This is a genomic window from Desulfovibrio gilichinskyi, from assembly GCF_900177375.1.
In the GTDB taxonomy this organism is placed as follows: Bacteria; Desulfobacterota; Desulfovibrionia; order Desulfovibrionales; family Desulfovibrionaceae; genus Maridesulfovibrio; species Maridesulfovibrio gilichinskyi.
On record NZ_FWZU01000005.1, the window covers coordinates 346,029 to 403,699 of the forward strand.

At 43.5% G+C, this 57,671-nt stretch carries 54 protein-coding genes and 1 other RNA gene (2 of these 55 cut by a window edge); 37 read left to right on the forward strand and 18 right to left on the reverse strand.

The window, feature by feature from the left end:
• The 20 genes from mrdA to B9N78_RS15535 form a co-directional block, all read left to right on the forward strand.
• A protein-coding gene (gene mrdA / locus B9N78_RS15440) for a penicillin-binding protein 2 (RefSeq protein WP_085103891.1) crosses the window boundary here: on the forward strand, positions 1 to 1,358 show its 3' portion. 454 nt of this gene lie to the left of the window's left edge; 1,358 of the gene's 1,812 nt are visible here — the last part of the coding sequence; its start codon lies beyond the left edge, outside the window; its stop codon occupies positions 1,356 to 1,358.
• Positions 1,358 to 2,473, forward strand: a complete 1,116-nt coding sequence (gene rodA / locus B9N78_RS15445; RefSeq protein WP_085103893.1) for a rod shape-determining protein RodA — start codon at positions 1,358 to 1,360, stop codon at positions 2,471 to 2,473. Before mrdA ends, rodA begins: the two co-directional genes overlap by 1 nt.
• A 50-nt stretch (positions 2,474 to 2,523) precedes the next feature.
• Positions 2,524 to 2,892, forward strand: a complete 369-nt coding sequence (locus tag B9N78_RS15450; RefSeq protein ID WP_085104126.1) for a bactofilin family protein — start codon at positions 2,524 to 2,526, stop codon at positions 2,890 to 2,892.
• Between the two features lie 142 nt (positions 2,893 to 3,034).
• Positions 3,035 to 3,451: a F0F1 ATP synthase subunit B gene (locus B9N78_RS15455; protein ID WP_085103895.1), complete on the forward strand. Its 417-nt coding sequence runs from the start codon at positions 3,035 to 3,037 to the stop codon at positions 3,449 to 3,451.
• 30 nt (positions 3,452 to 3,481) lie between these two features.
• Positions 3,482 to 4,057 (forward strand): F0F1 ATP synthase subunit B, encoded by a 576-nt coding sequence (gene atpF / locus B9N78_RS15460; protein ID WP_342743619.1) that lies wholly within the window; start codon positions 3,482 to 3,484, stop codon positions 4,055 to 4,057.
• Positions 4,054 to 4,605 (forward strand): F0F1 ATP synthase subunit delta, encoded by a 552-nt coding sequence (locus B9N78_RS15465; protein ID WP_085103899.1) that lies wholly within the window; start codon positions 4,054 to 4,056, stop codon positions 4,603 to 4,605. The genes atpF and B9N78_RS15465 overlap by 4 nt, the downstream gene beginning before the upstream one ends.
• A gap of 4 nt (positions 4,606 to 4,609) precedes the next feature.
• Positions 4,610 to 6,118 (forward strand): F0F1 ATP synthase subunit alpha, encoded by a 1,509-nt coding sequence (gene atpA / locus B9N78_RS15470; RefSeq protein ID WP_085103901.1) that lies wholly within the window; start codon positions 4,610 to 4,612, stop codon positions 6,116 to 6,118.
• 15 nt (positions 6,119 to 6,133) lie between these two features.
• Positions 6,134 to 7,012, forward strand: coding sequence for a F0F1 ATP synthase subunit gamma (locus B9N78_RS15475; protein ID WP_085103903.1), 879 nt, complete (start codon positions 6,134 to 6,136; stop codon positions 7,010 to 7,012).
• 17 nt (positions 7,013 to 7,029) lie between these two features.
• On the forward strand, positions 7,030 to 8,433 hold the full coding sequence (gene atpD, locus B9N78_RS15480; RefSeq protein WP_085103905.1) for a F0F1 ATP synthase subunit beta: 1,404 nt from the start codon (positions 7,030 to 7,032) through the stop codon (positions 8,431 to 8,433).
• A 14-nt stretch (positions 8,434 to 8,447) separates the two neighbouring features.
• Positions 8,448 to 8,852, forward strand: a complete 405-nt coding sequence (locus tag B9N78_RS15485; RefSeq protein WP_085103907.1) for a F0F1 ATP synthase subunit epsilon — start codon at positions 8,448 to 8,450, stop codon at positions 8,850 to 8,852.
• Between the two features lie 378 nt (positions 8,853 to 9,230).
• Positions 9,231 to 10,616: a bifunctional UDP-N-acetylglucosamine diphosphorylase/glucosamine-1-phosphate N-acetyltransferase GlmU gene (gene glmU, locus B9N78_RS15495; RefSeq protein WP_085103911.1), complete on the forward strand. Its 1,386-nt coding sequence runs from the start codon at positions 9,231 to 9,233 to the stop codon at positions 10,614 to 10,616.
• Positions 10,617 to 10,647: 31 nt separating this feature from the next.
• On the forward strand, positions 10,648 to 10,824 hold the full coding sequence (locus B9N78_RS18215) for a hypothetical protein (protein ID WP_212637028.1): 177 nt from the start codon (positions 10,648 to 10,650) through the stop codon (positions 10,822 to 10,824).
• Positions 10,825 to 10,921: 97 nt separating this feature from the next.
• Positions 10,922 to 11,170 (forward strand): cell division protein ZapA, encoded by a 249-nt coding sequence (locus B9N78_RS15500; protein WP_085104128.1) that lies wholly within the window; start codon positions 10,922 to 10,924, stop codon positions 11,168 to 11,170.
• A 41-nt stretch (positions 11,171 to 11,211) separates the two neighbouring features.
• Positions 11,212 to 11,392, forward strand: a non-coding RNA gene (gene ssrS, locus B9N78_RS15505) — 6S RNA.
• A gap of 191 nt (positions 11,393 to 11,583) precedes the next feature.
• Complete coding sequence (rny, locus tag B9N78_RS15510; RefSeq protein WP_085103913.1) at positions 11,584 to 13,140, forward strand: ribonuclease Y; 1,557 nt, start codon at positions 11,584 to 11,586, stop codon at positions 13,138 to 13,140.
• Positions 13,141 to 13,242: 102 nt separating this feature from the next.
• Complete coding sequence (locus B9N78_RS15515; protein WP_085103915.1) at positions 13,243 to 14,034, forward strand: TIGR00282 family metallophosphoesterase; 792 nt, start codon at positions 13,243 to 13,245, stop codon at positions 14,032 to 14,034.
• A gap of 65 nt (positions 14,035 to 14,099) precedes the next feature.
• Positions 14,100 to 15,368: a tyrosine--tRNA ligase gene (gene tyrS / locus B9N78_RS15520; protein ID WP_085103916.1), complete on the forward strand. Its 1,269-nt coding sequence runs from the start codon at positions 14,100 to 14,102 to the stop codon at positions 15,366 to 15,368.
• A gap of 154 nt (positions 15,369 to 15,522) precedes the next feature.
• Positions 15,523 to 15,966, forward strand: coding sequence for a DMT family transporter (locus B9N78_RS15525; protein ID WP_085103918.1), 444 nt, complete (start codon positions 15,523 to 15,525; stop codon positions 15,964 to 15,966).
• Between the two features lie 101 nt (positions 15,967 to 16,067).
• Positions 16,068 to 16,889: a 4-hydroxybenzoate octaprenyltransferase gene (locus tag B9N78_RS15530; protein ID WP_085104130.1), complete on the forward strand. Its 822-nt coding sequence runs from the start codon at positions 16,068 to 16,070 to the stop codon at positions 16,887 to 16,889.
• 15 nt (positions 16,890 to 16,904) lie between these two features.
• Positions 16,905 to 18,224: a mechanosensitive ion channel family protein gene (locus B9N78_RS15535; RefSeq protein ID WP_085103920.1), complete on the forward strand. Its 1,320-nt coding sequence runs from the start codon at positions 16,905 to 16,907 to the stop codon at positions 18,222 to 18,224.
• A gap of 101 nt (positions 18,225 to 18,325) precedes the next feature.
• Here B9N78_RS15535 and B9N78_RS15540 read toward each other — a convergent pair whose 3' ends face one another.
• The 3 genes from B9N78_RS15540 to B9N78_RS15550 all read right to left on the reverse strand — a co-directional run bounded on the left by B9N78_RS15540 (position 18,326) and on the right by B9N78_RS15550 (position 23,082).
• Positions 18,326 to 19,645, reverse strand: a complete 1,320-nt coding sequence (locus B9N78_RS15540; protein ID WP_085103922.1) for a histone deacetylase family protein — start codon at positions 19,643 to 19,645, stop codon at positions 18,326 to 18,328.
• A 12-nt stretch (positions 19,646 to 19,657) separates the two neighbouring features.
• The gene (locus B9N78_RS15545) at positions 19,658 to 21,322 is read right to left on the reverse strand and encodes a hydantoinase/oxoprolinase family protein (protein WP_085103924.1); all 1,665 of its coding nucleotides are present in this window, start codon (positions 21,320 to 21,322) and stop codon (positions 19,658 to 19,660) included.
• Positions 21,323 to 21,534: 212 nt separating this feature from the next.
• A complete protein-coding gene (locus B9N78_RS15550) occupies positions 21,535 to 23,082 on the reverse strand; it encodes a sigma-54-dependent Fis family transcriptional regulator (RefSeq protein WP_085103926.1) in 1,548 nt (515 codons plus the stop codon).
• Between the two features lie 322 nt (positions 23,083 to 23,404).
• Here B9N78_RS15550 and B9N78_RS15555 point away from each other — a divergent pair, with 322 nt between their 5' ends.
• Positions 23,405 to 23,638, forward strand: coding sequence for a hypothetical protein (locus B9N78_RS15555; protein WP_085103928.1), 234 nt, complete (start codon positions 23,405 to 23,407; stop codon positions 23,636 to 23,638).
• 183 nt (positions 23,639 to 23,821) lie between these two features.
• Here the strand turns inward: B9N78_RS15555 and B9N78_RS15560 are convergent, their stop codons facing one another.
• Positions 23,822 to 24,703 carry a metal ABC transporter solute-binding protein, Zn/Mn family gene (locus tag B9N78_RS15560; RefSeq protein ID WP_085103929.1) on the reverse strand — a complete coding sequence of 294 codons (882 nt, stop codon included), beginning with the start codon at positions 24,701 to 24,703 and terminating at the stop codon, positions 23,822 to 23,824.
• Between the two features lie 428 nt (positions 24,704 to 25,131).
• On the opposite strand from B9N78_RS15560, the gene B9N78_RS15565 reads away from it, so the two are divergent.
• The 6 genes from B9N78_RS15565 (at position 25,132) to purE (ending at position 32,863) form a co-directional block, all read left to right on the forward strand.
• Positions 25,132 to 26,334, forward strand: coding sequence for an ammonium transporter (locus B9N78_RS15565; protein WP_085103930.1), 1,203 nt, complete (start codon positions 25,132 to 25,134; stop codon positions 26,332 to 26,334).
• Positions 26,335 to 26,354: 20 nt separating this feature from the next.
• Positions 26,355 to 26,693, forward strand: a complete 339-nt coding sequence (locus B9N78_RS15570; RefSeq protein ID WP_085103932.1) for a P-II family nitrogen regulator — start codon at positions 26,355 to 26,357, stop codon at positions 26,691 to 26,693.
• Entirely contained in the window at positions 26,693 to 29,233 is a 2,541-nt protein-coding gene (locus B9N78_RS15575; RefSeq protein ID WP_085103934.1) for a [protein-PII] uridylyltransferase family protein, read from the forward strand. Before B9N78_RS15570 ends, B9N78_RS15575 begins: the two co-directional genes overlap by 1 nt.
• 81 nt (positions 29,234 to 29,314) lie before the next feature.
• Complete coding sequence (locus B9N78_RS15580; protein ID WP_085103936.1) at positions 29,315 to 30,991, forward strand: methyl-accepting chemotaxis protein; 1,677 nt, start codon at positions 29,315 to 29,317, stop codon at positions 30,989 to 30,991.
• A gap of 109 nt (positions 30,992 to 31,100) precedes the next feature.
• Positions 31,101 to 32,372: a phosphoribosylamine--glycine ligase gene (gene purD / locus B9N78_RS15585; RefSeq protein WP_085103938.1), complete on the forward strand. Its 1,272-nt coding sequence runs from the start codon at positions 31,101 to 31,103 to the stop codon at positions 32,370 to 32,372.
• Positions 32,369 to 32,863, forward strand: coding sequence for a 5-(carboxyamino)imidazole ribonucleotide mutase (gene purE / locus B9N78_RS15590; RefSeq protein WP_085103940.1), 495 nt, complete (start codon positions 32,369 to 32,371; stop codon positions 32,861 to 32,863). Before purD ends, purE begins: the two co-directional genes overlap by 4 nt.
• Positions 32,864 to 32,943: 80 nt before the next feature.
• Here purE and B9N78_RS15595 read toward each other — a convergent pair whose 3' ends face one another.
• From B9N78_RS15595 to B9N78_RS15610, 4 genes are all read right to left on the reverse strand, one after another.
• Positions 32,944 to 33,309, reverse strand: coding sequence for a response regulator transcription factor (locus B9N78_RS15595; RefSeq protein ID WP_085103942.1), 366 nt, complete (start codon positions 33,307 to 33,309; stop codon positions 32,944 to 32,946).
• Between the two features lie 99 nt (positions 33,310 to 33,408).
• The gene (locus B9N78_RS15600) at positions 33,409 to 33,756 is read right to left on the reverse strand and encodes an Hpt domain-containing protein (protein WP_085103944.1); all 348 of its coding nucleotides are present in this window, start codon (positions 33,754 to 33,756) and stop codon (positions 33,409 to 33,411) included.
• Positions 33,757 to 33,947: 191 nt separating this feature from the next.
• Positions 33,948 to 35,846 (reverse strand): molecular chaperone HtpG, encoded by a 1,899-nt coding sequence (gene htpG / locus B9N78_RS15605; RefSeq protein WP_085104132.1) that lies wholly within the window; start codon positions 35,844 to 35,846, stop codon positions 33,948 to 33,950.
• Positions 35,847 to 35,971: 125 nt separating this feature from the next.
• The gene (locus tag B9N78_RS15610) at positions 35,972 to 36,604 is read right to left on the reverse strand and encodes a MerR family transcriptional regulator (RefSeq protein WP_085103945.1); all 633 of its coding nucleotides are present in this window, start codon (positions 36,602 to 36,604) and stop codon (positions 35,972 to 35,974) included.
• A gap of 476 nt (positions 36,605 to 37,080) precedes the next feature.
• On the opposite strand from B9N78_RS15610, the gene B9N78_RS15615 reads away from it, so the two are divergent.
• From B9N78_RS15615 to folD, 3 genes are all read left to right on the forward strand, one after another.
• The gene (locus B9N78_RS15615) at positions 37,081 to 37,866 is read left to right on the forward strand and encodes a type III pantothenate kinase (RefSeq protein WP_085103947.1); all 786 of its coding nucleotides are present in this window, start codon (positions 37,081 to 37,083) and stop codon (positions 37,864 to 37,866) included.
• Between the two features lie 91 nt (positions 37,867 to 37,957).
• Entirely contained in the window at positions 37,958 to 39,250 is a 1,293-nt protein-coding gene (gene eno / locus B9N78_RS15620) for a phosphopyruvate hydratase (protein WP_085103949.1), read from the forward strand.
• Positions 39,251 to 39,359: 109 nt separating this feature from the next.
• Positions 39,360 to 40,217, forward strand: coding sequence for a bifunctional methylenetetrahydrofolate dehydrogenase/methenyltetrahydrofolate cyclohydrolase FolD (folD, locus tag B9N78_RS15625; protein WP_085103951.1), 858 nt, complete (start codon positions 39,360 to 39,362; stop codon positions 40,215 to 40,217).
• 124 nt (positions 40,218 to 40,341) lie between these two features.
• Here folD and B9N78_RS15630 read toward each other — a convergent pair whose 3' ends face one another.
• On the reverse strand, positions 40,342 to 40,953 hold the full coding sequence (locus tag B9N78_RS15630) for a GyrI-like domain-containing protein (RefSeq protein WP_085103953.1): 612 nt from the start codon (positions 40,951 to 40,953) through the stop codon (positions 40,342 to 40,344).
• 236 nt (positions 40,954 to 41,189) lie between these two features.
• The gene (locus B9N78_RS15635) at positions 41,190 to 42,377 is read right to left on the reverse strand and encodes an iron-containing alcohol dehydrogenase (RefSeq protein WP_085103955.1); all 1,188 of its coding nucleotides are present in this window, start codon (positions 42,375 to 42,377) and stop codon (positions 41,190 to 41,192) included.
• A 132-nt stretch (positions 42,378 to 42,509) separates the two neighbouring features.
• Between B9N78_RS15635 and B9N78_RS15640 the strand changes: the two genes are divergently transcribed.
• The 5 genes from B9N78_RS15640 (at position 42,510) to uvrA (ending at position 49,542) form a co-directional block, all read left to right on the forward strand.
• Entirely contained in the window at positions 42,510 to 43,319 is an 810-nt protein-coding gene (locus tag B9N78_RS15640; RefSeq protein ID WP_085103957.1) for an HD-GYP domain-containing protein, read from the forward strand.
• A gap of 20 nt (positions 43,320 to 43,339) precedes the next feature.
• Complete coding sequence (locus B9N78_RS15645) at positions 43,340 to 44,449, forward strand: polysaccharide deacetylase family protein (protein WP_085103959.1); 1,110 nt, start codon at positions 43,340 to 43,342, stop codon at positions 44,447 to 44,449.
• 20 nt (positions 44,450 to 44,469) lie between these two features.
• The gene (locus B9N78_RS15650; RefSeq protein ID WP_170921450.1) at positions 44,470 to 45,576 is read left to right on the forward strand and encodes a glycosyltransferase family 4 protein; all 1,107 of its coding nucleotides are present in this window, start codon (positions 44,470 to 44,472) and stop codon (positions 45,574 to 45,576) included.
• Entirely contained in the window at positions 45,573 to 46,577 is a 1,005-nt protein-coding gene (locus B9N78_RS15655; protein WP_085103963.1) for a sulfotransferase family protein, read from the forward strand. Before B9N78_RS15650 ends, B9N78_RS15655 begins: the two co-directional genes overlap by 4 nt.
• Positions 46,578 to 46,794: 217 nt before the next feature.
• The gene (uvrA, locus tag B9N78_RS15660) at positions 46,795 to 49,542 is read left to right on the forward strand and encodes an excinuclease ABC subunit UvrA (protein WP_085103965.1); all 2,748 of its coding nucleotides are present in this window, start codon (positions 46,795 to 46,797) and stop codon (positions 49,540 to 49,542) included.
• Positions 49,543 to 49,640: 98 nt separating this feature from the next.
• On the opposite strand, the gene B9N78_RS15665 is transcribed toward uvrA, so the two are convergent.
• From B9N78_RS15665 to B9N78_RS15685, 5 genes are all read right to left on the reverse strand, one after another.
• Positions 49,641 to 49,952: an Hpt domain-containing protein gene (locus B9N78_RS15665; RefSeq protein ID WP_085103967.1), complete on the reverse strand. Its 312-nt coding sequence runs from the start codon at positions 49,950 to 49,952 to the stop codon at positions 49,641 to 49,643.
• A 65-nt stretch (positions 49,953 to 50,017) separates the two neighbouring features.
• The gene (gene budA / locus B9N78_RS15670; RefSeq protein WP_085103969.1) at positions 50,018 to 50,812 is read right to left on the reverse strand and encodes an acetolactate decarboxylase; all 795 of its coding nucleotides are present in this window, start codon (positions 50,810 to 50,812) and stop codon (positions 50,018 to 50,020) included.
• Between the two features lie 4 nt (positions 50,813 to 50,816).
• Complete coding sequence (locus tag B9N78_RS15675; RefSeq protein WP_085103971.1) at positions 50,817 to 51,356, reverse strand: chemotaxis protein CheD; 540 nt, start codon at positions 51,354 to 51,356, stop codon at positions 50,817 to 50,819.
• A gap of 183 nt (positions 51,357 to 51,539) precedes the next feature.
• Positions 51,540 to 52,328, reverse strand: a complete 789-nt coding sequence (locus B9N78_RS15680) for a DsbA family protein (RefSeq protein WP_085103973.1) — start codon at positions 52,326 to 52,328, stop codon at positions 51,540 to 51,542.
• Between the two features lie 17 nt (positions 52,329 to 52,345).
• Positions 52,346 to 52,681 carry an STAS domain-containing protein gene (locus tag B9N78_RS15685; RefSeq protein WP_085103975.1) on the reverse strand — a complete coding sequence of 112 codons (336 nt, stop codon included), beginning with the start codon at positions 52,679 to 52,681 and terminating at the stop codon, positions 52,346 to 52,348.
• A 431-nt stretch (positions 52,682 to 53,112) separates the two neighbouring features.
• On the opposite strand from B9N78_RS15685, the gene B9N78_RS15690 reads away from it, so the two are divergent.
• Complete coding sequence (locus tag B9N78_RS15690; protein WP_085103977.1) at positions 53,113 to 53,739, forward strand: hypothetical protein; 627 nt, start codon at positions 53,113 to 53,115, stop codon at positions 53,737 to 53,739.
• 68 nt (positions 53,740 to 53,807) lie between these two features.
• Here the strand turns inward: B9N78_RS15690 and B9N78_RS15695 are convergent, their stop codons facing one another.
• Complete coding sequence (locus B9N78_RS15695; protein ID WP_245805573.1) at positions 53,808 to 54,962, reverse strand: MFS transporter; 1,155 nt, start codon at positions 54,960 to 54,962, stop codon at positions 53,808 to 53,810.
• 223 nt (positions 54,963 to 55,185) lie between these two features.
• Here B9N78_RS15695 and B9N78_RS15700 point away from each other — a divergent pair, with 223 nt between their 5' ends.
• On the forward strand, positions 55,186 to 55,845 hold the full coding sequence (locus tag B9N78_RS15700; protein WP_245805574.1) for a M48 family metallopeptidase: 660 nt from the start codon (positions 55,186 to 55,188) through the stop codon (positions 55,843 to 55,845).
• A 264-nt stretch (positions 55,846 to 56,109) separates the two neighbouring features.
• Here the strand turns inward: B9N78_RS15700 and B9N78_RS15705 are convergent, their stop codons facing one another.
• A complete protein-coding gene (locus B9N78_RS15705) occupies positions 56,110 to 57,297 on the reverse strand; it encodes a pyridoxal phosphate-dependent aminotransferase (RefSeq protein ID WP_085103981.1) in 1,188 nt (395 codons plus the stop codon).
• A gap of 25 nt (positions 57,298 to 57,322) precedes the next feature.
• Positions 57,323 to 57,671: the 3' end of a DEAD/DEAH box helicase gene (locus B9N78_RS15710; RefSeq protein ID WP_085103983.1), read on the reverse strand. It continues 1,202 nt past the right edge of the window; only the last 349 of its 1,551 coding nucleotides appear in the window; its start codon lies beyond the right edge, outside the window; its stop codon occupies positions 57,323 to 57,325.

Genomic DNA, 57,671 nt, shown 5'->3' on the forward strand with positions numbered 1-57,671 from the left:
GTCTTGAAGTTGTCGTACGCCCGCGAAGGCGTTATTTGCAAGGTCCTCTTTTGTCGCATGTCCTTGGATATGTTTCAGAATGCGGTGAAGGTGAACTGGAAGCAGACAGTGATCTTGCCGTAGGCGATTTTGTCGGGAAACAAGGGCTTGAAGATATCCTTGAAAAACGGTTCAGAGGAGTTAAAGGGCGCAGGCAGTGCGAGGTCGACGCTACAGGCAGGCGGCTCAAAGAACGGATTCTGAACCCTCCTGTGGCAGGTGAGGATATTGATCTTTCGATTGATCTCGGTCTTCAGGAGCTTGGTGGAAAACTCCTTGAAGGAAAGGCCGGAGCCGTTGTGGTCATGAATCCTGACAACGGCCAGATATTGGCTTTCGTGAGTGCTCCTTCGTATGACAATAATTCTTTTACTTCAGGACTCAGCAAAAAAGAATGGGCTGAGCTGAGCAATGACCCCATGCATCCGTTGCAGAATCGCGTTATTCAAAGTGTTTATCCGCCAGGTTCTGTCTTCAAACTTGTCGTTGCCGCATGCGGTCTTCACAATAATATGATCAATCCAAGTGAGACTTTTTATTGCCCGGGCTATGTTAAACTGGGTAAATATACTTTCCGCTGCTGGAAAAGAGGTGGTCATGGTGAAGTTAATCTTAAGGACGCACTGGTCGAATCATGTGATGTTTATTTTTATAAACTCGGCATGAAACTCGGTGTTGACCGGATCAGTGATTTTGCAAAAAAAGCCGGTTTTGGAAATACAACAGGTATCTCACTTCCTCATGAAAAGTCAGGACTGGTCCCGACCCGCGAATGGAAGAGAAAGCGGTTCGGTGATATCTGGCATCCCGGCGAAAATCTTAACTTGGCAATCGGACAGGGGTATACACTTACTTCACCATTACAAGTTGCCAGATTTATTGCTTCTCTTATAAACGGTGGCAAACTTCTTCGCCCACAGCTTCTAGCCGGAGAACCAGCGGAAGAGCAAGGGCAGCTGCCGATATTAAAAAGTCAGCTGGACCTTATAAAAGAGGCTATGGTTGAAACCGTTGACGGGCCGCACGGAACAGCAAGAAGACTTAGAAAGCAGGGCGTTATTGTTGGTGCCAAGACTGGAACTGCGCAGGTTGTCAAACTTACCGACGAGATTAAAAAAATGAAGGATAAAGATATCCCTTACAAATATAGAGATCATGCATGGATGGCCAGTTTTGCTGAAAGAGGCGACCAGCGTTATGTTGTAGTCTGCATGATTGAACATGGACTGCATGGCGGTTCAGGAGCAGGTCCGATTGTTGGTGCTATATACGATTACCTTTTTGATAAAAAGCCTGATGGCAAAGGAGCGGTAAAATAATGTCTCCGATTGACAGAAGGCTGCTCATTCACATGAACTGGTTATTGCTGGGACTCGCGGCCGTGTTGTTTTTTGTTGGCGTATTGAATCTTTATTCAGCCAGCGGATTCAGAATGGAAGACGGCATGAGTGTTAATTCATTTTATCAGAAACAGTTGATCTGGGGGCTGATGGGATTCGGCGGAATGTTGACCTTTATGCTCTTCGATTACAGGCATTTAAAGACTATCGCATGGCCTCTTTTTTGGGTGACTGTACTGCTTTTGCTTGCGGTACCGTTTGCAGGAAAAACAATTTACGGGGCCCGTAGATGGATTGATCTTGGTTTTTTTAATTTTCAACCGAGTGAACTTGCCAAAATTACTATTCTTGTAATCGGAGCAAGAATTTTATCAAGGGATATTGAACCGCTTGGTTTTCTTAAATTGGGATATGTCGTTGCCGTGGGGCTTCTTCCCGCGGGAATGATTATTTTGCAGCCTGACCTTGGATCAGGTCTGAATGCTCTTTTAATCCTTGGTGGAATGATTCTTTACAGAGGGCTTACATCCAAAGTTTTTAAAACAATGGCTGTCGCTATTCCATGCATTATTCCTCTTGGTTGGCTTTTTATGCATGATTACCAAAAACGAAGAGTTATCTCGTTTATGAATCCTGCAAGCGACCCGCTCGGGTCAGGTTATCATATTATCCAGTCTGAAATTGCAATCGGTTCAGGCCGGCTTTGGGGAAAAGGATTTCTCGGCGGAACTCAGAGCCAGTTACGGTTTTTACCGGAGAAACATACTGACTTTGCGATTGCTGTTTTCGGAGAGGAATGGGGCTTTGTCGGCGCAATGACCGTACTTAGTCTTTTTTGTGTATTTTTATATCAGATGGTTGTAACTGCAAGGGATGCCAAGGATTTATTCGGAAGCTATCTCGCTGCAGGCGTATTCTTTTATTTCTTCTGGCAAATCTTAATCAATATGGGTATGGTCCTCGGACTAATGCCGGTAGTAGGCATACCTCTACCATTTATCAGCTATGGCGGCAGTGCCACTGTAGTTAATTTTTGTCTAATAGGACTCGTTTTAAATGTGTCCATGAGACGCTACGTATTCAAACAGGGGTAAGCCGTATGTTCGGATTTTCTAAAATCGGCACAGGTACAAAAGGAGCACAAATGGCAAGAGATGAAATAAATGCTTTTCTCGGTAGTGGAACAGATTATCAAGGAAAGTTGAACTTCCAGGGCGCTGTGCGTATCGACGGCAACTTCAGTGGGGAAGTGGAGTCCGAGGGGACTCTGGTTGTCGGTAAAGATGCCCGGGTTGAAGGTGTCTTGAGGATAGGCCAGCTCGTATTGAGCGGCAAAGTTACAGGTGAAGTTTATGCTCGTGATAAGGCTGTGCTTCATAAGACTGCAAACCTTCAAGGTAATCTGGTCACACCTGTCCTTGTTGTTGAGGAAGGAGCAGTTTTGGAAGGGCGCGTTACTATGAGCTCAGCCGGAGTTGAGGCGGTTGAGACTGTAGCTGAAGAAATAAGTTAATTTTTTAACAAGCCAGTGTTGACGGGGCTTGAAGAGGAAAGAGTAACCAGTTCAAATCGAAAAACCCTTTGACACAACCCTAAATAAAAGTTAAACGGCGACAGACTTTGGACAAAAATTCACAACCTTTTCGGGAGCAGGCATGATTGATTTAGATATTAGCTTTTTTATCCAGTTAGCAAACTTCATCATCACCCTTCTTGTTCTCAACCTTCTTATGTTTCGTCCGATTCGTGAAATAATTAGAAAACGTTCGGAGCTTATGAGTGATCAGCTCTCGAAAGTGGAAAATTTCACAACCTCGGCTGATTCGAAGGTGAAAGACTACGAAACCGCTTTGGACAGTGCCCGTAAGCAGGGTATGGAAATCCGGAACGGCTTTAAAGAACAGGGTGCCAAAGAAGAGCAGGCAGTTCTTTCTGAAGCAGGTAAGGTCGCAACTGTGACTTTGAAAGAAGCCCGCGCAGAAGTTGCATCCGAAAAAGGTGCGGCCTTGAAAGTTCTTGATGGTGAGATCGAAGCTTTTGCTCAGAAGGTTACAGCCAAGGTTCTTGGCTAGGCCTAATCAATATCGAAGGGGGGTTTAGCCTTGAAGCGGAAACACATGATCATGGCAATTGCCACTCTTACTGCATTGCTGGTAGCAGGCACAGCCTTCGCCGCCGGCCATGGAGCAGGGGAACATGAGATTCCCTGGATGAACTTTACTTGGCGCGTCCTCAACTTGATTTTGGTTCTTGGAATTCTTTACAAATTTGCCGGCAAGAAAATTGCCGGACTTTTTAAAGGACGTCAGGCCGGAATCAGACAGGAGCTTAACGATTTGCAGGCTCGTAAGGAAGCTGCAGAGAAGAAGCTTCAGGACGTGGAAAAGAGTATTGCTAATCTGGAAAAGGAAAAGGATGCAATCCTTACCGAAGCCAGAAACCAGGGCGAATCCATGAAAGCGGCAATTATCCAGAAGGCAGAACAGAGTGCTGAGCATTTGAAAGCTCAGGCGAAAGTCTCCGCTGAGCAGGAATTCTTGATTGCCCGTGACGAAATGCGTGCTGAAATGGCTGACAAAGTCATCGAAGCCGCTGAGAAAATCGTCAAAAGCACACTCACTAAAGCTCAGCATGAGAATCTTGTGGATGAATACTTAACAAAGGTGGTGCTCAATTGACCGGGAACATAGTCTCACGCAGATATGCAAAGGCGCTGTTCTCTGTTGGCCAGAAGCAGGGAGAAGCAGACCTCGCGGCGTATGGTAAGGCACTGACCGAGTTGTCCCAGATCCTGGAAGATTCCCCGGAGGCCCTGAGGCTCTTTCAGAATCCTGTTTTCAGTGCGGAAGAAAAGAAATCCGTACTTGATAAACTACTCGAAAAGACCTCGGCAGGACCTGTGGTAAAAAACTTTTGCAACCTTTTGGCCGATAAAGGAAGGCTTCCATGTATTCCCGAAATAGCAAGTGACTATTCTGGAATGCTGGACGCTGTCCAGGGGATCGTCCGAGGTAAACTCGTGACTGCGATTAAGCTGACCGAGAAGCGTCAGACTGAAATTAAAGAACGTCTCGAAGATCAACTTAAGTGCAAACTCGAACTTGAGTTTGCAATGAATAACGATATCCTTGGTGGTGTGGTTCTTCAGGTCGGAGATAAAGTTCTTGATGCAAGCATTCGCGCACAGCTGCAAATGATGAAAGAACAGATTAAAAGGGGTGTGTAGGGCCATGCAGATTAAAGCGGAAGAAATCAGCAAAATCATTGAAGATCAGATTCAAAATTATGAATCTAAGGTCGAGATGAGCGAAACAGGTACCGTTCTCCTCGTTGGTGATGGTATCGCTCGTGTACACGGTGTTGAGAACGCAATGGCTATGGAACTCCTTGAGTTTCCTGGCGGCCTCATGGGCATGGTTCTCAACCTTGAAGAAGATAACGTCGGTGTCGCTCTTCTCGGCGATGATACCGGCATTAAAGAAGGTGACCCGGTAAAACGTACCGGCAAACTGTTCTCTGTTCCTGTTGGACCAGCTGTCATGGGCCGTGTTGTTAACCCACTCGGTCAGCCAATTGACGGATTCGGACCAATCGAATCTGATGAAACCCGTCCTGTTGAGCTTAAAGCTCCCGGTATTATTGCTCGTAAATCTGTACATGAACCTATGTACACAGGCCTCAAGGCTATCGATGCAATGACTCCAGTTGGACGCGGACAGCGTGAACTTATCATCGGTGACCGTCAGGTTGGTAAAACCGCGATCTGCATCGATGCTATCCTTGCACAGAAAGACTCCGGTATTCATTGTTTCTACGTAGCTATCGGTCAGAAGAAAGCATCTGTTGCTCTTGTTGCCGACATTCTCCGTAAACACGGCGCAATGGAATACACCACAATCATTTCAGCAACAGCTTCCGAAGCAGCTCCTTTGCAGTTCATTTCTGCATATACCGGTGCTACAATGGCTGAATACTACCGTGATAGCGGTAAGCATGCTCTGATTGCTTATGATGACCTTTCCAAGCAGGCTGTTGCATACAGACAGATGTCCCTCCTGCTTCGTCGTCCTCCAGGACGTGAAGCTTTCCCTGGTGACGTTTTCTACTTGCATTCACGTCTTCTCGAACGTTCTTGTAAAGTAAACGACAGCCTCGGTGCTGGTTCTTTGACAGCTTTACCTATCATTGAAACTCAGGCAGGCGACGTTTCCGCATATATCCCGACCAACGTTATTTCTATTACTGACGGTCAGGTTTACCTTGAGCCGAACCTTTTCAACGCCGGTGTTCGTCCTGCTATTAACGTAGGTCTGTCCGTTTCCCGTGTTGGTGGTGCAGCTCAGATCAAGGCTATGAAACAGGTTGCCGGTACACTCCGTCTTGACCTTGCTCAGTATCGTGAACTTGCAGCGTTTGCTGCTTTCGGTTCCGATCTTGATAAAGCAACTCAGCAGAAACTGAACCGCGGTGCCCGCATGGTTGAGCTTCTCAAGCAGTCTCAGTTTAAACCTATGAACGTTATGCAGCAGGTTATCTCTTTGTACGCCGGTACTCGCGGCCACATGGATGAAATTCCTGTTTCTGCTGTTCGTAAGTTCGAAGGAGAGCTTATTGAGTTCATCGCAAGTGCCAAACCTGAAATTATGGAAGGCATTAAGACTAAGCAGGTTCTTGATGATGAGATTGAAGGCAAGCTGAAGGCCGCTCTTGAAGAGTTTAAAAAAGGTTTCACAGCTTAATCCTGGGAGGTACTGATGGCTTCTCTTAAGGATGTACAGAATCAAATAGTCAGTATTAAAAAGACTAAGCAGATTACCAAAGCGATGAACATGGTCGCGTCGGCTAAGTTGCGTGGCGCTCAGTCAAGAATTGAACGCTTCCGCCCTTATGCAGACAAGTTCTATGAAATGCTTGGTGACCTGGCAGCCGGAGCGGACTCAAGCGTCCATCCGCTGCTTGAAGTCCATGAAGAGATCAAGACTGTCGGCATTATGCTCGTCACTTCTGATCGCGGACTTTGCGGTAGTTTTAATGCTAATATGATACATTCGGCCATGAAATTGGCTGCAGAAAAGAAGGCTGAGGGTAAAACTGTTAAGTTTTACTGTATAGGTAAAAAGGGTCGCGCAGCAGTTAAAAAAAGTGAATTTGAAGTCGTTGAATCATACGCTGATCAAATGAACTCATTTGACTTTAACCTCGCGATTACTATCGGCAACAAAGTAATTGATGCCTACCTTACTGAAGAACTTGACGAAGTTTACCTAGTCTATGGAAAGTTTGTAAGTGTCGCTTCTCAGGAACCTACCAGACTTAAAGTTCTGCCTATGTCTTCGGACGTTGCAGCGGAAGAAGGTGAGTCTAAGACTTCCAGCGAATACATTTACGAACCTTCTGTCGAAGGTCTTCTCGCGGAGCTTCTGCCCCGTTTTGTGAAGGTTCAGGTTTATCGCGGACTACTCGATACATCCACTAGTGAACATGCTGCCCGCATGGCCGCTATGGATAACGCTTCCAGAGCTTGCGACGACATGACTGAATCACTGACCTTGCTTTACAACAAAACTAGGCAGGCCGCTATTACCGCGGATCTTATGGACATTGTCGGCGGCGCAGAAGCGCTGAAAGGATAATATAGGGGGTTACTCGGATGAGTAAAATTATAGGTAAAATTGTTCAGGTTATCGGCGCCGTTGTTGACGTCGAATTCCCTGAAGGGCAATTGCCCAACATTCTGACTGCTGTACAGATTGACAACCCGAACAACACCGATGCTCCGGACCTCATTTGTGAAGTCGCACAGCATCTCGGTAACAATGTTGTTCGTACCATTGCTATGGACGCTACTGAAGGTCTCGTCCGCGGCATGGATGTTAATGCTCTCGGTATAGCAATCACAGTTCCTGTTGGTGATGCAGTGCTTGGACGTATCCTGAACGTTGTCGGTCGCCCTGTTGATGAACTCGGCCCGATCGCATCCGATAAGGTTATGCCGATTCACCGTTCTGCTCCTGACTTTACCGAGCTTTCAACTAAAGTTGAATTGCTTGAAACCGGTATCAAAGTTGTTGACCTCCTTGTTCCTTTCCCCAAGGGCGGAAAAATGGGTCTCTTCGGTGGTGCTGGTGTTGGTAAAACCGTTATTCTCATGGAAATGATTAACAACATTGCGAAACAGCACGGTGGTAAATCCTGCTTCGCCGGTGTTGGTGAGCGTACCCGTGAAGGTAATGACCTCTATCACGAAATGAAAGATGCTGGAGTTCTGGAGAAATCCGCTCTAGTATACGGACAGATGAACGAACCTCCGGGAGCACGTGCTCGTGTTGCTCTGACAGCTCTCACCATCGCTGAATACTTCCGTGATGTTGAAGGTGAAGACGTTCTTCTGTTTGTTGATAATATATTCCGCTTCACACAGGCCGGTTCCGAAGTTTCCGCACTTCTCGGACGTATGCCTTCAGCTGTTGGTTACCAGCCTACTCTGGGTACTGACCTTGGTGGACTTCAGGAACGTATTACTTCTACGAACAAAGGTTCTATCACCTCTGTTCAGGCTGTATACGTACCTGCCGATGACCTTACTGACCCGGCTCCGGCTACTACCTTCTCTCATCTTGACGGAACACTTGTTCTTTCCCGTCAGATTGCAGAACTTGGTATCTATCCTGCTGTTGACCCTCTTGACTCCACTTCACGTATTCTCGACCCGAATATTCTCGGTGAAGAGCATTACAACACTGCTCGTGAAGTTCAGATGGTTCTGCAGAAATATAAAGACCTTCAGGACATCATCGCCATTCTCGGAATGGACGAATTGTCTGATGAAGATAAACAGACTGTTGCTCGTGCTCGTCGCATTCAGCGTTTCCTCTCTCAGCCTTTCCACGTTGCTGAAGTTTTCACCGGTACCCCCGGCGTTTACGTAAAGCTCGAGGATTCAGTTAAGGCATTCAGAGGAATTCTTGACGGCAAGTACGATGATATGGCTGAAAACTCTTTCTACATGGTTGGCGCAATCGAAGAAGCCATCGAAAAAGAGAAAAACAAATAGCATAGGACGCGATTATGGCTAGTAAGCTCCTCTTGGAAATCGTTACTCCTGATCGCAAGGTCCTTTCTCAGGAAGTCGACTATGTCGGCGCACCTGGGATTGAGGGTGAGTTTGGTATTATGGCCAATCACATACCCTTTCTTTCGGCTCTTGGCATAGGTAACCTTCATTATAATGACGGTACCCGTACTCACTATGTATTCGTTTCCGGCGGCTTTGCTGAAGTCGGAAATAACAAAGTGACTATCTTAGCTGAGGTTGCTGAAAAGGCCGTTGAGATCGATCTCGCTCGAGCTCAGAAAGCTCAGGAAAAGGCGAAAGCTCGTATGGCGAAAGCAAAGGATAGTATTGAATCAGCGCGTGCGCAGGCTGCTCTTCACAGAGCTATTGCTCGCTTAAGCTGCAAAGATGCTGCCTAGTATGCCCGAAGCATAGACTCGTAAGAGTTTATTTTCAGGCTCAAAAGCCCCATGGCTATTCAGGAGCAGACTGTTAAACAGTCTGCTCCTTTTTTTGCGGGAAATTCCAGTCAGAAAATTATCCATCAATTGAAGGTGAAAGATCATTCTCAATTATACAAAAATTTGAAAATAGCTGTACTCAAAAGAAATTATACCCGAGTTATATTCGGTAATTACTCAAATCATTTATATTTAAATGACGTTCGCATAACTATCTGGAATAGTGCAATTCTAGTCGTAATTTTCGTTCATTTTTTTTTCATTTTTAAATCTTTGTTCATTTACTCCGTTAGTGCAACCTGATAACTAGTTGCCTGTACTAAATACGGAGAGATTATGATACACGATTTATTTGCTTGTGCCTTAGTCCTTGCAGGAGGAAAAGGAACACGTATGCATTCTGAAAAGCCTAAAGTTCTTAAGACTCTTTTGGGCGAATCAATGCTATATTATGTTTACAACGCTTTGCGCCCATCCATCGGTGATGAAATATTTACAATAGTTGGTTTCGGCTCTGAGTATGTTGAAGATTCTTTTCCTCAAATGAAGGATCGGTTTGTTCTTCAAAAGGAGCAGCTTGGAACAGGGCATGCCTTGCAGCAAGGCTGGGACCGGATTAAAAGTTCCGGTTACGAGTATTGTCTGGTTGTAAACGGGGATACTCCGCTTATCAGTGCTAAGGCTGTCAGTAATTTTCTTGAAGCAGTTAAAGAAGACGGTGCGGACTTGTCATTTGTTACAATCACCCCTCACGAACCTAACCAGTTCGGACGGGTCATTCGTAATAAAGCCGGTCAGGTTACGGCAATTGTAGAAGCCAAAGATTATGACGAGTCCATTTACGGAGTTGCCAGCGGTGAAGTGAATGCCGGAATTTACTGCCTTAAAATTTCTGCGATTGAAGAATTGGTGTTCAAGCTTACCAATGAAAACAAAAGCGGTGAGTATTATATTACTGATTTAGTTGATCTCGCGGTTGAACGCGGGATGGCTGTTACTGCCGTCGGTTGTGGAGATTCTACTAAACTTATGGGCATCAATAGTCCGTATGAGCTTGCAAAGGCAGAATCAACTCTTAGACTGAGAATTGCAGAAAAATGGTTGCGCTCCGGAGTAATACTTCATAATTGGGAGTCAGTAGTGATCGGCCCACGCGTAACCATCAAGCCGGGAGTGGAAATAACCGGCCCGTGCGAGCTTTACGGTGAAACTTCAATTGCATCCGGCGCAGTAATTAAATCTCATGTTGTAATAACTGATAGCAGTATTGATGAGAATGCAGAAATTAAGGCGTACAGCCATCTTGAAGATGCGAAAGTCGGACCTCAGTGTTCTGTCGGTCCATATGGACGTCTTCGTCCAGGGGCTGTACTTGAAGAAGGATCAAAGATAGGTAATTTTGTTGAGGTGAAAAAGGCTATCCTTGGAAAAGGAGCAAAAGCCAGTCATCTTACCTACCTCGGAGACAGTGAAATCGGGGCAGGAACAAATATCGGTGCAGGGACGATTACCTGCAATTACGACGGAAAAAATAAGTTTAAAACAATTATCGGTGAAAATGCTTTTATCGGCAGCAACACAGCTCTAGTGGCTCCTGTTACTGTCGGGAACGGTGTGCTTATAGCAGCCGGATCAACTATTACTAAAAATGTGAATGACGGTGATTTAGCTGTTGCTAGATCAAGACAGGTCAACATTTCCCGGACTTCTCAGAAGTCTTGATTTTGTAAAGATAAGGTATTAGGTTAGAAGAATGGAAATAATCGCTCAATTGGAAGAACGTTTCGATAAAATGCTGCAGAAGATTAAACAACTGGAAGAGGAAAATGCATTTCTTCTTGAAGAACTCGAGCAAGAGAAACAACGTAAGGACGAAGTCCGTAGTCGTATCGAGTCTCTTCTGAATAAAGTTGAAGGAAATCTTGAATAGGAATTTTTATCTTTATGTTCGGGATTTAGCCTTTTTTATGGTGTAAGCTCGAATGGATGATAATAAAATTCTAGAGGATGATGGTAGTTATACAAATATGCCTCGTTACACTATACCGGTTCTCGGCCTTGAAATATCGTTCAAGACTGATGCGGACAAAATAAGAATAGAAGCCGCAAAGGATGTGCTTGAAGACCGGTTCGGTGAACTTACTCGAGGCGGAAAGGATGTGAGCAGGGAAAAGTTGCTGACTTGTTTAGCCCTGAGCCTTGCTGATGACTATCTTGAAAACAGCCGCAAGCTAGAAATGATGGAAGAGAAGATAAACGCGCTATTAGAGAAGTGATTTGTAGTCGTTAAGATGATTACAATTTAGGATATAGATATATTTCCCTGGGGAGTTCGTGATTGCCCTATAGATTCTGAACCAATATATTGAAAAAGGGAGCAAGTATCATCGGAGTGGTGTGCATGCCCGGTTTACCGGGAAGCCTGAAATTCCGAGTACAGCGCCCACCTGTTAGACTCGGTTCTAACTTCTACGGCAACACGGCGCTCCGGGGTCCCTAACAGGATTTCCAGAATTTATGACAATTAAAGGGATATTAGTTGTCATAAAGCTGTTTAGTCCGCTACTCCTCTGCTAACAGCCTCCGTCTCTTTTCTATTCTCCATGGAAGATTGTTACCTCTGATCGTTTGTTGATCGGTAGTGAAAAATCAGGTCTTAGAGGGCCTGTCAACATAAAAGGAGAATGGCATGGTTGGGGATTTCTTTCTAATATTATTGGGAATGGCCCTGGGTGCCGCAGGCGGATATGCCCTGCACCGATATGTGAATTCTAAGCGTATAGCAGATTCACAAGGGTTAGCTGACAGGATTGTGCAGGAGGCTCGTAAAGAAGCCGAAGCCATGAAAAAAGAACTCAGACTCCAAGCTCAAGCTGAAGTATATACTCTCAAAAAAGAGCAGGAAAATGAGTTTAAAGAAATTGAACGCGGCCTGAAAAAACAGGAAGAGCGTCTTCAGGAAAAAGAAGAGCGTCTTGAGAAAAAGCTTGAAACTGTAGCAGCAAAAGAGTCTGAAGTACTGGCTCTTGAAAAGCGCATGATCAAGCAGGAAAAGAAACTCGAAGAACTTCGTGAAGGCCTTGAAAGAAGAAAAGATGAGCACGAGCGCAAATTGCAGGAAGTTTCAGGGCTGACTGTTGAAGAAGCTCGCGAAAAGCTCATGACGGAAATAGAAAGCCGGACTCGCCACGAAGCCGGGAAAATGGTTCGTGCGATTGAAATGGAAGCAAAGGAAGAAGGCAGCCGCAAAGCTCGTAAGATTCTTGCTCTTGCTATTCAGCGTTACTCCGGTGACTACATTAATGAACAGACAGTCACAGCTGTCGGTTTGCCTTCAGAAGACATGAAAGGACGTATTATCGGGCGTGAAGGTAGAAATATCAGAGCTCTCGAAGCCGCGACAGGAGTTGATCTTATTATTGATGATACTCCTGAAACCGTTGTCCTTTCCGCATACAGCCCGCTTCGCCGTGAAATAGCAAAACAGGCTCTTGAAAGACTTATTCATGACGGTCGTATCCACCCTGCCCGCATCGAAGATGTTGTTGCTAAAGTTGAGCAGGAAATGGATGTTAAGCTTCGGGAAATCGGTGAACAGGCTACATTTGATGTAGGTGTTCACGGTATTCATCCTGAGATTGTAAAACTTCTCGGACAGTTGCAGTACAGAACCAGTTATTCTCAGAATGTACTTCAGCATTCACTCGAAGTTGCGTTTCTTTGCGGCATTATGGCTGCGGAACTCGGAATGGATGAGAAGATTGCTAAACGTGCAGGTCTGCTTCATGATATCGGTAAAGCTGTTGACCATGAAATCGAAGGTCCTCATGCTGTAATCGGTGCTGATCTTGCTAAAAAACATGGTGAATCCAAAGAGATTATCCATGCGATTCAGGCTCATCATGAAGATATTCCTCCTCAGTCAATTCTGGCAACACTAGTTCAAGCTGCAGACAGCCTTTCCGGAGCACGTCCCGGAGCAAGAAAAGAACTTCTCGAAAACTACGTTAAGCGTCTTGAAGAACTTGAAAATGTTGCTACCGGATTTGAAGGTGTATCAAAAGCATACGCAATTCAGGCCGGTCGCGAGATCAGAGTTATGGTCGATGCTGAAAAAGTTACCGATGATAACACTCATATGCTCTGTAAAGACATTGCTACTAAGATTGAAAACAATATGACCTATCCAGGTCAGATTCGAGTAACCGTTATACGCGAACGTCGTTCCGTAGGTTATGCTAAATAGATGAGTTTTATAGCGGCCCGGAGGGTCTGTCCCTTCGGGCCGACCTTCCATCCGCTTCTTTATTTCCTCTACAAATTTCAGATCAGCCGCTAGGTGAGCACAGTGCGGATTCTTTTTCTCGGTGACATATTCGGCAGACCCGGACGCAAGGGTATTGCACTAAAACTGACTGACCTCCGAAAGAAGCTCAGTCTTGATCTTATTGTGGCCAACGGAGAAAACGCTTCATCCGGGGTAGGTCTTTCTCTTAAAAATGCTAAAGAGCTTCTCGAGTGCGGGATTGATGTTTTAACATCCGGAAATCATATCTGGAAATTCCAGAATTTATACTCGTATCTTAATTCCTGCGATAGAATCGTCAGGCCTGCCAATGTTGCTGAAGGTGCTCCCGGGAGAGGCTGGACTTCTTTTCGAATACGGGAAGGGTTATCGATAGCTGTTGTGAATCTTCAAGGTAGAACTTTTATGAGCGCGTGCGAATGTCCGTTTCGCTGTGCTGACAAAGTGCTTGAAGAGATCCCGCCTGAGATAAAGATAATTTTAGTAGATTTTCATGCTGAAGCAACGTCTGAAAAGCAGTGTCTCAGCAGGTATCTGGATGGTCGTGTTTCGGCTGTTTTCGGAACGCATACTCATGTTCAGACCAATGATGCGAAAATACTTGAAAACGGGTGCGGGTATATCACGGACGCAGGGATGTGCGGTCCTGTTGATTCGTGCCTTGGACTTGCCGCCGGACCAGTGATCAAACGATTTGTGACAGGATTACCCCAGAAATGGCGTGTTGCCGGTGGCCCTGTTGAACTGCAAGGCGTTTTACTTGAGGTTGATGAGGTAACTGGAAAAACTGTTTCCATTGACGCTTGGAAGACAGATCAGATTATCGGATGCTGAAAATTAATATGTTTAAATTTGCTTTTTTATAGGGCAATCACGATAAATTCAATAAAGAGGTTAACATGAATATTTATGACGAACTTAAGTGGCGCGGTTTGATTCATCAGGTTTCTGACGAAGAAAAGGTACGCGAATATTTGTCTACTCCCGGCAGGAGCATGTATTGCGGCTTTGACCCGACTGCGGACAGTCTGCACATTGGTAATCTGGTCCCTCTTCTTTGCCTTGTGCGGATGAAAAGAGCCGGACATAATCCGTTGTTTCTCCTTGGAGGGGCAACCGGACGAATCGGCGATCCAAGCGGGAAGGATAAAGAACGTGAGTTTTTGAGTATTGATAAGATTGAAGCTCAGGCTGCAAATATCAAAGCTCAGATTGAAGCTTTTTGTGAGCGCAATACAGGTTCTAAGGCAGAAGTCGTTAATAACTATGACTGGACAAAAGGTATTTCCTTTCTTGAAATGCTCCGTGATGTAGGTAAGCATTTCACTGTAAACTGGATGCTTGCCAAAGAATCTGTTAAAGGCCGTTTCGGACGCGAAGATGTAGGTATTTCTTATACAGAATTCAGTTACATGCTTCTTCAAGGATTCGATTTTTATCATCTCTTCAATGAAAAAGGATGTCAGTTGCAGATTGGCGGCGGCGATCAATGGGGCAATATTACTGCCGGTTGTGAGCTTATTCGCCGTAAGGCAGCAGGCGAAGGTTTTGCGCTAACCTTTCCGCTCATTACTACTGCTTCCGGTAAGAAATTCGGTAAAAGTGAAAAGGGCGCAATTTTCCTTAATGCTCAAATGACATCTCCTTATGCTTTCTATCAATTCTGGATCAATACTGATGACAGGGACGTCATTAACTTCCTTAAGTTTTTCACCTTCTTGACTGAAGAAGAAATTGCAGAGCTTGAAAAAAGCCACGCGGAAGCTCCTCATATGCGTATTGCCCATAAGCGTCTTGCTGAAGAAACAACCATTATGATTCACGGCAAGGAAGAACTTGAAAAAGTTCAGGCTGCAACGGTTGCTCTATTCGGCGGCGGGGACGTAAAATCTGTAGATTCCGCAACACTTCGTGAAGCTATGGAAGCGGCTCCTGGAATAGAATATACAGCTGATGCTATTCCTGATATCCCGCAGATTCTTATTGATCTAGGACTTGCAAAATCAAAAGGTCAAGCCCGCAAAGATATCACTGCCGGCGGCCTTTATATAAATAACGAGCGTGTCAGTGATCCTGAATATGTTCCGGCTGAAGCTGATTTTATCGGCGGAGAAGTTCTGCTTATCCGTAAAGGAAAGAAAAGTTACGGCCTTGTAACCCGCAAATAGTTTTTGTATTATGTTTTTTATCGCGACCCGCTTAAGCAAAGAGCTTTTCCGGGTCGCAATTTTTTAAGCGATACCGACTTTTCTTTGCAACCAAGGTTAAGCGGGGTACTCTTCCGTATTGTTACTTTACAGTTTCTTGAAAACAGGGGGTAATATGCGACTGATCTTTATCGCTTTCGCGGTTATTTTCGGAGCCTTGGCACCGACTCAGGCCGGGGTGAACATGAAATTGCGAAATTTTGTGGGTGACCCCATACTGGCGGCAACTGTTTCCTTTGCTGTCGGTACGGTTGCTTTGATCGCCTATGCCTACTTTACCAAAATTTCTGTTCCGGCAATCGGTGCAACTTTGAAAGGTCCTTGGTGGATGTGGACCGGTGGATTCATGGGTGCCTTTTTTGTAGCTTCTGCTGTGATCATTGCGCCTGTTCTCGGTGCGGGAACAATGATGTGCTGGATGATTGCAGGGCAGATGGGAGCCTCAATTATTCTGGATCACTTCGGCCTCATAGGGTACGCCGTACGGGAGGCTTCTCCGATGAGAATCCTCGGTGTTCTGTTTGTTGTTGCCGGTGCTGTAATTATTGAAAAATTTTGATTAAATTAAATTGTGGCTGGATTGATAAGGAGTATGTTTTGACTGATTTATTGCGTAATAAATTAAGAATTCTATGGACTGATACAGCTATTGTCTGCCGGATGATTAAAATTGAACATTCAATTTTTGCTCTGCCGTTTGCCTACATGGGGCTTTTCCTTGCAGCTGATGGATGGCCTGGGGTTAAACCCTTTTTACTGCTGACAATTGCAATGATCGCGGTAAGATCCTTTGCTATGGCCTTTAACAGGCTTGTTGATATTAATATTGACAGTGAAAATCCCAGAACACGTACCCGTCCATTAGTTACGGGAGAATTGTCATCTGTTTTCACCCTATTTTTTATTTTAATCTGCGGAGTTATTTTTGTAGTTGCCTGTAAAAACATGAATGAGCTTTGCTACAAATTGTCCTACTTCGCTCTTGCATGGTCAGCATTTTATTCCATTACCAAGCGTTTTACAAAGTTGTGCCATTTTGTACTCGGATCAGTTCTCGGCCTTGCTCCTCTTGCAGGTTGGCTCTGTGTTGATCCTCATTTTACCTTACCTGCCGTACTTTTTTTCACAGGAGTCCTTTTCTGGGTTGCAGGATTCGATATCCTTTACGCAACGCAAGATAGAAAATTTGACAGAGGTCGGGGACTTTTTTCCATTCCAGCCTGTCTCGGACTTCAGAGCTCTCTTACTATTTCCACATTCTGCCATGTAAACACAGTAATTTTCTTTTTACTGGCCGGACTTTCAGCCGGACTTGGATGGATATATTTCACAACCACTGCTATTGTTGGCGGGATTATGATTTTTGAGCATCAAGTCATCTCTGCCGAAGACATGAGCCGTGTGAATATGGCGTTTTTTTCTCTGAACGGTGTGATCTCAGTTGTTCTATTCATCGGCACTTTACTGGATATTCTCTGCTAAATTAGGGGATTTTTTATGGATATATCAATTATTGAGGAATTTTTACGAAACGACCTTATTAAATGGCTTCATGATTTTCAACGATCTATAATTGATGGTTTTTTCTCATGGCATGGAGCCGCTGAGGTCGCTCTTGTTCCTTTGATTTTTTTTCTAGGAAAATATTTTCATAAAAAAGTTACTCCTAAAATCGAAGAGTCGCTAAAAGGAAAACTGCCGAAAATCGTGCGTGAGAGTCTTTTTGTAAAGACAATTCTCCGGGAAGTAGGGCTGATTTTAAGTGTTCTTCTTTTCAAATTGTCGGTTTTTATTTTGTCGGCTCATCATTACAAGCCGAGCTTACTTGTTATTGCCGGTTCACTTACTGCTGCATGGGTAATTATTAAAATTGCTTCCAGCCTGGTTATGAACACGTTTTGGGCCAGAGTTATTTCAACAACAGCCTGGGTCATGGCGGCTCTTAATGTTTTCGGATTACTTGGAAAAACCGTAGCTTTTCTTGATACTGTAGGATTTGTCTATAATGATAAAAACCTCTCGATCATAGTCCTTTTCAAAGGGGCCATCCTCCTTTTAGCGCTGGTTCAAGTCGCTACTTTCTCAAATAAAATTGCTCAGGACAGGATAGCAAAGTCCCGGTCACTTTCTCCTTCATTGCAAGTTCTTCTTTCTAAGGCATGCAAACTCGGACTCATGGCTTTAGCTATATATTTGGGACTGAAAGGAATCGGGGTCGACTTTACCGGCCTGACAGTCTTCTCCGGAGCCGTCGGTGTCGGCGTCGGTTTCGGTTTGCAGAAAGTTATATCCAATCTTGTCTGCGGAGTTATTTTGCTTCTTGAGCGATCTATTAAACCCGGCGATATTATAGAAGTCGGAAACGCACGCGGTAAGATTAAATCTCTCAATGCCCGTTTTATAGCAATGGAGACATTTGATAAGAAAGAGTACTTGATTCCCAACGATTCACTAATCACAGGGCAGGTTATAAACTGGACCTACGGTGATAGTACCGTAAGGCTTAGAATCCCTTTCGGCGTCGCTTATTCCTCTGATGTTCGCGAGGCCATTAAAGTAAGCGAAGCCGCAGCCCTGACGGTAACAGGAGTGCTTAAAAATCCTGCACCGGCATGCCGTATGACCGGATTCGGCGCAAGTTCCGTTGATTTTGAATTAAGAATCTGGATCGGAGACCCTGAAAAAGGAACTGGAAGGGTAAAATCCGATACATTGCTTGCGATCTGGGACGCATTCAAAGAAAAAGGAATTGAATTCCCATTTCCCCAGCAGGATATTTTTATCAAAAACCTTCCAGCGAAGCCGGAAGAAAGTTAAAATTTATTTTCACGATGCAAACAAAAAGCCCGCAACTTATTTAATTGCGGGCTTTTTGCTTTTTTGTAGGCGCATTATCCTAATGGTCATTTCTTACGCTTTCAGAAACCGTAGCGCAGGTATTCTTTTTCTCTGCGGTTGATCATCTGTATGTAGCGGTATTTGCTTTTTACCTGGGCCTCTTCCATTATCGAATAGCCAAGGTTCCGGCACTTCTCACAAGCCCCTATGGGGATCTCAATCCCAAACCCGATAGGGCCGTTTTCCTTTTGAGTTTCCACTTTGAGCAACCCGCGGCAATGGTCACATAAAAATAGAGATTCCGTTTGTGACTCTGTAAAGCCTTCTGTGTCATAGAAAATATTGCGATGACGTACTGACCAGTCGCCTTTTATGATTCCTTCGCTGCTCTGCGCCGGAGGGTTGAAATAAACCTCAGGGATAGTATCGCAAAGCATTTGAATATAGTTCAGAACATCAGCTGATTCTTTGAGCGATTCAGGATTCCATGCCGGTTCGCGCACATGGGAGTAATCAACTCCTGCCATAGCAAGGCTGATACCCAAATTTACATACGGTAATGCTCCTTGAATGGCGTATCCGCCTTCAAGTACCGCAATGTCCGGTTTTAGCATAGTGTTGAGCGCAGCGTACCCCTGCGCTGAAAAATTCATATTGGTAATAGGGTCAGTAAAATGGTTATCCTGCCCTGCGGAGTTAATGATCAGATCCGGTTTGAAGTCAGCCAGTAAGGGCATAACTATCTGTTCCATGACCATCATGAACCCTGCGTCTGAAGTTCCGGGAGGAAGTGGAATATTGACAGTCCGTCCCAGCGCTTTCGGTCCACCGGCATCTTTCGGAAATCCTGTACCGGGGTAAAGGGTTCGTCCATCCTGATGCATGGAAATGAAAAGAGTATCGGGATCGTGCCAGTACACATCCTGCGTGCCGTCGCCGTGATGGCAATCCGTATCAACAATGGCTATGCGTTTTTGTCCGTATTTTTCACGGATGTGCTCGCACATGATGGCTTCGACGTTGATTGTGCAGAACCCGCGTGATCCTTGTACCGTCTTCATTGCATGATGCCCCGGAGGGCGCACCAAGGCAAAGGCGCGGTCTCTTTCCCCCTGCATTATCAGTTCTGCTGCTTTAATGGCTCCGCCTGCTGAAATATAATGAGAACGTGTCGCTATTGCTTCCGCTTCCGGAAAGCAGAAATGGACTCTTTCGATATCTTCTGTCTTTGCCACTTCGGGCTTGTATTCGCGTATTCCTTCAATATCAAAAAGACCTTCTTCACGCAGTTGGTCCTGAGTGTATAAAAGGCGTTCTTCCCTTTCCGGGTGAGTCGGCGAGATAGCCCAGTCAAATGCAGGGAAAAATATAATTCCCAGACTGTTTTCAGCCTTGAGCATAAAAACTCCGTTTTATGAATATGTCCGGATTACGCCGGGTTTGATCTGGCATTTAACCCTGATGTTTCTGCCCACAGTGGTATAGCCGTCAACCATGTTGAAAGAAGAAGACGAGGTTATGTGCGCATTGTTTCCGTCTGAAGCAACACTCATGTCGCCAAGGTGAGCCAGCAGATGGTTCATAGCGTCTCTTTCTGCATCCTCAAGTTTGTAATTGCGTGGAACGTTTTCCCTGTACCCGAGGGAGGGGATGAACATAACGCCGCGTTCGGTGTCGGCAAAGAGTTCTATTTCAGTCGTTGTTCTGGTTAAAGCCGCGCCGATTGCATTGGCTACATCGTAGTTTTCAGGCACTTCCGTCGCAAGTTTGAATTTGCGGAAGATGTCCATTTTCATGGCTTTAGCCGGGCCGCCCATCATGTAAATTTTACGTGGAATGATGCGCCTGTTTTCGAGCAGTTCATGGATGGTATAAACCGGTTGCTGATTAATTTCTTCCACAAGTTTGCGCGTCGCATCATGAATTTTATCAATAGCGTTTTCGATAGCTCTGTCTGCCAGTTCGTCTGCTTCCATTTTGTTTTGAGCGGCAAAAGCGGCAAATTCGGCTTTTGATTTATCTATATTTCCGCAGTCGCAGGAATCTTTCCAGATAAGAGCATCCGTGAGAGTAGGAATTTTCCCTCCGAAAGCAATTGAAGGGCCGAGTCTTGTCGGACCGACTTTGACGGATCCTTCAAGGATGGAAATGGCAGAGTCGCCTCCGACTCCTATGGAATGAACTTTCAGCGCACGTACAAGTGTCGGATGAGAACCTATGTTTATTCCTTCCTGCTCAATAAGAGGTGTCCCGTCGACAAAAATAGCAATGTCAGTGGTCGTTCCGCCGATGTCGTAGATGATGGAGTCATGAGTGATTTTGCAGAGAGCTATAATGCCCATAACACTGGCAGCCGGACCTGAAAAAATAGATTGAACAGGAACTTTTCTTGATAAAGGCAGCGGCATGGTTCCGCCGTCTGCTTTAAGGATGTTAACCTTTATATGGCTCAGTCCCATTTCATCAAGTGTGCGGGAAATAGCATCAGCAAAGTTATTGAAAATACGCCAGACCGCGCAATTGTAGAAGGCTGTTGCAATGCGTCTCGGGAAATTTAAACGCCCCGTAATCTGGTGCCCGAGTGTGGTAAAATCTGCATTGTCGCCAATGGCCAGCTCGATTTCTTTTTCGTGCGCGGGATTACGCGGAGAAAATTTTGTAACAGCTGCGTAAACCTTAACACCTGATTTGCGGCAGGATGAAATAGCCTCTTCCAGAGCAAGGTTGTCCAGTTGCTTTGTTTCAGATCCGCGGTGATCTAAAGATCCCGGGATCACATGAAAGTCCTTGCAGATCATAAAAGAATGCGGGTCTAGTCCGGGACCTGCGGAAATAATCATTCCGACGTCCTCAAACTTTCCTTCAACAATGGAATTTGTTGAGAGCGTGGTACTGAGGTTGAGCTGTTTTATACGCGCAGGGTCGGTCTTGCTTACAATTGTTCCAAGCGCACTTCTGATGGATGATAGAAGATCATCATGATTAGTTGCAACTTTGACCTGAGCTTCTATCCGGTCCGGCCCGATAGCAACCGCATCAGTATGTGTACCGCCTACGTCTATTCCAAGAAGGAGCATCTGATAAATCCTTGAAGTGGGAATTCACCCATCATTAATTATGAGAAGTTTAAAACCTTTTATTACAATAGTTTTAACCCTGCATCTTAGCGTTTTTTAACTGCTAAAATGTTAGAGTTAAAGGAATCTTAAGCAGTTTATGAATAACACCCCTCTGACTGACACGTCCAGATGTTTTACTGTAAGCGGTATGAACCGCCACGTAAGCGGTGTTAATCCACTCCTTTAGTAATGCCGAGCTTTTTCATACGCGAGTCAAACGTGGAGCGATTTATTCCTGCTGCCCGTGCCGCCTGACTGACGTTCCATTTATGCTTTTCTAAAAGCATCATAACATAACTGGATTCCAGTTCAGACCACGTCATTGACGCAATATTAAATGTTGAGCTTGCTTCATCCGCAAACTTCTGTGGTGAGTCCGTTCCTTGTCTCGTAATGATTGTCTCAGCTTTGATTACTGGACTTGCTATGTGTGCAGGTAGTTCTGATAATTGAATAGTATCACCCGGAACCATGGCTTGGAATTGCTTAATCGTGTTTTCAAGTTCTCGAATATTGCCTGGCCATTTATGTGTCTTCATTGCAGACATTGCTTCCGGAGTCAGCTTTTTGGGCAGCATATGGTTGCTTGATGCTTCTCTGGTTAAGAAATATTCGGTCAGCAGCGGGATGTCTTCTTTTCTTTCGTGCAGGCTGGGCAGTTTAAGCGGTAAAACATTCAATCTGTAATAAAGGTCTTCTCTGAATCGTCCGGAGCGGACTTCTTCTTCTAATTTACGGTTGGTTGCTGAAATTATACGGATATTTATTTTACGGGTGTGAGTTCCTCCGAGCGGCTTAATTTCATTTTCTTGCAGCACTCTAAGAAGTTTAGCCTGAAGGTTGATATCCATATCTCCTATTTCGTCGAGAAAAACAGTGCCACCGTCAGCTGCCTCGAAAAGGCCTAATTTATTTGCTGATGCCCCAGTGAAAGCTCCTTTTACATATCCGAATAATTCACTTTCAAGAAGGTTTTCCGGTATTGCGCTACAGTTCTGAGTTAAAAAAGGCTTGGTAGCGCGATCGCTCTGAACATGGATTTCTTCCGCGAACAGCTCTTTACCGGTCCCAGATTCTCCGGAAATAAGAACAGGATAATTTGTTGCCGCATAATTTTTAACAAGTTTAAGTGCTTTGCTGACAGACGCGCTCTTTCCGATAATTGAGTTTTTGCCGCGCAAACTGCTCAAAGTCTGGCTTAACTGGGCGTATTTATACTGCTGTTTTTGAAATTCTAAAGAGTTGCCTAAAGCTATAGAGCCGATGTCCACCATTTCCTGAAGCATTGTGAGATATTCAGGATTTAGATTCAGATGGTCCCCGTCAGTGCTTGTATCAATAACCTGAACCGCTCCGTAAACATCTTTACCTTTAAGCAGGAGCGGAAAACATAGGATATGCTTACTTTTTATTTCAAAGTTTTGTTCAATTCTGCTGAAATGTCTGTCATCTGCTCCAGCTTCAGCAATGGTCATTTTCCCATTCTGTATGACCCATCCCACAATACTTTTTTCATTTGGTGAAAGCTTGACGCCTTTTAATGCTTCACTTTGATGCCCTAATGATTCGACGCATTCATACATGTTGTTGCGCTCAATCCAAAGTGACCCTCTTTCTACGTTTTGCAACTTTAAAAGCAGGTTTAAAATTGTTTTCTGTAATTTTTTAGGGTCTAATTCCCGCGATAATGCTTTATAATCGTCAATTGAGATTGTCATATATATTTTTTATTTCACTAAGTTTTATTGTGTTATTTTGAGTTTTTTATGATATATAGTAATATTTATGAATAATCAACTTGTGAATGATGATGGGGGAATTTGATTTTAAAATTATGAATGGCGACCTGTCGGGCATAACAGAGATTTTAGCCATAAAAACTGTTTTTGGCACGGATGGTGCTTTATGAAGATCAGCTTGTTAGTCAAGTATGGACCGGGGGACCCACTCCACCTCCCCGACCCCTTCGGGTTCTCCGGTTCACAACTTTCTTAAAACATTCCGGTTTATTATCTATACATAAGATGGAGTGATCTTTTCATGAGTAATATTGATAGTCTGCTTTCAGTGCACAGACAAGATATGGAAATGTTACGAGGTGAATCTCGTCAGGCCAGATCTCTCAGATCAAAAGAATATCGCGAAATGAATAAAGAGTTTAATGCTCTTCGCTCAAAGCTTTCAGCAGAATTGCCTCATTATGTTAAGGTCTCGTCTTTACTGCGCGGACCATTTGCTTTTATGCTGACTCTTCTAGCTATACTCAGCTGTTAGATACAGCGAAACATTCTCTCCTGAAGATGTTTTAAGTTTTTTTACGAATAATTTTGTATTTAAAGTTCGAACCGGAATTAATCTATGTTAATCCGGTTCGGACTTTTTTTTTGAGCAAGTTTGTTTTTGCATTTGCTTGTCTGTATTAATGTCTCATCACAACTTTTCCCTTTTTCTTCCTGACTACCGGGAGTTTCCAAGAAAAGATTTAGCTGCTTCTCTTAAGTTTTCATCCCAATTGGCCGCTAGAGGGTCTGCTATCAGTATCTTTGCTCCTATTGAAGAGGCTATTGCCTGTGCACTCTTTTTAGAGAACTGCGGCTGGATGAATATGGCAGAAACTGAATTATTGCGCGCAAAATCGATTATCTGGGCCATTTCTTTAGGGCTGGGTTCCTTTCCTTCTAATTCAATCGGAATCTGTTTTAAGCCGTAGGTTCTGGCAAAATATCCCCACGACGGGTGGTATACCATAAAGCTTTGCGGTTTTGAGGAGTTTTTGAATATGTTAATCAGTTCATGGTCCAGATCATCAATTTCCGCAGCAAATTTATAATAATTTTTCCTGTAAATATCTTCGTGCTGAGGGTCGGCCGCTATCAGTGAATCTCTGATTTGAAGGGACATGATTCTTACAAGAGGCGGAGCCAGCCAGATGTGCGGATCTGCGATATAATTATCACTATGGTCGTGATGTTCTTCTCCTTCATGAATATGCTCCTGCATAGGCTGTCTGACGACAGATTCGTCTAAGTGAACAATCTCTAAATTTGTGTTTGCGGATTTAAATCTCGGCAGCCATGCCTGCTCAAACGGGACTCCTATGGCGAAATAAATAGCTGAATTGCTAAGTTGGGTCATCTGTTTGGGCTGCGGTTCGTATACCGCCGGACTACTGCCCGGTCTGACCATAACATTCACATCTACTAAGTCTCCTCCTATCTTTTTGACAAAGAACTCCTGCGGAACAATAGAAACAGTAACCTGTAACGGGGCTGCGTCTGCAACTGTTGAAACAAGTAAAAGTAAAATAGCAAATATGAATTTAAATTTGCGCGTGGACATAAGTCTCTCCATTTAAAAATAGAAATTTAAAGTTTCGGTATAATTGCAACCATGTGGTTTGATGTCATTCCTTATAATCGATGCGGGGTTATAATGACACTTTTCCCATCCGGCGTGTATAAAATAATTCTGATTGTTTTTATAGCAATAGGTGTAATTATAATGGTGTAATTTTATAAGAATATTGTGTTTTGCTTTATTGGTGGAATATTATCGGCATTTGCTATTTTTGATAATAATTAAATTTCAAATATGTATAATCTGTCCTAAAATGTATTTTTTTGGCACGGAGAGTGCTTAGTGTATCTAAAATATACTTTTTGTGGTGGAGTTTTTTCAAAAATGGCAAATAATGTGTTTTTTGAGTGTATCAAAATACATAAATGTAAAAAATAGTAAAACAACGCAATGAGTGGGAGTAGTGGAAAATGAATGCAGCGGATACTTCATTTATTCTTATTTGTGCAGCCTTGGTAATGTTTATGACGCCCGGGCTCGCGCTTTTTTACGCGGGGATGGCGCGCAGTAAAAACGTTTTGGGCACCATTATGCAGAGTTTTGTAATGCTCGGACTAGTTTCAATCATATGGGCTGTCATCGGTTACACACTTGCTTTCGGAGAGGATATCGGCGGACTTATCGGCGGACTTAACTTTTTTGCGCTTAACGGGGTCGGGATTGATACCTTAAACAGCCCCGCAGCAAATCTGCCGCATCTTTTATTTATGGTTTTTCAAGGGATGTTTGCTGTAATTACGCCTGCACTCATCACAGGGGCTTTTGCAGGGCGCATGAAATTTAAGGCTCTGATTATATTTTCTTCATTGTGGGTAATTTTTGTATATGCCCCTATGTGCCACTGGGTATGGGGCGGCGGATGGATGAGTAAAATGGGTGCGCTGGACTTTGCAGGAGGAGCTGTTGTTCATATGAGCTCAGGAGCCGCCGCACTTGCAGCATGTCTGGTTATAGGGAAACGTAAAGGATACGGAAAGCAGTCCTTTATTCCGCATAATCTTCCTATGACTCTGCTCGGAGCGGGTATTTTATGGTTCGGCTGGTTCGGATTCAATGCCGGAAGTGCTCTTGCTGCAAACGGCATCGCCGTAAATGCTTTTGTAACAACTCATCTCGGAGCAGCCGCAGGGCTTCTCGGATGGCTGCTTGTTGAAACCTTTCATGGCGGCAAACCTACAACTCTGGGAGCTGCGTCCGGAGCTGTCGCAGGACTTGTTGCTATTACACCTGCCGCCGGATTTGTTACCCCCATGGCTTCGATTATTATCGGATTCGGAGGCGGCATAATCTGTTATGGCGGCATTTTACTCAAATCAATCTTTAAGTATGATGACTCGCTAGATGTTGTCGGTGTTCACGGTATCGGCGGAACATGGGGAGCCATTGCAACCGGACTTTTCGCAAGTGTCGGAGCTGAAGGTATGTTTTACGGCAATCCGGCCCAGCTTTGGATTCAGATCGAGTCTGTAGTATGCACTTGGGGATACTGCTTTGTTGTAAGCTTAGTGCTTCTCAAAATAGTTGATGCTACTTGCGGTCTTCGTGTTGACGAAGAGGCTGAGTCCAGCGGACTTGATATCGCGGAACACAGTGAAACAGGTTATCAGTTCTAAATTTTAAGAGGGCAGTAATTATGAAAAAAATAGAAGCTATAGTCAGGCCGTTTAAAGTTGATGATGTGAAAGAAGCTATTGCCGCACTCGGCCTTAAAGGTATGACGGTCACCGAAGTCAAAGGGTTCGGCCGTCAGGGCGGACATAAAGAAGTCTATCGCGGAGCTGAATATCAGGTTGATTTCTTGGTTAAAACCAAGATTGAGATTGTTGTTGAAGCTGAAAGAGTTCCTGAAGTGATGGAAGCTATCCGTGACGCCGCGCTCACGGGAAAGGTCGGTGACGGGAAAATATTTGTTACTTCCGTTGATGAAGTAATGCGCATTAGGACCGGAGAAACTGGCCGGGACGCTATTTAATGACGAATTTGTCAGGTTTCGGGACTGCGACTCAAAACCTTCGTACCGGTAGAGATATTCTTCATGCGGCATGCTCTAAGAGTATGCCGCATGATTTCTCACAACGTTTGGCTGCCTTGGTAGACAGATATTTCAGTGAGAGGCTTGCAGAAGCGGTTGCAGAGGGGATTCTTTCTGACTGTGAAGACCTTTGTGTGTTGGCTGTTGGCGGCTACGGCAGAGGAAAGCTTTCCCCGTTTTCAGATCTGGATGTTCTGGTACTTACAGACTTGTCTGAGGTTAGTCTTTTAGAAGGTCTGGCGGCTTTTTTGTTTCACCCTTTGTGGGATTTAAAATTTGATGTCGGGCATGCCGTTCGCACTGTTCAGCAGAATATTGAACTTGCTAAAATAGATTTTAAGGTCTTGGCTTCATTTCTGGATTTACGTTTTTTAGCCGGAAATAATAAACTATATAAAAATCTTTCCAGTAAATTTGCTGAAGAGGTTCTTCCTGTTGCAGGCAGTTCTTTTTGCAATACTCTGTGGGAGAACCGTCAGACTGTGGGCGTCGGGATGGACTCGGTGGTCCTTGAGCCTGATCTTAAAAATGGATGGGGTACTCTTCGAGATGTCCAGTTTGTGCATTGGTGCGCCTGTATAAAGGGTAACTATTCTCCCTTAAATGAAAAAGATCTTGATGAGTTGCGAGATGGTGAAGCATTGCTGATACGAGCCCGTTCCGCCCTGCATTTGACTGCCGGTCGTAAAGTGGATCGTCTGGATATTGAAAGGGTTGCAGATGTGGCCGAGCTTTGCGGCGTAAAAGGGTATTCTCCGGCAAAGCGTGGTAACGATCTTTTAAATAAACTGCACTCTGCAATGATAAACGTCCGCTCTATGGGTGATGCCCTTTATCGGGAATCTTTTATTAAAGATTTGAGGACGTTTATAGAATGGTCAGGGCCGATCAGTTTAAAATCAGCACTTGAACTTTTTGAACATAAATCCAGAACAGGTAATCCTTTAACCCGTGAAGCCAGACGGGCTGTTTCAAATATAAATAGCGAAATAGATATCAGCCTTGGTGACGCACTGACGTTATTGATAAAAATTTTTGAAGCGCCATACGGCTGGCGAACTTCGCTTGAAATGCTCGACAGCGGTCTGTTTGATTCTTTTTTGCCTGAATTTTCCAAAGTTGCCGCTTTGATTCCGTATGATGGATATCATCGTTATCCGCCGGGAAGACATACACTGCTCGCAGTACAGAAATGTTGCTCCATATACAGAGATGAATTTGAAGGTCTGGAAAATCCTGACGGGGTCGGCCTGACTCCTGCTGATTTTGATATTTTGATGCTCGGAGCTTTTTTCCATGACATAGGAAAAGGTGGACGCGCTCACAGTGAACGGGGTGCCGAAATCACCTCAGAAATATTGTCACGAACTTCCTTTTCTGAACCATTCAAGGACGATGTTGTTTTTCTTGTGCGGGAGCATTTATCACTTATCAAAGCTGCAAGGCGCATTGATTTAAGTGATGGCGATTCGCTACTTGAAGTTGCCGGCAAAGTTGGATCGCTCCGAAGGCTCAAGCTCCTTTTTATTTTATCCATGGCTGATTCGATGGCTACAGGTCCGCGGGCTTGGAACTCGTGGAGCGAATCTTTGCTCAGAGAGTTATACTCAGGGCTTAATCAGGCTCTGGCTGAAGAATCCATGCATAAATTCGATAATGCTCAGACAATTGCTGAAACAAAAGCTGCGGTTATGGTTCTGGCTTCCGAGGTGATGGTTGGAGATACAGCTAGGTCAATGATTGAAGCAATGCCAGACAGATATCTTTTGAGCGAAGAACCGGAAGAAATTGTATGCCACATGAAGCAGGTTAGAGAGTTTAACAGTGCGTATGAAAAAGACCTTATCCGCAAACCTGGAGGAAAGGGTGGAAAGGGGCTTAACCTTGTCCGCGCAGCTCAAAACGGCGGTAACGGCAGAACGAAAATAGTTATTTCCGCACGTGATCAGGATTTTCTTTTTGCCGCACAGACCGGAGCCTTGTCTCTTCATTCAATAAATATCCTTTCCGCAGATATTTTTTCATGGGCAGATGGAACCGCTGTGAATATTTTTACCGTTGAAACTCCTCCTGCGGAAACAACTCCTGCTGATATCTGGGCGCGGGTGGAAAGAGCTATAATGTATTCTATGACCGGTAGACTTTCACTTGATTACAGATTGCACAAAAAGAGAAATTCTCTGCTTACTAAGGCAAAATTACAAAATGTTCCGACTCAGATTCTGGTGGACAATGAGTCCAGTGAATTATGCACCATAGTTGAAGTTAGAACTCAGGATCGCTCCGGAATACTTTATGGAATGGCTGTAACTTTCTCTCGAATGAATATTGATTTGCGCATGGCAAGAATTTCTACCACCGGAGACAGTGTTTTTGATGTCTTTCATGTGGAAAGTGCGGGGTGCGGTAAAATAGAAGACCGAGAGTACTTGAAAGAATTAGTAGGTGCGTTGGATTACGCTCTTGCAAGCGTGAAGTAAGTTTTGCGGTTTTATTAAAAGTATTTTTTGAATTTTAGATGCCGTTTTGCTTGAGGTGGTTTTACTTAAAAGGAGCTGTTAATGTTTTCTGAGACAATGACTCACATGGTCATAGATGCTTTGGTGTTTTTAGTTCTCTGTTTATTTTTAGTGTTTCTACCTGAGTATTTCAGTTCCGGCAGTGGTTTGTCTATAGTGGGCATTTTAGCCGCAGCGTTGGCAATTATTCTTGCTGTAGATTTTATGAAAAGTTCACGGGTTCGCAATGATTGCGAATTGACTAATAAGTGGATGAAGAGTCTGTCGTGCGGACAAAAATTTAATGATGACTTTGAAAAAATATTGAAAAAATATCCGGACGCGGCGGTTCTTGATGAGTTTGTAAAAAAATTGACATGTAAGCTTGATGATACCGAGAAGAATTACAGGATACAAAAAGAAAAAAAACTTAAGGCATACCGGCTTGTTGATGAAGCTCGCGCGCAGGCTGAGGATGCTCGTTGCAAAGGTTTGCTGTCTGCCTCCAAAAATCTTGAAAGCGCAGTTGAAGGAATTCGTAATGAATCCTCGTTGCTGGGAGATGCTACCAATCGCGCCCGCTCCGGCGCAGGCAAACAGCAGGAGCTGCTGGCCTCGGTTGTTTCGTCGATGGAGCAAATTGATGCATCCATAACTCAGGGAGCCAGAAATGCGGAAGCTGCTGCTGACGATGCTGAAAGCGCGGCAAAGCAGGCTTCATCCGGTGAATTGGTACTTAATAAAACTATCGCATCAATCGGGTCTGTTTTAGCTAATTCTAATGAATTAAACGGGCTGGTTGAAAGTCTAGGAGTTCAGGCAAACGGAATAGGTAATATTATGGATGTTATTTCAGATATTGCCGATCAGACAAATCTTTTGGCATTGAACGCTGCAATTGAAGCCGCCAGAGCAGGCGAAGCAGGGCGCGGATTTGCTGTGGTCGCTGATGAAGTCCGTAAACTTGCGGAAAAGACTATGGACGCAACTCGTGACGTAGGGGCGGAAATAGGTAAAATCCAGAAACATGTTGAACAGACAATTGCCGGAGTCGATTCCATTGCCGGGCTTGCCGGAGAAGCTTCCAACCTTGCTTCCATGTCTGGTGAAGCTCTGGTTGAAATAGTTTCGCTTGCAGGAAAAAGTTCTGAAAGGGTCCGTAAGATTGCGCAGGAAGCGGTACAGCAGGCAGAGGCCAGTAATATTGTAAGAGATGCAATTACGGAAGTTCATTCTATCTCAGATGAGACTGATGACGCTATGTCAGGAGCCGCTGAGTCTATTACCGTTCTTGGTGGACGCATATCCGATCTTGATGATATGATAGGTGTATTCCAGCTAGTCGGTAACGGTGAAGTTCAGGAAGTGATAAATCAGCTTGCTAAATCTCCTGATATTTTATCTCGTAATAGAGAATTGCAGGAGCGCGCAATGAGAAAAGTTGTGCGCGGGAATCAGTTTCTTGAACTTCTTTACATTACCGATCAGAACGGAGTTCAGACAGTCAGTAATATTTCCGGGCATGGGCAGGGGTATGCTGAGGACAAGTCTTCATTCGGAAAAAACTGGTCTGAAAGGCCTTGGTTTTCAGCCCCTCTTGAAAGTAAAACATTGTACATTTCAGATGCTTATAAGTCTTCAGCTTCTGGGACTAATTGCATCACAGTTTCCGGTCCTTTTCTTAATGCTAAAGGAGAAGTCCTCGGAGTTATTGCTGCAGACGTTATGATAAACTGTTAATTCGGGTTGAAAATAATGTGTCTCGGCGATTATAATCGCAGTGCTTTTCTTGCCAAAATGCCGATATTTATCTAAGTGAGCCCTAGCTTAATCAGTGGAGAGAGAAATTATGAAAGTACTTATAGTCGGTTCAGGCGGAAGGGAACATGCACTTGCCTGGAAGCTTGGACAGAGTCCGAAAGTTTCTGAAATTTTTATCGCACCGGGAAACGGTGGAACCCGTCTGGAAGGGACCAACGTTCCTATTAAGGACGATGATTTACCCGGACTGGTTAAATTCGCTAAAGAAAATAAAATAGATCTCGTGGTCGCCGGACCTGAATTGCCGCTTGTTCTCGGCATTAAAGAAGCCCTTGCCAAAGAAGGAATTCCTTGTTTCGGTCCCGGAGCATATGCCGCCAATCTTGAAGGCAGCAAAGCTTTCTCGAAAATGGTTATGCGCGATTCCGGCGTACCTACTGCTCCGTTTCAGGTTTTTGAAGAATTTGAGCGGGCTAAGGCTTTTGTTGAAAGCAAAGGTGCCCCGATAGTCATCAAAGCTGACGGGCTTGCCGCAGGGAAAGGGGTTGTGGTTGCTTCCACAGTTGAAGAGGCGATTGAATCTCTTGAAGCAATGATGGTCGCAAAAGAGTTCGGTTCTGCCGGAGAAAGAGTTGTTATTGAAGAAGCTCTTAAAGGTGAAGAAGCTTCTTTTCTGGCATTTTGTTCCGGTGAAGAATACGCACTGCTCCCTTCTGCGCAGGATCACAAAGCTGTTGGCGAAGGCGATACCGGGCCTAATACCGGCGGTATGGGCGCATATAGCCCTGCACCGATTCTGCCACAGGAAAAATATGAAGAAACTGCAGAACTGGTCATCAAACCTGTACTCAAACTTCTGGCGGACCGAGGGGAGCCTTTCGTGGGTATCCTTTACGCCGGACTTATGTACACCCCTGATGGTCCTTCTGTCCTTGAATATAATGTCCGTTTCGGTGATCCTGAGTGTCAGCCGCTGTTAATGCGTCTGGACAGCGATCTTGCCGAAATTATGCTCGCTTGTGTTGAAAACAGAATCTCCGAAGTAGAAGTTAAGCTGAAATCAGAAACAACTTTATGTGTTGTAATGGCTGCCGGCGGCTATCCCGGCTCTTATGAAAAGGGAATGGAGATTACCGGATTTGAAGAAGCAGAGCAGGTTGATGGTGTAAAAGTTTTTCAGGCCGGAACTACTTACAAGGACGGCAAAACTCTTACCAACGGCGGACGAGTACTGGGTGTAACCGCTCTCGGGGCCGACCTCGGCGCGGCACAGGCTCGTGCATATGAAGCGGTAGCAAAGCTTTCGTTCAAGGATGCGTATTACCGTCGTGACATAGGAAATAAAGGTTTTAAAAAATGAGTGTAAAAGTAGCAATCTTTATGGGCTCCATCTCTGACAGGGACACAATGCAACCCTGTTCAGATTTGTTGACCAAGCTTGGTATTCCTCATGTGTTTACTGTATCTTCTGCTCATCGTACTCCTGAAAGGACTGCGAAGCTTGTGAAGGATTTTGAAGCCGACGGGTGTCAGGTCTTTATCTGTGCTGCCGGACTTGCCGCCCACCTTGCAGGAGCGGTGGCAGCTAAAACAATCAAGCCCGTTCTCGGCGTACCCATATGCGGCTCGCCACTTGGCGGAATGGACGCTCTTTTGGCGACAGTTCAGATGCCTCCGGGATTTCCAGTCGGAACTCTTGCTCTTGATAAAGTCGGATCGAAGAATGCCGCATGGATGGCTGCTCAGATTATTGCTTTGCATGATAGCGATGTTGCGGAAAAGATTTATCAGGCCAGACGTGAATTTGTTGAATCTGTAGAAAAAGCTGCAGCAGAACTTGAATCTGCATAGTTTAGCTGTGTAAATTATTTCAGGATTATATAGAACTTATTTAAACCGGGGTTGATATTGTATCAAGTCCGGTTTCTTTTTTATTCCATCATGGAGTGGACCGTTTTTAAAAGTTCTTCCTGAGAGAAAGGTTTTACCAGAGCTGCCTTTGCACCAAGGGCTTTAGCCTGTTTAAGGTATTCCAGTCCTGTATATTCCCCTCCGCCTGAAATAACTAAAATTTTGCTCTCTATCTTCTTTTGTTTGATTTCAAGTATTGTTTGGATACCATCCATATTGGGCATGAAAATATCAATGATGACGAGATCAATTGTGTTTGTTTTAAACAGCTCCAGCCCTTCTTCACCGTCAAGTGCCGTTAGAATCTCTACAGATTCATCTCTCAAATAGTGTTTGAGAAGATCCAGCATCTTAGGGTCGTCATCAATTATAAGGAAAGTTTTCATTTTTGTTTCTCAGCTAAAAATTATTAATACTACATGTTATGACATTCTGTTAAAAAACGGAAGGAATCTTCAAGTAGAATTGTTTCTGTACACGAAATTTTATTCGTATGGCAAAACTTTCAGAGCAATTGAAACTTCTTGCGCAACTAGTTCATACATGTCGTCTATATTTGTCAGTTCTTTATTTCTGAGAGCTTTTTCTAAAAAGTCACTTTCAATATGTGCTTTTATCGCGCCTACCGCGCCTGATTCCCCTTTGAGGGTGTGGGCGTAGATGCTCGCCTTTTCCCAATTCTTTTCGCAGATAGCTTTTTTAATAGTTATTAAATGCTTAGCTGCTTCTTCCCTGTAGATCGCAATTGCGGCGTTTAGCAATTCACGATCTCCGGCAAAACGGGTTAAGGCCAGTTCAAGGTTAAATTTGTCAGGGTAGTCGGATAAGTCCATGTAAAGTTATTCCCTTTTCATTTGTTCTGAAAATCTTTTTTAATCAACTATAATTCCGGTTTTTTTCTTTAGCCTTATGATACTAACCTATCCTTACTTTGTGTTCAATATGGACTTTGTCATCTGATAAAAAAAGGCCCTAATTGCAACTTGCAATCAGGGCCTAAGATCTAAACCGGTATATGGAAGGGCTAGTTCTTTTTATCTAGTTCAGCGTACCATCCGCTGGCTTTGGTGAGCAGGCTTTGAATTCTGCCGACAAGAGCGTGAGGATCGTTGAGGTATCCTTCAAGAAGGAGTGCTGATTCAAGTAATTGTTTGGATGAAAGTTCAATGAATTCATCATCGGGGTTTGTTTCAAAGATTTCAAGCATTGAACGGAGCAGAGGATGGTCTGCATTGATTTCCATGGTCTTGGTAGGGATAGAAGTATCCTTGTTCATGACCTTCATGATTTTTTCCATGGAAGAAGTCATTGCTCCGTTCGGGCTGATCAGACGGCAAGGGCTGTCACTCAGTCTTTCGGATATTTTAACTTCAGCGACCTGTTCGCCTAAAACTTCTTTCATCTTTGCTGCAAGAGCGTCCATGTCTTTAGACTGTTCTTCGCTAAGAGGTGTAGCTTCATGTTCTTTTTTAGCTGATTCAAATTTATCCAGCTTTTCAAGGTCTGCGTACTCTGCGGAAACAAGGGTGAATTCCTTATGTTCGCGGAGGCTTTCCATAACGAACTCATCAATCGGTTCGTAGAGGTAAAGAACTTCGATATTTTTGTTGCGGAAGATTTCAAGATGCGGGTTAAGGTTGGCAGCTTCGCGGCTGGCAACAAACGCATAGTATATTTCTTTCTGTCCTTCTTTGACGCGTTCGATGTAATCATCAAATGAAACTAAAGCTTCACCGTCAGATTTGGATGAATCAAAGCGGAGCAGGTTTGCGTATTTATCTTTGTTTAAGAAGTCCTGATGTCCGGCCTTGAATATTTTAGCGTGTGCTTTCCAGAACTTTGCATATGTTTCAGGGTCGTCTTTCGCAGTTTTTTCAAGCTGAGAGAGAACCTGTTTAGTCATTGTTGAACGGATTTTGCCGATGAGCAGATTGTCCTGAAGAGTTTCGCGGGAAATATTCAGAGGCAGATCTTCGGTATCCACAACACCTTTGATGAAGCTCAGGTATTCAGGCAGCAGATTCTTGTTCTGACGTTCAATCAGAACTCTGCGGACATAAAGGTCAATCCCCCAATTGTCGCGGTCCATGCCGAATATATCGAGATCTTTTTCAGGCACGAAAAGAAGGCTGTTGAACTGTACCGGCGCGTCAACGGAGAAATGAAGTGTGCTGATCGGAGCCTGAGGATCGTAGGTGAGGAATTTATAAAATTCTTCGTACTGTTCAGGTTTGATCTGGAATTTAGGTTCACGCCAGAGAGCTGTTACTGTGTTGACTCTTTCACCGCCGATCATGATGGGGAAAGACACAAAATTGGAATGCTTGGAGACAATTCCTTTAAGGGTGTCTTCGGAACCGAAACGTTTAACCATGTCTTCTTTCAGGAAGATTTCAATGGTTGTTCCATGTGGCAGTTCTTCATCAAGAACGGTCAGTTCGTAGTTGGTCTTTCCGTCGGAAATCCACTGAATAGCAGGGGCGTCTTTTTTGAAAGATTTTGTGCGGACAACAACTTTGTCAGAAACCATATATGCGGAGTAGAAACCTACACCGAAACGCCCGATGAGGCTGTCGAGGCTCTCATTTGTATCAGCGGCCTGTTTGATGAACTCCGCGGAGCCGGAATGAGCTATTGTTCCGATATTAGCCATGACTTCGTCTTTGGTCATGCCTATTCCGGTGTCGGCAACGGTGATAGATTTGGCTTCTTCGTTGTAGGATATGCTGATCTGAGGTTCAATCTCGTCATCAAGAGCTGGGTCGCGATTGGTTTCAAAGCGCATTTTATCAAGAGCATCGGATGCGTTTGAAACGAGTTCTCTGAGGAAGATTTCGCGGTTTGTGTAGAGGGAGTGGACAAGGATGTCCAGAAGCTGGTTTATCTCAGCTTTAAATTCAAATTTTTCTGTCTGTTCAGTCATCAGTTTTCCTCCAATAATTAAATTCCTTTCGACTGCCAATTTAGCAGTCGAAAGGCTGATATGGTGAGAATAAGTGGAAAGCCTTGCTGTCATGATCATGGCAGCAAATACGGCTTGCTTGTAGGCTATTTAGTTACGGCTTTCAGCTTGTCAAGAAGGAACTTTTCAAGTTCGCGTCTGTCCTTGCGTAATCTAACCAGTTCAGCTTCCATTATGGAGAGTTTATCTTTAAGGCAGATATTTTCTTTTTGCAGGTCTTGAATGTCTTCACCCTGTTCGCATACATCTTTGGCTGTCTTTTCCATGCCGCAACGAAGTTCATCGGCCATTCCACCTTCGGCGGGGATAGCTCTTTGCGTGATATTTGAAAGCAGACCTTTTAATCCTTCAGTTATGGATTTAGCTATTTCTGCTCCCATTGCGGCAGCCATTTGCACAGCCGGTTCCATCTCTATAGATTTAAACTGCGCAGGAGAGGATTGCGGAGGAATATCCTGAGAAGGTTGTTCAATTGCAACGTTGACCGGATATTTTCTGGAAAGGTCAGCCATAACATCTTCGGCAGTATGCCCTTGCTTAAGCATGGATGCTATCAGTGAAAAAATTTCAACAGCTTCAGGCTTAAAACGTTTTTGCCTGTTTCTGCCTGTGCTCGGCAGATACTGGGCAAATCTGTTTTTCCAGTAATGAAGAGTTGACTCCGGGACTTCAAGTAAGCGGGATATTTCTGCTATGGAAAGAAGTTTTTTATCCGTCACGGTTACGCTCCGCAATGCTTTTGGTAATTAATCAAATAATTTTTAATTGATTATTAATGGTTAGTTTTAATTTGTATTCAAGTCAATATTCTCTTTATCAAACATCGACAGCTTTAAGAGTACATTGATCAGAAATATAACCTATTGTCCCAAATAAGTGATGTTTTAATAAGGTGATCTTCCTTGATTACTGCTACGGAATGAAGTAGGCGCAACCTGTAGCTTCTTCTGGTTCGGTAAACTCTGTTTCAGGAATTTACAGCTATATGTTTCTAGTTCCCGTTGATTATGGTAACAGACTTATGAAAATCATTGCGCAATATTTTTTCTGCTTGTTGTTACCTTAAATGGTTGCCTGATTGACGTAAAAGTAGCTTTGTTGTGATGATTATTTAAAATTAAAGAGTTAATATTCTGTAATAGAGTACAGCTCTGACTATCTATAATTCAAATTTGTATGTATTCAGGAGAAGTTTTTGAATTCCGAAACTATTTTACTTTTTGACGTAGGTAATACTAATACCAAAATAGGTTTTTCGACTCGCTCTGAAATCGGCCTTTCGTTTGTTTTGCCGACCGATCCCGGCGGAACATCAGATTCGTGGGGACTTAGACTTCTTGAAATATGCCGCGTAGCCGGATATGCTCCGCAGGATATTGTCGGAGGAGCTGTCTCGTCTGTCGTTCCCCCCATGGATCCGATTTTGAAATCTGCCGTAAAGAAATTTTTATCGTGCGATTTGAAGTTTGTTCCGCGGGATATTGAACTTAATATTGAAAACAAGTACGAGCGTCCTTGGGAAGTAGGTGCTGACAGGCTTGTGACAGCCTTTTCAGGACGTTGTATTAGTGATAGCGAAAATATAATCGTTGTAGACTTCGGAACTGCGACTACATTTGATTGTGTTGTCGGAAACGCGTATATGGGTGGTTTGATTTGTCCCGGAGTAATGTCGTCTACTAAGGCGCTTTCTTCTGAGACAGCAAAACTTCCGCATATTACTCTTGAGCTTGAATCAACAGTTGTCAGGCCGGGAAAAAGTACTGCGGATAGCCTCAACCAAGGGCTTATTTTCGGATTTGCCGCAATGGTCGAGGGACTGAGTCAAAGATTACGTGATACTTTGGGCGGTGAGGTTGAACTCATTGCAACAGGAGGCTTTGCCTCTAAAATAGCTGAAGTATGCTGTGCCATAGACCGTGTGGAACCTACCCTCCTTTTGGATGGACTCCGCATGAGCTGGTTCGGCGTTGAGGAATAGACGGTCGTAGAGTTATTGTCGGAGCTTGTTACCGACATTTCGGAAGTAAACCGGAAAAAGTAATGTTTATCTATTTTCAAGGAGAAATGTCATGAGCACTATCGTAGCTGTCTGGGCGAGAGAAATTCTTGATTCCAGAGGTAACCCCACAATTGAAGTAGAAGTGGTTCTTGAATCCGGAGCCACCGGCCGTGCTGCTGTTCCTTCCGGTGCATCTACCGGAACTCGCGAAGCTCTTGAACTTCGCGATGGAGATGAAGACCGTTACGGCGGAAAAGGCGTACAGGTTGCTGTAGCCAATGTTCGCGAAGAAATCGCGGAAGCTCTCGTAGGGCAGGACGCATTGCGTCAGGTCGCTATCGATAACCTGCTGATTGATCTTGATGGAACCGAGAACAAAGAAAGACTCGGTGCTAATGCAATGCTGGGTGTTTCCATGGCTGTTGCAAGAGCTGCTTCCAACCTGCTCGGAATTCCTCTTTATCAGTATCTTGGCGGCGTAAACGCAAAAGTGCTGCCTGTTCCTTTGATGAATATCATTAACGGCGGGGAGCATGCTCCTAACAACCTTGATATTCAGGAATTCATGATTGTACCTTTGGGTGCTGAAACTTTCGCGGAAGCTCTCCGCATGGGTTCTGAAACCTTCCATGCTTTAAAGAAAATTCTCGCTGCTGACGGTCACAACACCGCAGTCGGTGATGAAGGCGGATTCGCTCCGAATCTTAATTCACATGCAGAAGCTTTTGAGTACATTATCAAAGCTATCGAACAAGCAGGATACAGACCCGGTCATGACATTGCTCTCGCAATTGACGCTGCTGCTTCCGAATTCTACAAAGACGGTAAGTACGTGCTGAAAGGCGAAGGCAAAGAATTCACATCTGATGAACTGACAGAGTTCTATGTTGATCTTTGCGATCGTTTCCCGCTCATTTCCATTGAAGATGGACTTGCAGAAGGCGACTGGGAAGGCTGGGAACGCCACACCGAAATCCTCGGTGAACGCATTCAGATCGTAGGTGATGATGTATTTGTTACCAACCCTGATATTCTTGCAGAAGGCATCGAACGCGGCGTTTGTAACTCCATTCTGATCAAACTGAACCAGATCGGAACTGTTACTGAAACTCTCGATACCATTGAACTTGCAAAACAGGCCGGTTACACCACCGTTGTTTCTCACCGTTCCGGTGAAACCAGCGATCACTTCATTGCCGACCTCGCTGTAGGTCTCAATACCGGTCAGATTAAGTCCGGTTCTTTGTGCCGCAGTGACAGACTTGCTAAATACAACCAGCTTCTCCGCATTGAAGAAGATCTCGAAGATGAAGGTATCTACTACGGACCTGCTCTTCGCGAAGCATTCTTCCCAGAAGATTAGGTTTTCGCAGGTTTTACAGGATTATTTAAGGGGCCGGGGCTGCAATTGCACTCCGGCCCTTTGTATTATATGGAACCAGTGTCTCGAACACCTCAGCACGGAGAACACTATGATAATTTTAAACGGAAAAGAAACAGCTCTCACCATTCGCGGCGAGCTAAAGCTTGAAATAGATTCCCTTAAATCAGAATTCGGCAGAGCGCCCGGTCTGGCAGTCATTCTTGTCGGAGAAGATCCCGCATCAGAAGTTTATGTTCGCAACAAGAAAATAGCCTGTGAAAAATCAGGGATTGTTTCTTTTGCACATCACATTGATGGAGGAGTTTCTCAGCAGGAACTTGAAGATCTGATCAAAAAGCTTAACGCTGATGACAAAGTTGACGGCATTCTGCTTCAGCTTCCCCTGCCTAAAGGGTTAGACAGCCAGCGTTGCCTAGAGCTGATCGACCCCGGCAAAGATGTCGACGGATTTCATCCAATGAATGTCGGTAAGCTTATGCTGGGACTGCCCGGTTTCCGCTCCTGCACACCTGCCGGAATTATTACTCTGCTCGAACGTTACAACCTGCCTACCTCCGGTAAAAAAGCGGTAGTAGTTGGCCGTTCAAATATCGTTGGCAAGCCTCTCGCCATGATGCTGATGCAGTATGGTGATTTTGCAAATGCCACCGTAACTGTATGTCATTCCCGCACCGCAAATCTGGCGGAAGAAGTTAAGAGCGCGGATTTCGTATTTGCCGCTATCGGCATTCCTAAATTTATCACCAAAGACATGGTGAAACAGGGCGCAGTAGTTGTTGACGTAGGCATCAACCGCACTGATGACGGCTTGGTCGGTGACTGCGATTACGCTGCGCTTGAAGGCGTTGCCAGCGCAATGACTCCAGTTCCCGGAGGAGTTGGGCCTATGACTATTGCACAGTTACTTATCAATACTGTTCAGGCTTTTCGGGAGCATGTTGCTTAAGTTAGTCTCTCCACAGAAATTAGTACTATCATTTTACAGCTTATAAATTAAAACCTCTCTCAATTAATTGAGAGAGGTTTTTTATTGGTATTTTGCATCAATGATTTAAAGCATATTTTAAGAATTAATTAAATGGTTGGCGAAGAATGGTTTTAAGTTTTTCAGGGGCTGTTTTTCTTGCATCGCTAATATAAATTTCATGATGCTTTCCTGAGCAGGTTTTTCCCTGTTCTGTGATAGCCTCATGAATTTTATCAATAGATGATTTTTCTTCGCTGTATGGTCCAATATATAATATTTGAGCGCACTTTCCTTCTGCAAAGGCTTCAAATTTTATTTTGTCCAAGTCCGTGGGGTTTTTCTTTTTTTGAACTTCTGCAATTGCTGAAATGACCATTTCTTTAGAGATAAAATCCGGTTGCATTATCATAAGAGTCCAATCCCATAATTCCTTATTCCCAGCTGTAAAAGAGTCCATGTCTTCTGACCACCAGAGTCCCTCTAATGGCATCACAACATAATCTTGCCCAAGATCTCCTTTTTTGGACATAAATTTCAGGGCATATGCAACTGAATACAATGCTTCGATGGCATTTTTAAAGGATTCGGAAGTGTTGGGATCACCATGTCCGTCAATCATTAAAAAATTTATGCTCGGAACATCTACTATACTGATTTCTTTAGATGAAGGTTTATACAGCTCTTTGAAAATTTGTTTATGGTCTAGTTTGTTCATTTAACAGCCTATATTCTTAAAATTTAATGGTGTTAGATCATGAAGTAGTAATGATACTTATAGGTTCGAAGCTTGTAAAGGTAGTGTGATTTGTTGCATAAGGAATAGCTTTGGCAAAGATGTGAAAACGTCGATAACAAAAAAATCCCCTCCTTCGAACAAACGAAAGAGGAGATTCCCTATTACAATCAATATTTTTTAAAACTTCTTTTTAAAATTAAATCAAAAACTAAAACCTAAGCACCAAAAGCACTCTCATATATCTCCACAACCTCATCCTTATTCATTTTGTAAGGATCAAGAGTGAACAAAAATCCCATGGCGGTCATTGCGTTGTCTGCCAGTTTTCCGGCCTGTGATTTATCCAGTTTGTAATCGTTAAGATTCAGCCCGTCGCAATTAATATCTTTGATGAGCTTCTTGAGTGCAGTTATGAATGCCATAGCCCGTTCGCTTTCAGGTAGCTTGCTGACGTCCACACCCATTGCTTCGGCAAGTGCAGGGAACCTTTCAGGAACTTTTTTCGCCATGAACGAGAAGTAGGCAACACTTAGCATGATAAGCCCTGCGCCATGGGTGACGGCAGGATCAAATGCGCTAAGTGCGTGTTCCATTGAGTGCTGTGATATGCAGCTGGATGTTGATTCCACCATGCCGGACTGTGTGCTGGCCCATGCCAGTGCGGTGCGGGCTTCCATGTTTGAGCCGTCTTTTACCGCAATGGGTAGATTCTCTGTGATCAGTTTAACCGAGCTTAGCGCGAACAGGTCGCTTGCGGGCTGGTGAACATTGGCAAGATATCCTTCTGCTGCGTGGAAAAAGGCATCCATGCCCTGATATGCTGTCAGGTGCGCTGGCACGCTAAGCATCATTTCAGGGTCTACAATGGCGAGTACGGGGAAGGTCGGCGGGATACCGAAACCAATTTTTTCTTTGGTTTCAAGGTTGGTGATAACTGTCCACGGGTCAGCCTCTGTGCCTGTTCCGGCAGTAGTCGGAATGGCAATGAGCGGGAGAACTTTTTCGGTAACCGGTTTGCCCTTACCTGTTCCGCCATGTATGTAATCCCAATATGTTCCGGGATTGTTAACCATTATTGCGATGCTTTTAGCTGAATCAATGGAGCTTCCGCCGCCTAGGCCGATGATAAAATCGCAGCCGTTGTCGCGGGCCGTTTTTGCTCCTTCCATTACGTGATCAACAATAGGGTTCGGGAGAATCTTATTGAAGATTACCGCTTCAACCTTCTGCTCTTTCAGTGCGTTTACGACCTTATCAAGATACCCGAAACGGATCATTGATGTGCCGGAACTGATTACTATAAGGGCTTTTGTTCCGGGCAGAGTTACGGTTGCCAGTTCTTTTATGCGTCCGGCTCCGAAAATAATATTAGTAGGGATGAAATAGTTGAATGATGTATTCATTGAAATCTCCTTTATACGTTTGTTAGATGGTACTCTGTTCAGGTATAAATTGCAGGTGTTTTTTGCTATTTTTTTATAGTCGCATTATATATCGTCATCAGAGAAGTTAATCATTAATAGCAGGTACGCAATATGGACGGTTTAACTCAGCTTCTGGCTTGTATTCAGGATATCTCCGGCGGGAATTACTCAAACGATATTATGGAACTTACTACCGATAAGTTTGATCCGTATGTTCGTGAGATAGCTGAGTCTGTCGGTTTGATGATGGTGAAAATCGAAGCCCGTGAATTTGCTCTTGAGCAGGCTAACGAAGAGCTTAAACAAAATATTTTGGATACAGTAAAAGCCACTGCGCGCGGTCTCAGTCTGCGGGATAAATATACTCGCGGACACGGTGAACGTGTCGGTGAATATGCGCATAGACTTGCGCTGCGGGCCGCATTTTCAGAAAATAAAGTCTGGACCGTGAAACTTGCGGGAATTCTGCATGATATCGGGAAAATAGGGTTCAGCGACCGGCTGTTCTTTAATGAAGATACCCGCGTTGATGATGAGATGCTCGCTGAAATAAGACGGCACCCAGAGGCAGGATTTCGTATGCTGAGGGATCTTAAATTTCTCGGCCATGCAGTTGAATTTGTGCGTTGTCACCATGAAAGGCTGGACGGGACAGGATATCCCAACGGTCTGAAAGGAAATGAAATACCGCAAGGTGCGCGTATTCTCAGTATTGCGGATGTATTTGATGCCATTACAACTACCCGTACTTATCAGGAAGCCATGCGCCTTGATAAAGCTTTTTCCATTCTCCGCAAGCTGGCAGGGCCTTCGCTTGACCCTGAGCTTGTTGAACTCTTTATTGAAGAGATACAGGAAAACGGCCTTGAAATGGTCGATGAAGATTTTTCTACCTGTGCTTGCGAAACAGAAAAAGTGTAAAGTCTTCAGGATATTCAAGTATGAAGAAGAAATTTTTAGTCCTCATAGAGGATGATTTTGAAATAATGGGGAACGGCCTGGGAAATGTTGCGGATCTGCAATATCTACCTGCCCTTGCCCTGATGAATATTGCCGAAAAATACGGGGTAAAACTTACGTTTATGGTTGATGTCGCCCATCAACTGACCTTGAAAAAATTTTGCAAGCACCCTGAGGTTAAAATTCAGAGTAAGCTGTGGGCCGAAACAGTTCAGCTCATGATTGAGAGAGGATTTGACGTACAACTTCACCTGCACCCTCAGTGGGTGAACTCAGTCTATAAAGACGGCTACTTTCACCTGACGGACGTGTGGAATATCGGCCGTCTTCTGCCGGAAGAACAAACGGCTCTGATTGCTGATTCTGTGGATTATCTGGAATCGCTTTTGCGTCAGGTGCGCCCTGAATATGATGTCTGCGCGTTTAAAGGCGGGGCATGGGGGTTGCAACCTTCCACACATTTAATGTCTGAACTTGGAAAAGCCGGAATCCATATTATTATGGGCCCGTGTGACGGCATGGTTGTTAAGCGGCAGGGGCTTGATTACTCAGGCATGGAAGAAAAGAATCTTCCTTATTATCCTAACCATGACGACTTGACCAAAATTGCAGATGCAAGTGGAAAGTCCGTAGTTATTCCTTTGCAATCTTATTCTCCGGATTTATTAACTTTTTCAAAGTATATTTTTAATCATATTTTTTCGGGGTTAATTTCTAAAAGCCCGCTGCGATATTATCATTCCGGCTCAATTCCTGCTGATATCAGAGAGCTGAAACCGCTTAAAGGTAAAAATGATTTTACTTTGAATTTGCGTCCATACCGTACGCACCTTAAAATAGGTGATCAGCCGTTTTCATATCTTAAAAAATCATTTGATACAGTAATCGGCAAACTCCGCGAATATGATGCGGAACGGATTCCTGTTCTGATTGAGAGTCATACCAAGCAATATGCTCAAAATTATCGCGATATTGAACGATTTATTGCGTATATTGCAGAAAATTATGAATCCGAAGTAGAGTTTGGAGATATGAGCGGATATAGCAAAGAATTGCAGGATAATCCTAACTTGGCGCGTTCTAAAAAATGAGTGTTGCCGGAAAACAACAATTGAATTCAAGTCTAATAAAAGTTTTGATAATCTCTAGAGATTTAGACCACCAAGGTGGTGTTGTCGACACCGTAAAAATGCTGATGACAAATCTTGACGAGAGTTTTGAAGCAACGCATTTCGCATTCGGCAGAAAAGCCGGACAAGGCCTTTTTTCGGGATATTTACAGCCTTTTTTTGATGTGTTCAGCCTCGCTTATTTTTTGCTTCGTAATAAATTTGATGTTTTTCATGTGAATCCGTCGCTTAATGGGCGCGCTTTTTTGCGGGAATCGCTGGTTTTATTGCTCCTTAAAATTTTTGGATATAGCGGACGGGTGTTAGTTTTTTTTCATGGCTGGACCGTTTCATTTTTTGAGCAGATCACATCAAACTCTATTTATAATTCTATCTTCAAATGGCTCCTTTCTGTTGCAGGGAAGATAACGGTTCTCAGCTCAAAATATGAAAAATCATTAATTTCCTGCGGTATTTCCAAAGGCAGAGTCGAAGTTGTAAGTTCAATGTTTTCCAAAAATGATGTTCCGGAAAGTGTAGATTTGAATGTTTCGCAGCCTACTCTTTTATTTCTTTCAAGGATGGTTCGGAAAAAAGGTGTTTATGAGCTCCTTGATGCAATTGAAATTTTAACTGCTAAATATCCTGCGATCAAATTGATATTTGCAGGCGATGGCCCTGAACGAAGAAACCTTGAAGCAGAATCGGTTTCCCGCGGACTTAGTAATATTTCATTTCCCGGTTTTATAAGAGGAACGGACAAAAAAAGTGCACTGGCAAAATCAGATATTTTTATCTTGCCGACATTGTTTTCTGAAGGGTGTCCAGTCTCGCTGCTGGAATCTATGGGGGCAGGGCTTGCCTGCGTTGTTCCATTGTCCGGAGGTATAGAGGATGTTGTTCACGCAGGTCTGGATGCGGTGATTCTGCCGGAAATTACTGTGGCTGCGATTGTTAACGCTGTCACTTATCTTTTGGAATCTCCTGAGATTTTTAAAGCTGTTTCACTTGAAGCCCGTCAAAATGCACTGCGCCATTATGAAGCCGGTATCGTCAGTATGCGTATTTCATCAATCTATAAAGATTTAGCAAAGGCAGGGGTAAATTGAAAAGGCCTGTTTTCGTCGTAGGAGCTCCCCGCTCCGGCACAACATTAACGGCTAAGATAATAGGGAGACATCCTGAAATTTTTATGCCGGGTGAGAATTATTATTTTGATGATATTTATTCCCGTCGAAAAGAACTTGGCGAGGTCATTGACGGTGCAACGCTGGGGAAAATATATTCCCGCCTGCTTACTATATACGGCAGGTATAGTGAACCCGAAGATCAGGTCAGAGTTGATGAGTTGAAAGGAGGTCTGCTGAGTTTAAATAATTTTAAAGATTGTAAGAGCTATGAGCAGATCTTATCCAGATTTATGAAAGTTCAGACTGAGTTTGTCGGTAAAAAAAGATGGGGCAACAACGCTCCGCGCGATTTATATAATGTGCCTGATATAATAAATTTTTACCCGGAGGCTCTGATTATTGCCTGCGTTCGTGATCCACGCGACTTTATGCTGTCATATAGAGATAAATGGAAAACACGTGAAGGGGACAATGCTGAGCGGCTTAAAAGGTTATATCACCCGGTTATAACCTCATTGCAGTGGAAATCTTCCATGAGATCCTTAATCGGCTTAAAAAAAATAGTTCCGGCAGAGAATCTGTTTGTTTTGAAATATGAGTCTCTGGTTGATAATACCGAAAGTTCTGTTCAATCTGTTTGTAAAGTTCTCGGAGTGGATTACCATGCCGACATGCTAAATGTTGCTTCGCAGAATTCATCTGCCGAGAAACACGGCAAAGGGATTTTTGCTTCTTCTGTAGGTCGCTGGAAGGATGGATTGGCTTTGGAAGATGCATATATTATGCAGCTCATTGCCGGAAACGAGATGAGAGAATTGGGGTATAAAAGAAATGACCTTGCTGTCAGTCTTTCAGCTGTTTTTTGGAAATTTTTTACTGCTCCGTTCGCAGTGGCTAAGGGGCTTTATTTAAACCGCCATAAACGCGGGCCGATTGTCCCTTATCTGCTTAGCAGGATTAAGCCTTTTTTTAAGCACTAAAAGCTCTAATAATTCTTTGATAATAATCATTACTGTTTACTTGCCTTTGTTTCGAAAGTACTTATTCTTTCTGTTCACCGCTTGCGAGCATTGACTGCTCATTGAATAATTTCAGAATTTTCACGAAATACATTGCGAAGTGGTCTCTAAATAGAGCGTAATGTCACGATAATTAACGTTTGTTTCGAATCAGCAAGATTCGGACAGAGAGAAATATATGCAAAACAAGTCTATTCATATTGAAGGTGCCAAGCATCACAACCTTAAAGATTTGAATCTGGATATTCCCCGTGATCAGCTGGTTGTTGTTTGCGGACCGTCCGGTTCAGGTAAATCTACACTTTCTTTTGATATAGTTTATGCCGAGGGGCAGCGTAGATATGTTGAATCACTTTCTGCGTATGCTCGGCAATTCCTGCCGCAGCTTGATAAACCGAAAGTTGATAAAATTGAGGGACTTTCTCCGGCAATATCCCTTGAGCAGCAGTCCACTTCACGCAACCCGCGTTCAACGGTCGGAACAGTTACGGAAGTTTATGATTTTTTGCGTGTATTTTATGCCCGTCTGGGTAAATTCCATTGCCCTCAGTGCGGTAAGGCTATTGAAGCACAGACTTCAGATGAAATACTTGATAGAATGATGTCGCTTGAAGACGGTACAAAGTTTATGCTTCTTGCTCCGCTTGTTGATCATCAAAAAGGCACTCATAAAGATCTTTTTGCCAAACTTAAGCGTGAAGGGTTTGTGCGTGTAAGAGTTAACGGAGAGATCGTTTCAATTGATGATGTTCCTGAGCTTGAAAAGAACCGCAAGCATAATATTGATCTTGTGGTCGACCGTCTGGTCATAAAGAGTGATATCAAGAAAAGACTCGGCGATTCGCTGGAACTTGCCCTGCGTTACGGTGATGAATCAATCATCGTCTCGATTATCGACGGTGAGGATATTTATCTTTCCACCATGTCCACATGTCCTTCCTGCAAAATAAGTATGCCGCGGCTGTCTCCGCAACTGTTTTCGTTTAACAGTCCGCAGGGAGCTTGTCAGACCTGTTCAGGAATCGGCAGCGTCGAGTATTATGAACCGGATTTACTCGCCCCCAATAAAGGACTTTCCTTGAAATCCGGCGCAATTATTCCTTGGAAGTCCCCGCAAATGTTTGCGCGGTACGAGTCAGATTTTCGCGCTTTAGGTAAAAAGTACAAATTTAAAATTGATACACCGCTTAATGAATTTTCTGAAAAAGCTTTAAAAGCCTTGTTTTACGGTGATGAAAAGCTCGAGTGGGAAGGTATTATCAATCAGCTTGAGTCAGGTCGAGATCTCGGGCGTATCTGGCGTGATGAACTGTCCCGTTTCAGGCAGAACACCCCTTGTCCCGCCTGTAACGGAGCTCGTTTGCGGCCGGAATCTCTTGCCGTGCTGGTTGAGGATAAAAGTATTTTCGATTTCTGTTCCATGTCCATACAGCGTGCGCTGGACTGGCTTGGCGCATTGGAATTCAAAGGACATGATTCACTCATCGCAGAACCTCTGATGAAAGAATTGATTCATCGCATCGGATTCATGGTCAATGTCGGTCTCGAGTATTTAAATCTGGGCCGTAATATGGCGACTTTGTCCGGCGGTGAAGCGCAGCGCATCCGGCTGGCCGGTCAGCTGGGTTCAGGTCTTGTCGGTGTTACATACGTGCTTGATGAACCTTCTATCGGGTTACATCCGCGTGATAATGAACGACTTATCAAAACACTGCGCTCACTTCAGGGTAGAGGAAATACTGTTCTGGTGGTCGAACATGATGAAGCGACTATCAGGAATGCCGACCATGTTATTGAACTAGGGCCCGGCTCAGGTATGCTTGGCGGGGAGATTGTTTATCAGGGCAGTGTTGCTGATCTGCTCGGTAAATCTCAGTCACTTACTGCAAAGTATCTGCGTGGTGAGCTTGCCATTGATAAACCGGATGAAAGGCGTGTTCCGACCGACTGGATAAAGCTTCGCGGGGTCACAACAAATAACCTTAAGAATCTTGATGTGGATATTCCGCTCGGAATATTATGCTGTTTCACCGGAGTTTCCGGCTCAGGAAAAAGCTCGCTTGTTGTGGATTCCATGTACAAGCATCTTGCTTTAGCCAGCGGAATAAAAGTTGACCAACCGGGACAGATTCGCGGTATTGACGGTGCAGATAAAATCGAGAAGGTCATCTCAATTGATCAGTCCCCTATCGGCAGAACTCCGAGGTCCAATCCTGCGACATATACGAAAATATTTGACGAAATAAGGAATATTTTTGCCGCAACTAAGGAATCAAAAAAACGCGGCTATAAAGCAGGCAGATTCAGTTTCAACGTGCGCGGCGGTCGTTGTGAAGCTTGCAGCGGTGACGGACAGATAAGAGTTGAAATGCACTTTCTGCCGGATGTTTATGTCACCTGTGATGTCTGTAAAGGCAAGCGTTACAACAATCAGACTCTGGAAGTAGATTATAAGGGACGCAATATTGCTGAAGTGCTTGATATGACAGTCCGTCAGGCAAAGGCGTTCTTTGAAAATCATCCTACGCTGAAGCGAAGATTAGAAGTTTTAGAGCAGGTCGGGCTTGAATATTTACAACTCGGTCAGCCGGGAACAACTCTTTCAGGCGGCGAAGCACAGCGTATTAAAATATCCCGTGAGCTTGGTAAAAGAAGTTTGCCCGGAACGCTCTATATTCTCGATGAGCCTACTACAGGGCTGCACATGCATGAAGTAGGTAAGCTGATCAAGGTCTTGCAGCAGCTTGTGGAAAAAGGGGCAACGGTTATTGTTATTGAGCATAATACCGATGTTATCCGTGCAGCGGACTATGTATTTGATTTGGGACCCGGGGGTGGTGAATCCGGTGGCCGAATTGTAGCCAAAGGTACACCTGAAGAAATAATTGCGAACCCTGAATCAGTAACTGGTCAGTTTATACTATAAGCCATATTTATAGCTTTCCAGAAAAACTCCGTTCTAACTTTCCAGTAAAGTTGATCGGAGTTTTTTTGTTCTCATATTCTAATGAGAGTGACTAAAATTTAATCCATCGGTACATATTCTATTTCAACATTTTCAAGATACTTTCTTATTTGCGCCGTAGATTCAGGAACTTCTTCCATTATTTTTGCACAGGCTTTATCTTCAATCAGCTGGCCAAGTCTTGTCAGCTCTTCAAAACCGTACGCGGCTCCTGTTCCTTTCAGTTTATGCCCCAGCATTCTAATCTGATCAAAGTTTTCTGTTTTGATAGCTTCTTCCAGTTCAACCAGTTCCTTATGGCGAATTTCAAGATAGCGCGGCATTATTTGTTCAAGATCTTCATCAACTTTTATAATAAATCTACTGTTCACGGTATTCCTCCAGAATAAAAAAAATAGCTACCCCTCAAAAAAAAGGGATATCTCACATTTTATTATTACTCTTTAATGGAACTTTTTTCTACTTTTTTTAATTCATTTTCTTTGTCATGAGTAAAATTAGAATCTAAAAAGTTTTTAGTCGTTGGAAGTTGTAAGAGTAAATTACTGTAAGATCCAACCTTTGCGATAAGATTTTTGAAATTGCAGCCTAGGACATGACCGCCTGCGGTGCGGTCTTTAGTAATAAAGTGCCAGTGGAATCCGGGAACGCCTATTCCTTTCATATAGACAGGGCTTTTGATCCCTATAAGAGTTCCTTCTATCTCGGTAAATTTAAATAAACTTTGATGTTTTACAACTTCAACAAGCGGGAGGTAGGGTTTTTTTTGCTCAGGAACACTTCGGGTTTGCATTGTTGCAAATCTACCGTCTATACGAATGGCAAAGAAAAGATTTTCCGAAGGAAGATCTTTAGTGACTTTTTGATTCAACTCATCAAGTGAAGCAACTGAATCTATTGTAAGTATGGAATTTGTTCTGAAATTTAGAGCGTCAACAAAAGGAACGTATGTAGAATTATTCACAGCAACGGCTTTACCGTCAGATCCGACCCGGTATACTTCGTTATCAAGAAATACCATCTCTCCGTTTAAACTGTTAAAGGTACCGATTCCGAAATCTCCGTGACTTTTAAGTTCTGCAACGGACAAATCTCCATCGTAGTTACCAAGTAACAAGGAATCAATGGTTGAATATTGATAAATAGTTTCGTCGGCATATGCAGGATTAAATGAAGCAATTAAAATATAGCTGAAAACCAATACAGGGATAATCTTTTTAAATATGATCATATGTTTAGTCATGTGGGGATAAATTATTTTTAAGTAAGGTTTGTTTATCAAGTCTTTTAAGCCAGATGTCACCGGTATGTGTAGCAAATAAAATTTTTCGTCCGACATTCCCGCCGACATCCATGGACTTAGGGTGAAGTCCTTTTTCTGCTAAGCATTTGAAAGCCATTTTAACATTTCTATCTCCGACAGAAAAGAAGTTTGGAGCTCTTACTTTTGATAAAGTAAGTCCACTGGAACCGCCGAATATTTTAACTTCAAGTCTTGATTTATTGGCACCTATACGGGTCATACACTCCAATAAATAGTCTACAGCTGTATCAACATACCGGCAAATCTGGATAGACACCTGCTTGTCCGGGTTTATTTCTTTTCTTGATGGCAGAAATGCGTGGCAAATTGCACCCTGTTGTAATTGTGAGGAAAACATGGAAATGGAAACACAAGATCCCAGTACCGTAGAAACTATTGTAGGCTTTACTCCGATGAATGCATCTCCGGTGTGGAGAAAGACATGGGGTATGTCGGAGTTATTTAAATCCATTGACTTGTCCTTTTATGCAGAAGGTTCATTTCTTAAATAATATACAGGAAAAAGTACGCATAGTCTAAGCGTATTCTATTAAAGTAAGCTTCAAGTTTAGATATATGATTTTTATAAAAATTAAATTATAAATAACAGGCAGAAGGTAAGCTTTTAGATAGACAGAAAGAATACGCCGGAATTCTATTTTGATTTATGATCGCGGATTAGTTTGATAACTTCTTGAAATTCGCTAAGTGGTGCCGCGCCTGTTACCGTTAATCCGTTGATAATGAAAACTGGCGAAGCCGTGAATCCGAATTTTTTAGCTTCGTTAACATCTCTGGCAATAATACTGTTAACTTGATCGGAATTTATGTCTTTGTGCAGACGCGCTAAATCCCCACCGATTTTGAGTACTAGCCCATCCAGTTCTTTCAATCCGGTTTTATTGATTTTAGACTGGCTTGTGAACAGCATATCTTTAAATGCAATTGCTTTTTGAGTATTTTGGCGAGCTAATGCTTCATAATACTGCGCTGCAGGGCGGGACATTCTATGAAAACCTTGCGGATTGTGACGGTAATGATAATTAACGTTCGGATCAGCTTTTAAAAGTTCTTGTACTGTCTTATCTGCTTTTAAACAGCTTGCTGATTGAAAATCAGAATACGCGAATATTGAGATATCACCATTCGGGTTTCCCCATACAGGTCTGCCGACCATCAGAAGAGGCATATAGGGGGTACTTAACTGTTTTATTTGTCTTTCACGGATTTTAGCTTTGTTTTTCTTTTCAAGGCCGATTTGCATGAGATCGTAAAGTTCTTCTTCATGCCCTTTTAAAGCCTTTAAAATAAGCCCCGGGTTGTCCTTTAATACTGTAATAACTTCATTTCTGACTGTGGAATCGGGGTTTGTTTCAGCTTGTGCAAGCATAGGGGGGATAGTGAAAAATACAGCTGCTATAGCTATGAGAATATGAGGTTTCATTTCATCCCTCTCGCTGGCTAAGAAATATCTTTTGCGGCGAGCAGGGCGGAACCGTAAAGATTGAACATAGACCCGAATCCCGAAATTTCAAACACTTCACTGATCATCCCTGTGATATTAGCAAAGGCAATTGCTCCGTTTTCAGCTCTGAGTCTTTTAGCTGTGGATAGAATTGCCCGTAATCCTGCGCTGGAGATATATTCAAGTTCGCCAAGGTCCAGAACAATTTTTGTGTCTCCCTTTTTAATGAATTGGCATATTGTGTCTTCAAAATTTGGAGAAGTCAGCGCGTCAAGTCTTCCCTTCAGTCCAACGACGAGCGCATTTTCAACTTTTTTATTACTGAGTTCCATGTTTATTCCTTAAAACCGTAACAGCTATATTCAGACGGTAAAAATTAACTATTTAAAAAAATCAATTTCCTTTATTTATATGATTTTGTAAAGAGTTGTTGATTGAAAGTTTTCTTTATGGTGTGTCTACAAAAATTAAACTTTGTAGCCTGTAAACTTTAATTATAATATGAAATAGATTAAATTTATATAAGTGATTACTTTGAAATTGTAACTTTATGAAGTGATAAATGGATGCAGGTATTATTATCTCTGTAATTTTGGTTTGTTATTTGCATGATGCTCTGGGCGGTGTCAAAAGGATCATTTAGAAAATTAATGGTAATATTTACTATTATTGACTTGTTGATTGAAGATTGTTATATGTTAATTAAGGTATTAGAAATTTATCGGGGTCTTTTTCTATAGAAGGAAATGGGAGGAAATAATTTATGAGTAAGCTAATGAAGATTTTGGTGCTTATGTTTGTGATGTCTTTGCCGGGTTACGCTTTTGCGTCTCCTGTTTATTTGACTTTTCAGGGAACTGTCAGCCAGTCCTGGGAGACGTATGACGATGGACATTTACTTAAAAAAGCTGGAATAAAGGTTGGAGATACATTAAAATATGTGGTTAAAATTGACTTTGATAGGGGAGGGACTGAGTCTTCCCCCAATGGTGTAGCCTACCCTTGGAGTCATCAAAAGGTTAATACATACTATAGCTATGCAGGTGGAGTACTGGAAGGCACTGTTAATCATAAAACAAATTGGTTTGAGACTCGTCAGGATAGTCAAAGCTATACGTTCGAGGGGCAAACTGGTAGTGCTAGTTCAAATGTTTACATAAATAGCTGGACTGGTCCTTTTGACTCTCTTGACATTGGTTCACAAATTTCTGTGCTTACAGAAAAAGCTATCGGTAAAAATGGAAGGGAGAGTTCACTAGCTCTAAAAGATATTACCGTTACCAGAATTTCAAATACAGCTCCTACACCTCTCCCCGGTGCACTCTTGCTTATGGGTGGCGGGCTTGGTTTAGTCGGTCTTATCCGTCGTAAATTTGCAAAGAAAAGCTAGTTTTTATTAAATAATTGTTTTTTTAAATGGCCGCTCAAGTTGATATGAGCGGCCATTTTTTTATCAGATTAATTCATTTTTATTTTAAGTTCTCTGTCAATAAATTGGACGAGAATCAGTGAGAAAGCTGACAGCACCGCAGCACTTAGAAAAACTATGCGGTAATCCTGCATCCATGCAATGCCGGCAAGAATCGGAACTGCCACGGCTGCAATGTGGTTGATGGTAAAGCCCACAGCCATACTTGGAGCAATATCCTTTTTATCTGCAATTTTTTGGAAGAAAGTGCGGATACCCATGGCGAAACCGAACAATATATTATCCAGAATATAAAGTATTGCACCTACCAGAGGACTGGTTGTGAAAGCATAGGCTACAAAAATAAAAATCAGGCATGAGTATTCAAGACTAAGTACTTTCCTTTCGCCGAACTTATTTACAGCTCTGGCAATCGCCGGATTAAGGAAGTAATTGATGATGTTATTTATTACAAATAATATTGTGATAGACTGAATGCTGTAATGGAATTTTTGGACCAGCAAAAAAACTGCGAATGCAACAAATATCTGCCGTCTTGCGCCTGCCATGAAGGTTAACGCGTAGAAAAGCCAGTATTTTGATTTTAGGATCATCTTTTTGTGTTGAAGCGGCATTCCTGTGGACGAGGGATCTTGAAAAGAGCAATAGATGCCACCTGAGATACCAACAATCCCTGCCGCTACAAACATTTCTGTATAGCTGAAAAGACCTGAGACTGCGAAAATTGTCACACCGACACAAATATTTGTTGCTGCTCCAAGGCTTTTAAGCCTGCCCATCACAATCGGTGCTTCTGTAAAATTGAAATATTGCAGCGTCAAAGACTGATTGAGCGTTTCATAATAGTGAAAGCCGAATGACATAAGTATGGTCGTGAATGCGATACCCGTGAAAGAAGGCATGAACCCTGTCAGTGAAACTCCTATGCCCATAACAATAACAGAAAGTGATGCCAATCTATGTTCTTTAATAAGGAAAAGAAAATAGATTACAAATAAAGACAGGAATCCCGGAATTTCGCGAATTGAACCTATTGTTCCGAACTGTACGCCGTTTAAGCCGGCGACATCTACTGCGAAGTTGTTTAAAAGAGTTCTCCAGCCCTGAAATCCTATTGTCGTTGCTATCGTCAGAACAAGAAGAAAAATATACATTTTGCGAGAAGTAAAGGCAGGCTTGGTCACTGGAAATCCTTGGTCGGTGGAATGTTGGTAATTATTTAAAAGGATTTAAATGAATAGCCCTGAAGATTTTACAAGACAAGTAAAACTTTTGCAGCTTAAAAAGCGGTAGCCAGTAGAACTGAAACTGATAGATATGTAATTAAAGTATTATCTATTTAAGGGTGTTGCTATGTGTGATTTTCCGCCTCCGTATTCAATACGGGTAAGTGCTAGGGCGAAAAATGTGATCATTAAATTGATTCCTGATAAAGGCCTGGAAGTGGTTCTGCCCAAAGGGGTAAGCAAAAGAGAAGTTCCTAAGTTCCTTGAAAGAAAGAGGGAATGGATTTTATCCGCAATCAGTCATCTTGAAGGTAAAGGCTTTTCACTTTCTCCCCCCAAACTTGTTCTGCCTGAGAGTATATTTTTTGCTGCCAATGAAACTGAAATTTTTATTCACAGAGTGCGGACCAGAAAAGTCGGTTTGCATGTCCGTAAAAATGTAGACAAGTTGATGTTAAGCGGAACGGATTGGACTGAGCAGGAAGATATTGCAGCTTTGACAGAGTTCGTGCGCACTCAGGCCCGCTCTTTTTTATCAGCCGAGATAACGGATCTTTCCAAAGAACTTGGAATGAATTTTAAAAAGCTCTTTATCAGGTCACAGCGGAAACGGTGGGGCAGTTGTTCTTCAAAAGGTAATATCAATCTTAACATGAAGCTCATGTTTTTGCCGTACAGTTTAGTACGCTATGTGATTATCCATGAGCTTTGTCATACTGTTCACCTGAATCATTCGCTTAAATACTGGCAACTGGTTAAACAGGTTGAACCGGATTTCCAGTTGCTTGAAAAAGAGCTTGGCAAAGCAAGCCTTCTCGTTCCGGATTGGATTAATTTATAAGAGAAGTCTTCAGTTTGCTACAATAGAAACAACAGCGTTTTCCACAGGTGTGCATAATCTGAACATCTAACTGGAATAACAGGTTTAGTTTTGAACATATGTAGTTCATATTGTATGGAGAAAAGGGAAAAGGACTATTTCAGAATATTATACCTGAGCTGGTTCACTTAAGCAGGAAGAGACTTCTATAGGTATGATGGAAATTTGACAAGTAAAAAAAAGAGGGGAGACCGTTTCGGCCTCCCCTCTTTTTATATAAGCTTATTAAAACTGTGCGATAGCTTTTTTGAAACCTTCACGAGAGCGTTCAATCACGTCTACGCTTACGCAGAACGCCAATCTGATGTACCCGGGGTATCCGAACCCTGTGCCGGGAACTGCAAGAATCTTTTCTTCCTGAAGTGCCGCGCAGAATTTTACATCATCTCCGCGGGGGGCGGCAGGGAAGAAATAGAATGCGCCTTTAGGCATTGTGTATGAGTAGCCTGCTTCATCAAGGATTTTAGCCATTGCATCGCGTCTTTCAAGGTAGATGTTTTTATCAACTTCAGACCCGAGGGCTTTTTCAAGCAGTTTTTGTCCAACAGCCGGAGCGTTGACAAAGCCGAGAATGCGGTTGGTAAGAACCAGTCCTGCAAGCAGGGTTTCTTTTTCAGGCATATCCGGGTTGAGCAGCGCGTAGCCGATTCTTTCTCCTGCCAGTGACAGATTTTTTGAAAAAGAACTTACCACAATGCTGTATGGATAAAGCGGCAGGACCGAAGGAACATCTACTCCGTCAAAGGCGAGGAACCTGTAAGGTTCGTCGGCAACCAGAAAAATAGGTCTTTCGCGGCCGATGTTTGCTTTTTTCAAAATTTCAGCGAGGCGTTCCAGATCTTCTTTTGAGTAAATAACGCCTGTAGGGTTGTTCGGGGAATTTATCAGTACAACACGGGTTTTTTCATTGATGGCTTTTTCTATTCCGTCAAAGTCCAATTCAAAAGTCAACGGTTTGGATGGAACTGTAACCAGTTCTCCGCCGGAGTTCTGAGCGTAGAACCCATACTCTACAAAGTAAGGAGCAGGGCAGATAAGTTGATCACCCGGTTCAAGAATGGCGCGATAGAGAGCATTGATTGCTCCGGCAGCACCGCAGGTTACGATGATATCGCTTCCTTCAACCTTAACTCCTTGTTCCTGCGAAATATGTTCTGCCATTTTTTCGCGCAAAGAAGGGTAACCTGCATTAGGCATGTATCCGAATGTAAACGGTTCTCCGGCACATCCTGCTATTTCTCTGAGACCGTCAGCTATTGCAGCCGGAGCCGGAACATCAGGGTTGCCGAGAGAGAAATCGCATACAGCATTTTCGCCAAATTTTTTCTTTAAGATCATTCCGGTTTCGAACATCTTACGAATCCAGGATGAGTGGTCGAGGTAACCTGCTACCTGACTTGAAAGCAATTTCATCTTCTAGTCTCCAAATCGTTTTCTGTTAGTATCTGTCATGTCCGCCGGAATTTCTGCCTTGCGGTCTACCACCTCTTTGAGGTCCTCCGGAACGGTTTCCTGACCTTGGAGGTCTTGCTTGCCGTTTGCTGTTGCTTTCGATCTGATCTTCAGATGGCGGCTGCGGCGGGCGGGCGTGTAGCGAGTTCTGATAAAGTTCATCCATGAGCATTCCTACCAAAGTGCATTGCTCATCATCTTCCGCAAGCTGGCGGACAAGGTCTTTGTAGCGGTTGATGCGCTCTTTTTCAAGAATAGTTGTTGAGCGGTATTTGCTTTCCAGAATGTTGGTAAGCCTTTCATTAATAGTATTTAAAACCTCTTTATCATCTGGC

What these genes read in the sequence shown, in the direction of transcription:
- rodA (WP_085103893.1), top strand. Translation starts at nt 1,358, where the DNA reads ATGTCTCCGATTGACAGAAGGCTGCTCATTCACATGAACTGGTTATTG.
- B9N78_RS15450 (WP_085104126.1), top strand. Translation starts at nt 2,524, where the DNA reads ATGGCAAGAGATGAAATAAATGCTTTTCTCGGTAGTGGAACAGATTAT.
- B9N78_RS15455 (WP_085103895.1), top strand. Translation starts at nt 3,035, where the DNA reads ATGATTGATTTAGATATTAGCTTTTTTATCCAGTTAGCAAACTTCATC.
- atpA (WP_085103901.1), top strand. Translation starts at nt 4,610, where the DNA reads ATGCAGATTAAAGCGGAAGAAATCAGCAAAATCATTGAAGATCAGATT.
- B9N78_RS15475 (WP_085103903.1), top strand. Translation starts at nt 6,134, where the DNA reads ATGGCTTCTCTTAAGGATGTACAGAATCAAATAGTCAGTATTAAAAAG.
- atpD (WP_085103905.1), top strand. Translation starts at nt 7,030, where the DNA reads ATGAGTAAAATTATAGGTAAAATTGTTCAGGTTATCGGCGCCGTTGTT.
- B9N78_RS15485 (WP_085103907.1), top strand. Translation starts at nt 8,448, where the DNA reads ATGGCTAGTAAGCTCCTCTTGGAAATCGTTACTCCTGATCGCAAGGTC.
- glmU (WP_085103911.1), top strand. Translation starts at nt 9,231, where the DNA reads ATGATACACGATTTATTTGCTTGTGCCTTAGTCCTTGCAGGAGGAAAA.
- B9N78_RS18215 (WP_212637028.1), top strand. Translation starts at nt 10,648, where the DNA reads ATGGAAATAATCGCTCAATTGGAAGAACGTTTCGATAAAATGCTGCAG.
- B9N78_RS15500 (WP_085104128.1), top strand. Translation starts at nt 10,922, where the DNA reads ATGCCTCGTTACACTATACCGGTTCTCGGCCTTGAAATATCGTTCAAG.
- rny (WP_085103913.1), top strand. Translation starts at nt 11,584, where the DNA reads ATGGTTGGGGATTTCTTTCTAATATTATTGGGAATGGCCCTGGGTGCC.
- tyrS (WP_085103916.1), top strand. Translation starts at nt 14,100, where the DNA reads ATGAATATTTATGACGAACTTAAGTGGCGCGGTTTGATTCATCAGGTT.
- B9N78_RS15525 (WP_085103918.1), top strand. Translation starts at nt 15,523, where the DNA reads ATGCGACTGATCTTTATCGCTTTCGCGGTTATTTTCGGAGCCTTGGCA.
- B9N78_RS15530 (WP_085104130.1), top strand. Translation starts at nt 16,068, where the DNA reads ATGATTAAAATTGAACATTCAATTTTTGCTCTGCCGTTTGCCTACATG.
- B9N78_RS15535 (WP_085103920.1), top strand. Translation starts at nt 16,905, where the DNA reads ATGGATATATCAATTATTGAGGAATTTTTACGAAACGACCTTATTAAA.
- B9N78_RS15540 (WP_085103922.1), bottom strand. Translation starts at nt 19,645, where the DNA reads ATGCTCAAGGCTGAAAACAGTCTGGGAATTATATTTTTCCCTGCATTT.
- B9N78_RS15545 (WP_085103924.1), bottom strand. Translation starts at nt 21,322, where the DNA reads ATGCTCCTTCTTGGAATAGACGTAGGCGGTACACATACTGATGCGGTT.
- B9N78_RS15550 (WP_085103926.1), bottom strand. Translation starts at nt 23,082, where the DNA reads ATGACAATCTCAATTGACGATTATAAAGCATTATCGCGGGAATTAGAC.
- B9N78_RS15555 (WP_085103928.1), top strand. Translation starts at nt 23,405, where the DNA reads ATGAGTAATATTGATAGTCTGCTTTCAGTGCACAGACAAGATATGGAA.
- B9N78_RS15560 (WP_085103929.1), bottom strand. Translation starts at nt 24,703, where the DNA reads ATGTCCACGCGCAAATTTAAATTCATATTTGCTATTTTACTTTTACTT.
- B9N78_RS15565 (WP_085103930.1), top strand. Translation starts at nt 25,132, where the DNA reads ATGAATGCAGCGGATACTTCATTTATTCTTATTTGTGCAGCCTTGGTA.
- B9N78_RS15570 (WP_085103932.1), top strand. Translation starts at nt 26,355, where the DNA reads ATGAAAAAAATAGAAGCTATAGTCAGGCCGTTTAAAGTTGATGATGTG.
- B9N78_RS15575 (WP_085103934.1), top strand. Translation starts at nt 26,693, where the DNA reads ATGACGAATTTGTCAGGTTTCGGGACTGCGACTCAAAACCTTCGTACC.
- B9N78_RS15580 (WP_085103936.1), top strand. Translation starts at nt 29,315, where the DNA reads ATGTTTTCTGAGACAATGACTCACATGGTCATAGATGCTTTGGTGTTT.
- purD (WP_085103938.1), top strand. Translation starts at nt 31,101, where the DNA reads ATGAAAGTACTTATAGTCGGTTCAGGCGGAAGGGAACATGCACTTGCC.
- purE (WP_085103940.1), top strand. Translation starts at nt 32,369, where the DNA reads ATGAGTGTAAAAGTAGCAATCTTTATGGGCTCCATCTCTGACAGGGAC.
- B9N78_RS15595 (WP_085103942.1), bottom strand. Translation starts at nt 33,309, where the DNA reads ATGAAAACTTTCCTTATAATTGATGACGACCCTAAGATGCTGGATCTT.
- B9N78_RS15600 (WP_085103944.1), bottom strand. Translation starts at nt 33,756, where the DNA reads ATGGACTTATCCGACTACCCTGACAAATTTAACCTTGAACTGGCCTTA.
- htpG (WP_085104132.1), bottom strand. Translation starts at nt 35,846, where the DNA reads ATGACTGAACAGACAGAAAAATTTGAATTTAAAGCTGAGATAAACCAG.
- eno (WP_085103949.1), top strand. Translation starts at nt 37,958, where the DNA reads ATGAGCACTATCGTAGCTGTCTGGGCGAGAGAAATTCTTGATTCCAGA.
- folD (WP_085103951.1), top strand. Translation starts at nt 39,360, where the DNA reads ATGATAATTTTAAACGGAAAAGAAACAGCTCTCACCATTCGCGGCGAG.
- B9N78_RS15630 (WP_085103953.1), bottom strand. Translation starts at nt 40,953, where the DNA reads ATGAACAAACTAGACCATAAACAAATTTTCAAAGAGCTGTATAAACCT.
- B9N78_RS15635 (WP_085103955.1), bottom strand. Translation starts at nt 42,377, where the DNA reads ATGAATACATCATTCAACTATTTCATCCCTACTAATATTATTTTCGGA.
- B9N78_RS15640 (WP_085103957.1), top strand. Translation starts at nt 42,510, where the DNA reads ATGGACGGTTTAACTCAGCTTCTGGCTTGTATTCAGGATATCTCCGGC.
- B9N78_RS15645 (WP_085103959.1), top strand. Translation starts at nt 43,340, where the DNA reads ATGAAGAAGAAATTTTTAGTCCTCATAGAGGATGATTTTGAAATAATG.
- uvrA (WP_085103965.1), top strand. Translation starts at nt 46,795, where the DNA reads ATGCAAAACAAGTCTATTCATATTGAAGGTGCCAAGCATCACAACCTT.
- budA (WP_085103969.1), bottom strand. Translation starts at nt 50,812, where the DNA reads ATGATCATATTTAAAAAGATTATCCCTGTATTGGTTTTCAGCTATATT.
- B9N78_RS15675 (WP_085103971.1), bottom strand. Translation starts at nt 51,356, where the DNA reads ATGGATTTAAATAACTCCGACATACCCCATGTCTTTCTCCACACCGGA.
- B9N78_RS15680 (WP_085103973.1), bottom strand. Translation starts at nt 52,328, where the DNA reads ATGAAACCTCATATTCTCATAGCTATAGCAGCTGTATTTTTCACTATC.
- B9N78_RS15685 (WP_085103975.1), bottom strand. Translation starts at nt 52,681, where the DNA reads ATGGAACTCAGTAATAAAAAAGTTGAAAATGCGCTCGTCGTTGGACTG.
- B9N78_RS15690 (WP_085103977.1), top strand. Translation starts at nt 53,113, where the DNA reads ATGAGTAAGCTAATGAAGATTTTGGTGCTTATGTTTGTGATGTCTTTG.
- B9N78_RS15705 (WP_085103981.1), bottom strand. Translation starts at nt 57,297, where the DNA reads ATGAAATTGCTTTCAAGTCAGGTAGCAGGTTACCTCGACCACTCATCC.